The organism is Micromonospora sp. SD19 (assembly GCF_054462275.1).
On the sequence record NZ_JBTLMN010000005.1, the window covers coordinates 399,383 to 457,053 of the forward strand.

The window sequence follows — 57,671 nt, forward strand, 5'->3', positions numbered from 1 at the left end:
TCGCGATCCTCCTGCCACTGGTGGCCACTCCGGTGGCGGTCGGCATGATGTGGCGGCTGATCTTCGATCCCAACATCGGGATGGCGAACCAACTGCTCGGCTGGATCGGGATCGGCCCGCAGCCCTGGCTGGCCGGGCAGCACTCGGCCCTGCCGACCACGATGTTCATCGACATCTGGCAGTGGACCCCGATGGTCGTGCTGATCCTGCTCGCCGGGCTCACCTCGCTCTCCGACGAGCCGCAGGAAGCGGCGCGGATCGACGGCGCCAGCAGCTGGCAGCGGTTCCGGCACGTCACCCTCCCGCTGTTGATGCCCACGGTGATCGTCGCCATCCTGCTGCGCGGCATCGACGCGCTCAAGACGTTCGACATCCTCTACGCCACCAAGGGTCGCGGCGGCGGGTCGTTCCACGAGGTCGAGACCCTCAACGTGTACGCCTACGGCCTCAGCTTCGACTACAACGACTACGGCGTCTCGTCGACAGTCCTCATCATCTTCTTCCTGATCATCATCGGGGTGATGTGGGCCCTCACCTATCGCAAGAAGGGGCTGGGCCGATGAAGCCGAGCAAGCCGTACCGCGTCTTCCGCACCTCGGCGCTGGTGGTCGTGGTCTTCGCGCTGATGGCGCCGCTGCTCTGGATGATCGCCGCGTCGTTCAAGACCAACGTGGACATCTACGACACCGCCAAGGCGTTCGTCTTCTCGCCCAGCCTGAAGAACTACGAGACAGTTCTCCAGCAGGCCAACTATCTCCAGTTCATCGGCAACAGTCTCTGGGTGGCGTTCGCGGCCACCGCGCTCTCCCTCCTGCTCGGCGTGCCCGCCGCGTACTCGATGAGCCGGTTCAGCATGAAGAAGTCCGCGCTCGTCGTGCTGATGGCCCGGGTGATCCCCGGCGTCTCGCTGCTGGTGCCCTGGTACTACGTCTTCTCGAACCTGAAGCTGGTCGGCGGGTTCAGCGTGCTGATCCTGAGCCACATGTTCGTGTCGCTCCCGCTGATCGTCTACATCATGATGGGCTACTTCGACGGCCTGCCGACCGAGTTGGAAGAGGCGGCGCTGGTCGACGGGCTGACCCACATCGGCGCGTTCCGGCGGATCACCCTGCCGCTGTCGGTGCCGGGCGTCGCGACCGCCGGCATCCTCTCGTTCATCTTCTCCTGGAACAACTTCATGTTCGCCCTGGTGCTCTCCGGCTCCGACACGAAGACGCTGCCCGTGGCGATCTTCGACTTCGTCGGCTACGCCAGCATCGACTGGGGCGGCCTGATGGCCGCCGCGACGGTGGTCACCCTGCCGATCATGCTGATCGCCCTGTTCGTGCAGAAGTACGTCGTCTCCGGCCTCACCGCCGGTGCCACGAAGGGCTGACCGGCACATGACGACGATCGCAACTGTGGAGACCTTCCTGGTCGCGCCCCGCTGGCTGTTCGTCCGGATCGAGACGGAGTCCGGCATCGTCGGCTGGGGCGAGGCGACCTGCGAGGGCCGGTCCGAGACCGTGCGCACGGCCGTCGACCAGCTCAGCGAACTGCTCACGGGTCGCGACGCGCTGCGTATCGAGGACCACTGGCAGGTGTTGACCAAGGGGTCCTTCTACCGGGGCGGCCCGATCCTGGCCAGCGCGGTGTCCGGTCTGGACCAGGCGCTCTGGGACATCGCCGGTAAGCACTACGGCGCCCCCGTGCACCAGCTCCTCGGTGGGCCGGTCCGGGACCGGGTCCGGGTCTACGGCTGGATCGGTGGTGACGAGCCCGCCGAGATCCGCGACCAGATCAGCGCCCGGGTCGAGGCGGGCCTGACCGCGGTGAAGATGAACGCGTCCGGGCCGATGGGCGCGCTCGCCTCGGTCGCCGACCTCGACGCGGTGGTGCGGCGGGTGGCCGTCGCCCGCGAGGTCCTCGGCGACGACCGCGACGTCGCCGTCGACTTCCACGGCCGGTTCACTCTCGCCAACGTCCGGCGGGTCGCCCCGCTGCTGGAGCCGTACCGGCCGTTCTTCCTGGAAGAACCGGTGGTTCCGGAGAACTCGCACCTGATCGGTGAGGTCGTCCGCTGCACCACCACCCCCATCTCCACCGGGGAGCGGCTCTACAGCCGGCAGGAGTTCCTGCCCGTGCTGCAGGCCGGCATCGCCGTGGCCCAACCGGACCTCGCGCACGCCGGCGGCATCACCGAGGTTCGCAAGATCGCCACGTTGGCCGAGGTGTACGACGTGCAGCTCGCCCCGCACTGTCCGCTCGGGCCGATCGCCCTCGCCGCCTGCCTGCAGGTCGGCTTCGCCACCCCCAACTTCCTCATCCAGGAACAGAGCATCGGCATCCACTACAACCAGGGCGCCGAGGTGCTCGACTACTGCCTCGACCAGACCCCGCTGACCTTCGTCGACGGGTACGTGCAGCGGTTGACCGCCCCCGGCCTCGGCATCGAGATCGACGAACACGCGGTGCGGACCGCTGACAAGCGCGGGCACGCCTGGCGCAGCCCCACCTGGCGGCACCCCGACGGCTCCTACGCGGAGTGGTGAGACCCCGACCGGCACTAACGGAAAGGCCCCCAGTGAAGATCGTCGCAGCAGACGTCATCGTGTCCAGCCCCGACCGGAACTTCGTCACCCTGAAGATCACCACCGACGAGGGGATCACCGGTCTGGGCGACGCCACGCTCAACGGCCGTGAACTCTCCGTCGCCTCGTACCTGCGCGACCACGTCGCCCCGCTGCTGATGGGGCGCGACGCGCACCGGATCGAGGACACCTGGCAGTTCCTGTACCGGTCGGCGTACTGGCGGCGGGGCCCGGTCACCATGGCGGCCATCGCCGCGGTGGACGTCGCACTCTGGGACGTCAAGGCCAAGGCTGCCGGCATGCCGCTGTACCAACTGCTGGGCGGCGCGTCCCGCACCGGCATCATGGCGTACGGGCACGCCTCGGGTCGCGACCTTCCCGAGCTGTTCGACTCGATCCGCCGCCACCTCGACGAGGGCTTCCGGTCGATCCGGGTGCAGACCTCGGTGCCGGGCATCAACGCGGTCTACGGCGTGGCCGCGCAGCCCAGCGCCACCGGCCAGCGCTACGACTACGAACCCGCCCAGCGCACCCCGCTGCCCGCCGAGGAGGACTGGGACACCCGCGCGTACCTGCGCCACCTGCCGTCGGTCTTCGAGGCGGTACGCAACGAGTTCGGCCCGGAGCTGCCGCTGCTGCACGACGGGCACCACCGCATGACGCCGATCCAGGCCGCCAAGCTCGGCAAGGCCCTCGAACCGTACGACCTGTTCTGGCTGGAGGACTGCACCCCGGCCGAGAACCAGGAGGCGCTGCGGTTGGTCCGCCAGCACACCACCACCCCGCTGGCCATCGGCGAGGTCTTCAACACCGTGTGGGACTACCAGACCCTGATCCGTGAGCAGTTGATCGACTACGTCCGGTCCGCCGTCACCCACACCGGTGGCATCACCGCCATGCGCAAGCTGCTCGACTTCGCCGCCCAGTACCAGATCAAGTCCGGCATCCATGGCCCCACCGACATCTCCCCGGTGGGTATGGCGGCGGCGCTGCACCTGGACCTGGCCATCCACAACTTCGGGATCCAGGAGTACATGAAGCACACCCCGCTGGCCAACGAGGTGTTCCGGCAGTCGTTCACCTTCACCGACGGCTACCTGCACCCGGGCGACCAACCGGGGCTCGGGGTGGAGCTCGACGAGGAGGCGGCGGCCCGGTTCCCGTACGAGCCGGCGTACCTGCCGTTCAACCGGCTCAAGGACGGCACGGTCCATGACTGGTGAGCGGCGCGGCGCCCGGCCCACCCGGCACGTCGTGGTGATGGGCGTCTCCGGGGCCGGCAAGACCACCGTGGCACGCGGGATCAGCGCGGCGACCGGGTTGACGTTCGCTGAGGCGGACGAGTTCCACTCCCCGGAGAACGTGGCGCGGATGCGGTCCGGCGTACCGCTGGACGATGCCACCCGGGCGCCTTGGCTGCGGGACATCGCCGCGTGGATCGCCGACCGTGGCGCGGAGGGCCGTTCGACGGTGCTCGCCTGCTCGGCGTTGAAGCGGTCGTACCGCGACGTGCTCCGTCGGGGCCCGCTCCCTGTGGACTTCGTGCACCTGGACGGGCCGGCGGAGGTCATCCGGGCGCGACTGGCAAAGCGCGAGGGGCACTACATGCCGGCCAGTCTGCTGGAGTCGCAGCTGGCCACGTTGGAACCGGCCGGGCCGGACGAGTCGGTGCTCGTCCTCGATCTCTCGTCGGCCCCGGAGGTCCTGGTCGCGGCGGCCGTCAAGGGTCTCGGCCTGCCCGGTTCGGTGTCGGGTGGGTGAGCACCGGGCCCGCACCTCCGACCCCACCACTGAGATGTTAGGTTAGCCTTCCCTAATCATCAGTGGAGTCCGCCGCCGTGCCCTCATCGATTCGCACATGACAGTCGCCGAGACCACCGGCGGTGCCGTGCTGCGTCGCGCGCTGCGTCGACAGCGCGCCCGGGTGGCAGCGGGCATCGCGCTGCTCTGCACCCACCAGGCCACCGAAGCTCTCGTCCCGGTGGCCGTCGGCGTGGTCATCGACCGCGCGGTGGCCACCGGGGACGTCCGCGCCCTGCTGCTCTCGCTGGCCGGGCTGGCCGCCCTGTTCACGGTGCTCGCCTTCGCCTACCGGGCCGGCGCGCGACTGGCGTTCGCCGCCGTGGAACACGAGGCGCACACCACCCGGGTCGAGATCGTCCGCAGCGCCCTCGACCCGCGGGGACGCCGCTCGGGCCTGCGCGACGGCGAACTGCTGTCCGTGACGGCCTCCGACGCCGAGCTCTCCGCGCTCGTCGTGCGCGTCGCCGGACTCACCGCCGCCGCGCTCACCGCCATCGTGGTCGCCGCCGTCGCCCTGCTCGTCGTCGACATTCCCCTCGGGCTCGGGGTGCTCATCGGCGTACCCCTGCTTGTCGTCGCCCTGCAGCGGATGGCGCCGCTGCTCACCCGGCGCAGCACGTCGCAGCAGGAGGCGCTCGCCGCCACCACCGCCCTCGCCGTCGACCTCGTCACCGGCCTGCGCGTGCTGCGCGGCATCGGCGCACAGGACCACGCCGCCCGCCGGTACGCGGGGGCCAGCCGCCACGCGCTCGACGTCACCCTGCGCGCCGCCACCACCAAGGGCCTGCACCTCGGGCTCACCACCACCGTCAACGGCCTCTTCCTCGCGACGGTCGCCGGATTCGCCGGTTGGCTCGCGTTGCAGGGCCGACTCACCATCGGCGAGCTGGTGGCGGTGGTCGGGCTGGCCCAGTTCATCGCCGAGCCGGTGCAGACGCTCGGGTACTGCGTCCAGCTGTTCGCCATGGCCCGCGCCTCCGCGGGGCGGGTCGCCCGGGTCCTCGGTGCCGCGCCGGTCGTCCAGCCGGGTGACGCCGGGCCGCCCGCCCCGGGCCCGTCACGGCTCGCCCTCGACGGGGTCAGCTACGCGGGCCTCGACGACGTCACCCTGCGCGTCGGGGCCGGTGAGATCCTGGGCGTTCTCGCCTACGACCCGAGCGACGCCGAGGCGCTGGTCGCGTTGCTGGCCGGCCGGGTGCCCCGCGCGGAGCACCGGGGGACGCTCCGCGTCGACGGCGTACCCGCCGACGAGCTGCACATTGACGCCGCGCGCGCCACGATCCTCGTCGAGCAGCACGACGTGGCGCTGTTCGAGGGGACGCTGCGCAACAATCTGTGCGCCGGGACCTCCGTCGACGACGAGGTCCTGTGTGCCGCCGTCCGCGCCGCCGCCGCCGAGGACGTGCTCGCCGCGCACCCGCACGGACTGGACCGCCTGCTCACCGAACGCGGCGCGAACCTCTCCGGCGGGCAGCGGCAGCGGATCGGGCTGGCCCGGGCGCTCGTCGCCGACCCGCCGGTGCTGGTGCTGCACAACCCCACCACGGCGGTCGACTCGGTGACCGAAGGGCTGCTCGCCGCGCGACTGGCCACGGCTCGGGGGACGGGAACCCGGGGCACGGTGCTGATCACCACCAGTCCGGCGCTGTTGCGGATCACCGACCGGGTCGCGGTGATCGACCGGGGACGGGTCGTCGCCGAGGGCCCGCACGAGCTGTTGCTCGCCAGCGACGCCCGCTACCGCGAGGAGACCCTGCGATGACGGCCGAGCCGATCAGCCGGCACCTGCTGCCGACGGCCACCGGCCGGGAGACCTGGGCCGCCCTGCGCACCGAGCTGGCCCTCCTGCCGGGGCTCAGCGCCGTCGCCGGCACGTTGCTGGTCGCCGCGGCCGCGACCGGGCTGGTCGCTCCCTGGGTGCTCGGCCGCCTCGTCGACGACGTCATCGCCGGCACCGACACACCGACGGTGCTGGGCTGGGCCGGTGTGATCGCGGGCGCCGCCGTGCTCGCGGGGCTCCTCACCGCGGCCGGCGCCGCGGTCGCCGCGCGCCTCGGCGAGACCGTGCTGGCCCGACTCCGGGAACGGGTCCTCGACCGCGCCCTGCACCTGCCGTCGGCCACCCTGGAGCGGGCCGGCACCGGGGACCTGGTGGCCCGCGCCGGCGACGACGTGGCAGTGGTGACGAACGTGATCGCCACCAGCGGCCCCGCCTTCCTCGGCGCGCTGCTGTCCGTGGTGCTGACCGCGGCCGGGCTCTTCGCCCTCGACTGGCGGCTCGGCATCGCCGGATTGGTCGCGGCCCCGGCGTACGCGCTGGCGCTGCGCTGGTACCTCCGGCGATCCGTGCCGTACTACGCCCGGGAGCGGGTGGCGACGGGCGAGCGGGCGCAGGCGACCGCCGAGGCGCTGCGGGGCGCGGCGACAGTGCGCGCCTACCGGATGGAGGACGCCCACGTCGCCCGGATCGCGGATCGCTCCGGCGTCGCCCGCGACCTGTCCCTGGAGATCTTCGGCCTCTACACCCGCTTCGGGTTGCGCATCAACCGCTCGGAGTTCGTGGGGCTCGCCGCCGTGCTGCTCGCCGGCTTCCTGCTGGTCCGCGGCGACCTGGCCACCGTCGGTGCCGCCACCACCGCCGCGCTCTACTTCCACCGCCTCTTCAACCCCATCGGCCTGCTGCTGTTCGAGTCGGACTCGGTGTTGCAGGCCGGGGCCAGCCTGGCCCGACTCGTCGGGGTCACCACCCTGCCGGACACCGCGGCCCCCAGCGACGCCGAGCCCACCCGCCGCGATCGGGCCGAACCGGCGGCACTGGAGGTGACCGTCGCGGAGCACCGCTACGACGACGGGCCGGTCGTGCTGCGCGACATCACCCTGCGGCTCAACCCCGGGGAGCGCGTCGCTCTCGTCGGCGCGAGCGGCGCGGGCAAGAGCACCCTGGCCGGCATCATCGCCGGCATCATCGCGCCCACCCACGGTGCGGTCACCCTGCGCGGCGTGCCGCTGGCCCAGCTCGACGAGCACCGCCTCCGTCGCGAGATCGCCCTGATCAGCCAGGAGGTGCACGTCTTCGCCGGGCCGCTCGCCGACGACCTGCGCCTGGCCGCCCCGGACGCCACCGACGCCGAGATCACCACCGCCCTCGACCGGGTCGGCGCCACCGAGTGGGTGCGGGGACTGCCGGACGGCCTCAACACCCCGGTGGGGGAGGGCGGTCGGCAGCTCACCTCGGCCCAGGCCCAGCAGCTCGCGCTGGCCCGCCTCGTCCTCGCCGATCCGGCGGTGGCGGTCCTCGACGAGGCCACCGCCGAGGCGGGCAGCGCGGGCGCCCGGGACCTCGACCGCGCCGCGGTGGCCGCCACCGAGGGCCGTACGACGCTGGTCGTCGCCCACCGTCTCAGCCAGGCGGCCACCGCGGACCGCATCGTCGTCCTGGACCACGGGCGCGTCGCCGAGCACGGGACGCACGCCGAGCTGCTCAGCGCCGGGGGCGGATACAGCCAGCTGTGGCGGTGGTGGCGCATGCCCGACCTCGCGGTGCCGAGAGAACGCGAGAGCGCGGACCAACCCGTCCCGCGCTGAGCGGCCCGCTGGCGCTCGCGTCGGACATCCGCCAGATCAGTCGAAGGTGGGACGCCCGGGAACTTTTCCGGCTCCGGCGGCGACCACCAGAGTGCGCGGCCGATCGGCGGCGTTCCGACGACGGCATCTCGGCATGAAGGAGCGCCCGGTGGCACACAGGACGGTGGTCGGTGCGCAACGGTGTCGTTGACGACGACCAGGTGACCCGGTGGGCGCGGCAGGCGGGTCAGGGTGACGGGCAGGCCGCCACGGCGTTCATCCGGGCACTGCAGGACCAGGTCTGGCGGTTCCTGTCGCACCTGGCCGGGCCGGGGGAGGCCGACGACCTGACCCAGGAGACGTTCCTGCGGGCATTTCGCAACCTGCCCGGCTTCGCCGGCCGCTCGTCGGCCCGCACCTGGGTGTTCACCATCGCCCGGCGCGTCGCCGTGGATCACGTCCGGACGGCGGTGGCCCGACCGAGGACGGCGTCGGTGCCGGACTGGCAGGCGGCGGCCGAGGCCGCCGGTGCGATCACCACCGACGCCGACGAGGAAGTGACGCTGCACCAGCTGATCGCCGGCCTGACCCGGGAGCGGCGTGAGGCGTTCGTCGCCACCCAGGTGCTCGGCCTGTCCTACGCCGAGGCGGCGGACGTCTGCCAGTGCCCGGTCGGCACGATCCGCTCCCGGGTCGCCCGGGCGCGCGAGGATCTCGCTGCCGCCTGGCGCGCCGACACCGACCCGGGCCACGAGCGACGAACCGGCTGAGGGTGGATACTGCCGCAATGACTGTGCGGCGTTCCCTGTTCCTGCACTCGGAGCTGCGCCGTCGGCCGCACGACCTCCTGCGGTCGATGCTGGCCCAGGTCGACCCGGCCACGCCGCCGAACGGACCGGACGGGCCGGTGGCCGCCCTCGAACGGCGGGTGGCCTCCCTGCTCGGCACCGACGAAGCGCTGTTCTTCCCCACCGGGACGATGGCCCAGCAGGTGGCCCTGCGCATCCACGCCGACCGGCGCGGCAGGCGGGCCTTCGCCGCCCACCCGCAGTGTCACCTGGAGGTCTGGGAACAGCAGGGGTACGCCGTCGTGCACGGGCTGCGCTTCCAGCCTGTCGGCGACCGCAACCGACTGATGACACTGGCCGATCTCACCGCCGTCGCCGAACCACTCGCGGCGGTGCTCTGGGAGCTGCCGCAACGCGACATCGGCGGACTGCTGCCGCAGTGGGACGACCTCGTCGCGCAGACCGAGGCGATGCGTGAGCGCGGCGCCGCCATCCACCTCGACGGCGCCCGCCTCTGGGAGGCGCAGACGTACTACCAGCGGCCGTTCGCCGAGATCGCCGCGCTGTTCGACAGCGGTTACGTCTCGTTCTACAAGGGACTGCAGGGCGTCGGCGGTGCCGCGCTCGCCGGGGACACCGCACTGGTGGCCGAGGCCCGGGTGTGGCGTCGTCGGCTCGGCGGCGACGTCTACGACGCGTGGCCGTTGGCCCTCACCGCGCTGCACGGCCTGGACACCCTGCTGCCCCGGCTACCGGCGCACCGGGAGCACGCGGTGGCGATCGCGGCGGCCATCAACGCCGACGGGGTGGCCCGCGCCTACCCGGACCCACCGCAGACGCCCCTGTTCCACGTCCACCTCCCGGTCGGCCCGGACGCCGCGACGCGGGCCGCCGACGCGCTGCTCGCCGCCGACGGGGTGGAGTTGTTCGGCCGCGTACGCTCGGCGCCGGCACCGGACCGATGCTCGTTCGAGGTCAGCGTCGGCGAGAACGCCATGGACCTCAGCCCCGACGAGGTCGTCGGGTTCCTTCACGAACTGCTGCGCCACGCCACCTGAAACGGGGCGGGCCCGGTTCCTGGTCGTCCAGGAACCGAGCCCACCCCGCCCGGTCTCGGTGGGTCACCCCAGGCGGGCCTCGATGGCCTCGATGATGCGTGGACGCAGCTCGGCGGCGCGGATGACGGCGTCCACCGAGCCGACCTCGACGGCGCGGTGGATGTTGTGCACCCGATCGAACTCGGCGGCCACCTCGCTGAGCTTCTCCGCGCGCACCGACGAACGCAGCTCGTCGAGCTCCGCCGTCAGCGCGGCGCGTTCGGTGCCGGCCGCGGCGGCGGCGCGGGCCTCCAGGTCCCGCACCCGCGGGTCGGCCGACGTACGGGCGTTGACGTCGGCGGAGAACACCACAGCGGCGGCGGGTGCGCCACCGAGCACCGAGGCGAACGAACCCTCCAGCGCCAGCACCGTCATGTTCGGGTTCAGCGCCTTCGAGAACACCACGAACGCACCGCCGTGGTAGCGCGAGATCACGCAGAAGACGATGGGACCCCGGAAGTTCACGATCGCCCGGCCGATCTCAGCGCCGTACTCCAGTTGCAGCTTGCGCATCGACTCCGGTGAGCCGTCGAAGCCGGACAGGTTCGCCAGCACCACGAGCGGCCGATTGCCGCTGGCCGCGTTGATCGCCCGCGCGGCCTTCTTCGACGAGCGGGGGAAGAGCGTGCCCGCCGTGTAGGTGTCCGGACCGTCGGTGGGCGGGAAGCCGTGCCGCGGCACCGACCGGGACTCGATGCCGAGCAGGCAGACCGGGATACCACCGAGGTGGACGTCCTGCACGACGGCGGTGTCCGCGTCCGCCATGCCGGCCCAGCGCTCCAGCACCGGGTGGTCCTGGTCGGAGAGGGCCCGCATCACCGTCCGGATGTCGAACGGCTTCTTGCGGTCCGGGTTGGACTCGGCCGAGAAGATCTCCCCGACGGTGGCGAAGGCACTGCCCGCCACGTCGTGCGGGAAGTCGGAGATGTCCCGGTCGGTCGGGTCGGCGGTGACCGCCCGTCGGGGCGCGTCCTCCCCGGGCGCGACGTACGTGTGGTCGTAGTGGGCCATCACCACGTCGCGGGCGGCGGTCAGGTTCGGCGCCCAGTACTGCGCCTGCCCGTTCGGCCCCATCACCCGGTCGTAGCCGCCGATGCCGAAGTTGTCCTCGGCCGACACGCCGCCGGAGAAGTCGAGCGACTGCTTACCGGTGAGCACCATCGCCGAGTCCGGCGTCATCACCAGGATGCCCTTGGTGTGCATGAGCATTGTCGCCTCGGCGTTCCAGTACGGCTGAGCGCCGACGTTGATGCCCGCGACCACGATGTTGATCTCACCGCCGGCCTGGGTGAACTCGACGATCCGCTTGAGCGCCGCGGCCACCCAGTCCATGTTCTCCGTGCCGGAGGTCATCGAGATCCGCGCCCCGGCGGACAGCGCCCACCACTCCAGCGGCACCTGCATCCGCTCGGCCAGGTCCAGTGCGGCGATCACGCGCCGGCACTCCGGCTCCGACAGAGCGCCCAGCGACTTCGTCGGGTCGCCCAGCAGCACCACCCGGGTGACGCCCTGCGGGTGCCGCTCGGTCGGCGTGGTGACCACCCCGGCCACGATGGCAGCGGCGTTGCGGCCCTTCGGCCGGTCCACCGGCGTCAGCACGTGGTCGTCGTCGAGGTCGTGCTCGACGAAGTCACCGAGCCGGCCGGTCAGCTCGTACGGGTACACGGTGTTGCGGCTGCTGGCCCGCAGCACCTTGAGCCTGTACTCGTCGAGTGGCTCGATCGGCTCGACCGGCGGTTCCCCGATGGTCAGGTCGGCGCCGCCCGCGGCGTCGAACGAGATCCGTACGGCGATCCTGGTCAGCTCACCGGTGCGGCGGTCGCGCTGCCGCGCGATGAACAGGATCTCCTCCAGGCCGGCGCCCGCTGTCGTCGGGCGCACCCGCCCGGCGATCATCTTCATCTCCTCGCGGGTCAGCTCGCTCGGCGGCCACACGTAGACCACGATCCGGTTGGTGTTGAAGCGCGTCTTCGACGGCCGCCGCGACTGGGCGCGGCGGATCGAGTCGAGGCAGGCGGCGATGGCGTCCTCGGTGGTCGGCAGCGCGACCAGGCGGCCGTCCTGCTCCCGCAGTTCGGTGAGGTCGCGCACCTGCGCGAACGCGACGAGGCGCTCGTCGGCCCGGTTCTCCCGGGCGACGCACTGGAAGAGGTAGACCTCCTCGTCCGACGACGGCAGCCGGGTCAGGTCGAACTTGTGCAGCCGCTCCAGCTGCATCCGCTGCGCGATGTACGGGTGCAGCCCACGGATCAGCCGGTCCTCGGTCAACTGGTCGCCCGACGGGCGGAAGGTGAAGTGGTGGTGCATCACCGCACCGCCGCGACCCGCGACGGTGGTGGTCACCCGCCGGACCTCAGGTGGCAGCGGGTGCGCGGCGATGACCTCGGCCAGCGCCGCCGCCATCGCGTCGAAGTCCTCCGGCTGGTTCTCCCAGCCGAGGTAGATGTCGGCGTCGACGGCGTCCTCGCCGGCGGCCAGCTCGGCCAGCCCGCGCAGGGCGCTGCCCAGCGCGTCGAAGCGCACCGCGGCGGATACCACGCTCGAGTCGGCGCGTTCGGCGACCACGAACGTGCAGTCCGCGACCGCACGGGTACGCACGCTGGTGAGCGACCGGTTGCCGTAGTACCGCCGGGTCAGCACCTCCAACATGACCGCGTTGTCGAGGTGGTCCCGAACGAGCCGCTGGCCGAGCAGCCGGACCAGCGGCTCGGTGCTGCGTACCATCTCGGCGATGCGCTCGGCGCGGTCCGGCGCGTCCGGCTGCGCGTCCAGGTGCCGCAGGTGGCCACGGACCTCGGCGTAGACGCGGGCGCGGTTGCGGCGCAGCAGCGGCTGGGCGAACCAGGCGAACACCACGCCACGGGCGAGGTCCGCGACCACGGGGAAACGGACCTGCGTCGCGGCGATCAGCCGCTCCAGGGCGAGGCCGGCCGGCTCGCGCAGCGTCTCGTCCGGCGGGGTCTCCCGCAGCCAGGCGCGCAGCAGTGCCGCGATGACCTGCGCGTCCGCGGACGCGCGTTGTTGAGCGAGGAAGATCCGGAAGACGGCGGCCTCAAGGGCGGGGGTGCGGTCCAGGTCGGTGACGCCGTAGCGGCTGAGCGCCTTGCCGAGCCTGGTCTGGAAGGCGTCCGGCAGCCCGGCCCGCTCGACGTCGAGGCTCTGCAGGTAGGTGTGGAAGTACTCCCGGGCGCTGTGGACGTGCGCGGCGCCGCCGTCCTCGCCCGTCGGCCGGTTGCGGCTCAGCTCGGCGAGATCGGCGAACACCTCGATGAGGTCGAGTTCGGCGGCCAACGTGGACTGGCCGGCCTCGATGGCCGCCCGCCGCGCGGTGAGGTAGCCGTCGAGCACCCGGCTGTCGTCGTGCGGGTCGACGTCGAAGCCGAGCAGCAGACCGCGCAGGTCCTCCTGACCGCGCCTGCTGCGCTCGGACGCCGGGACGTCCGTGGCGGCGCTGGGCAGGTCCAGTTCGACGGTGTCGGCGGTCGGGTCGCCGGCGGTCTCCTCGGCGTCGTCCGCGAGCGGCTCCAGGCGCAGCAGCGGCGCGCCCGCCTCCACCTGGCTGCCCACCGAGACGGCGCACTCCTTCAGCCGCGCCTTGAACGGCGCCCGCAGCACCGTCTCCATCTTCATCGCTTCCAGCACCAGCACCGGCGCGCCCGCCTCGACCTCGGCGCCGATCTCCAGTGGCGTGGCGACGACCAGCGCGGGCATCGGAGAGCGCAGGACACCGCCCTCATCCCGGCTGACCCGGTGCGTCACGCCGTCCACCTCGACCAGGTGGGTCGGCCCGTACGTGCCGGTGAGCAGCCGGTATCGGACGCCGTTGACGACGATCTGACCGGTGTGCCGGTCGAAGCGGTCGAGTTCGACGTCGGCGGTGCGCACGACCGGACCGGTCTCGATGCCGACCCGGAAGCGGTGCGCGCCGACCCGGGCCACCCGGGTGCGGTACCCGACGCCGCGCAGCTTGAGGTCCAACGGCCGGCCGCTGGCGTGCTGCACCTGGGGGCGTCCGCCGGCTGCCGTCGACAGCAGCCGCTGCCGCTCGACGCGCTCCTCCTCCTCGTACGCCTCGATGGCGGCGGCCGCCAGGGCGACAGCGGAGTGGCGGTGCGTGACGAGCCGGCCCTCGCCGCGGACGCGGTCGATCCAGCCGGTGTCCGCGCTGGCGTCGATCACCTCGGGCTGGTCGAGCAGGTCGAGCACGAAGCTCTTGTTCGTCGCCCCACCCTCGATGATCACCGTGGTGTTCGCCATGGCCCGGCGCAGCTTGCCGAGCGCCTCGTCACGGTCGCGGCCGTACGCGATGATCTTCGCGATCATCGAGTCGAAGTCGGCCGGGATGGTGTCGCCCTCGCTGACGCCGGTGTCCACCCGGATGCCGGGACCGCTGGGCAGGTCCAACCGGGCGATGCGGCCGGGCGACGGCGCGAAGTCACGGTCGGGGTCCTCGGCGTTGAGCCGCGCCTCGATGGCGTGCCCGCGCTCGGCCGGCGGCGCACCGACGAGGCGTCCACCGGAGGCGACGTGCAGCTGTGCCTTGACCAGGTCGAACCCGGTGGTCAGCTCGGTGATCGGGTGTTCGACCTGCAGGCGGGTGTTGACCTCGAGGAACGCGAACAACCGGTCACCGGGGTGGTAGAGGAACTCGACGGTCGCCGCGCCGCGGTAACCGACCGCCACGGCCAGCCGCTCGGCCGACGTCTTCAGCTCGGCGGCCTGCGCCGGGTCGAGCACCGGCGACGCCGACTCCTCGATGACCTTCTGGTTGCGTCGCTGCACCGAGCAGTCGCGGACACCGAGCGCCCACGCGGTGCCCTGCCCGTCGGCGATCACCTGGACCTCGACGTGCCGGGCCCCGGTGACCAGGCGCTCCAGGAAGACGATGCCGCTGCCGAACGCCCGTGCCGCCTCCTGGCTGGTGCGCTCGTAGGCGTCGACCAGCTCGGCCTCGTTCCTGATCACGCGGATGCCGCGTCCGCCACCCCCGGCGGTCGCCTTCAGCATCAGCGGGTAGCCGATCTCGGCTGCCGCGGACCGGGCGGCGGCGAGGGTCTCGACAGCGCCACGGCTCCAGGGCGCGACCGGCACGCCGACCTTCTCGGCGATCAGCTTCGAGCCGATCTTGTCGCCGAGCTGGCGCATGGCGTCCGCGCTCGGCCCGACGAAGGTGACGCCGATCTTCTCGCACAGCTCGGCGAACGCCGGGTCCTCGGCGACGAAGCCCCAGCCGACCCAGGCGGCGTCGGCCCCGGTCTCGGTCAATGCGCGCTCCAGCACCGCCAGGTTGAGGTAGGGGCGCGCCGACGCCGGGCCGAGATCGTAGGCGATGTCCGCTTCGCGGACGAATGTGGCGTTGCGGTCGACGTCGGTGTAGAGAGCCACCGTTTCGAGCTGGATGCCGGTCTCCGCGGCCAACTCGCGGACCGCGTGGATGAGCCGCATGGCGGCTTCACCACGGTTGACGATGGCGACACGGTTGAACACCCGAAAGACCCCTTAGCTAGACCTCGACCTGCATGCCGCGAGACGACGGCTCCCCGCAGTGATCACCTTTCCGCGTGGCGGCGGCCAGCGCTATGGCGCAACCACCGAACCAACAGTCGCTCAGTTGTAGGAAGTGCACAAAACTTTTTGGCGTCCCCGGGGAGGGCGTCGACCTCCACCGACCCACCCCGGCCGGGACCGCCACGGTACCCGCCACGTGCGCAGCGGCGGCCACGCGCCGGCGGCGCACCCGCAACTGTCACCCCCGGTCGGACAATCAGGTCGACCGAAGGGACCCGATGACAGTTCTCGACACCCGGGCGCTCAACCGCGCGACGCTCGCCCGGCAGATGCTGCTCGACCGCGCCGACCTGCCCGCGCTCGACGCCGTCGCCCACCTCGGTGGCCTCCAGGCCCAGGAGCCGCAGGAGCCGTTCATCGGGCTCTGGTCGCGGCTGCGCGCGTTCGATCCGACGGTGCTGTCGACGTTGCTGATCGAGCGACACGTGGTGCGGACGCACCTCATGCGCCGCACCGTCCACCTGCTCGCCGCCGACGACGCCGTGGCCTGGCGCCCCCGCCACGACGCCATGCTGCGACAGCGGGTGCTCGGGGTCTACCGCGGCGAGCTCGACGGGGTGGATCTCGACGACCTCACCGCTGCTGCCCGGGCGTTGATGGCCGACGGCGAGCCGCGTTCGATGCCGGAGATCGGGCGGGCGCTCGGCGAGCACTGGCCGACGTCGGAGCCACGGGCGTTGGGCGAGATGGCTGTCGCACTGCTCCCGATGGCGCAGTTGCCGCCGCGCGGGGTGTGGCGGGCGAAGGCGGGCGTGCGCTACGTCCTGCTCGCCGCGTGGCTCGACCGGGAGCTCGAACCGTCGAGCGCGCAGAGCGCCGATCCGGTCGGTCAGGTGCTCGTACGCCGCTATCTGGCCGCCTTCGGCCCGGCTGCCTCGGCCGACCTGCGGGCCTGGTGCGGCCTCGCCGGGTTGCCGGCTTCGGTGACTGCGATGCGCGACGAGCTGGTCACCTTCCGCGACGAGCGCGGCCGGAAGCTGATCGACCTCCCCGACGCGCCGCGCCCCGACCCGGACACGCCCGCCCCGGTGCGGTTCCTGCCGGCGTTCGACAACGCGATCCTCGGCTACGACGACCGCAGCCGGATCATCGACGACGCGCACCGTCTCCTCTCGGTGGCCGGCGAGCGCGTGGTGCTCGTCGACGGTCGGGTCGCGGCGACCTGGACCGTCGAGTCGGGCACGGTGACCGTCAGCCCACTGCGAGGGCTCTCCCGGGCCGAACGGGAGGCTGTGGGGGAGCAGGGGCAGGCACTCGCGTCCTTCCTTTCCGACCACGAGAGCGACCGGGTGCGGGTCGACCCGTCTCCCTGACGACGGACGATGGGATCGTGTTGTATCGATTCCTGTCGACTGCCATGCTGTGGTTCGGTAGTGCGCGGGGAGCCAGCGCGCACCAGTTCTCCTCCGGTCCACAGGGCGCACGAGGTGGCCACGTCACCCGTGCCGGGCAGCCTCGTCGGCGACCGGAAACCGAGCGCGGCACCGGCCACCCCCTCGGTCATCGGTGCCCGGCAACCACGGAGGTACCGATGCTTCGCATGTTCCTCGCTGTCACGACCATGGCGCTGGCCGCCTGGGCCGGGACGACCACCGCCGCCGAGGCGACGCCCACGCCGTCTTCCACCCCGACACCGACGCCGACATGCCCGCCGGCGTTGCCGATCAGCGCGAGCGTGGCCGGGGCCACCACCACGAGCCTGACCATCTCGTACTCCATCTTCTTCCGCCCGCCCTGCGGCTACGACCCGCCGATGACCGTCAGCCTCTTCACCAGCCGCGAGGACGCCCAACAGTGGCGGGCCGTCGTCGCCGAGGGTGTCTCCGGGCCGGAGCGCAACGGCTCGGTGACCATCGACCGGCTGACGCCCGGCACCGAGTACTGGTACCGGTTCACCGACGTGGAGGGCCGGCGGGACCCGTACGTGATCGCCTCGGGGCGCACCGCCCCGCTGACCTCGTGCCGTGCGACGGCCACGATCGACACCCACTGGGGCGGCGGCTTCGTCGCGACGGTCACCGTCCGCAACACCGGGACGCTGCCGCTGGACCGGTGGCGCGTCTCCTGGCGGTGGTCCGGTGACGAGCGGGTCCAGGCGGCCTGGGGCGGGGTGGCCGAGACGACCGGCACCGACGTCACGGTGCGCAACGCGTCGTACAACGGGGCGCTGGCGCTGGACACGGCGACGACCTTCGGTCTGCTCGTGGCGACCAGTGCGGTGCCCGACGGCCTGACCCTGACGTGTGAGCGGTGAACGACGTCCGCCCCGCTCCGGCGCGACGGCGGGAGCGGGGCGGACGTCGTGCCGGTCAGGGCTTGCGGGCCACCGCGCCGTAGGCGTCGATCCCCACGGCGTCGGGAGTCTCCGGTCGCCACAGCGGGATCGGCACCAGGCCCGGCTCCACCATCATCAACCCGTCGAAGCAGCTTTCGAGCTCCTCCGGGCTGCGCAGGATGTACGGGACGCCGCCGCTCTGCGCCAGCCGCTCGGCTCCGGAGACCACCGCCGGGCTGGTGTTGGTGCCGTCCCAGAGCACCAGGTGCGACCCGGACGGCACCGCGTCCATCGTCCGCCCGACGATCGAGCGCACCACGTCCAGGTCGGGCTCGTAGCCCATCACGCCCATGTACATCACGGCGATGGGCTGGTCGAAGTCGAGCGTCTGCGCCGCCTCGGCGAGGATCTTCTCCGGGTCGTGGTAGTCGGCCGGGACGTAGGTGGTGACCCCTTCCGAGGTCGTGCTGGCCAGCAGCGCCCGCGCGTGCACCAGCACCATCGGGTCGTTGTCCACGTAGACGATGCGCGAGTCGGGCGCGACGGCCTGGGCGACCGCGTGCGTGTTCTGCATGGTGGGCAGGCCGGTGCCGATGTCCAGGAACTGCCGGATGCCCGCCTCGGCCGCGAGGTGGTGGACCGCCCGCACCAGGAACACGCGGGACTGCTGTGCCATGAGGACGATCTCCGGGTAGACCTCGGCGACGGCGTCGCCGGCTGCCCGGTCGGACTGGAAGTTGTCCTTGCCACCCATCCAGTAGTTCCAGATCCGTGCCGCGTGCGGCACGTCGGGCTGAAGTTTCGCGGCGAGTTCGGGGTCCGGGCCGGCCATGCCTGGCTCCTATCGAGGGGTCGTCAGCTGGAGGTCACCACGGCGGTACGACCGGGATCGTACTCCGCGGGTGTCCACACTCGACCGGGGGAGGACGCGCCGTCGGCCTGCGGATCGGCCGCTGTCACCGGTGGGCAACCCCGTTCTGGTACGCCCACACGACGGTCTGCAGCCGGTCCCGGGCGCCGATCTTCGCCATCGCCCGCCCGAGGTGCGACTTGACCGTGCTGGTCTCGATGAAGAGCTGCTCGGCGATCTCGACGTTCGACAGGCCCTGGGCGAGCAACTCCACGATCTCGGTCTCCCGCGCGGTCAACTGGTGCGCCGCCGCGGCGTCCGATCGGGGAGCGGGCGTACGCCTGGCGAACTCCGAGATCACCCGGCGGGTGACGGCCTGGTCGACGAGCCCGTAGCCGCTGGCCAGGCGACGGATCGCCTCGATCAGGTCCTCGGGCTCACAGTCCTTGAGGATGAACCCGCTGGCACCGGACTCCAACGCGCCGAAGACGTACTCGTCGAGGTCGAAGGTCGTCACGACGAGTACCGCCGGTGGCGTCCCGGTCGCCTCGGCGACGATCCGCCGGGTAGCGGTGAGCCCGTCGCCGTGCGGCATCCGGACGTCCATGCAGATGACGTCCGGTTGCAGCCGGCGGGCCAGTTCCACAGCTGCGGACCCGCTCGACGCCTCCGCCACGACCTCGATCTCACCGTCCTGTTCCAGGATGACGCGGAAGCCGGCGCGGACCACGGCCTGGTCGTCGACGAGCATCACTCTGATCATGCTGGGGCCTCTTCCTTCGGCCGTGAGGTGGCGGGACCGTTCGTCGGAAGTGTCGCGGTGACCGACCAGCCACCGGCAGCCGTCGGCCCGGCGGCGAACGTCGCCCCGATCAGCTGGGCGCGCTCGCGCATGCCCACCAGGCCGACACCACCGGTTCGCGCCGCCGGCACGCGCCGCGGCGCGGCCGGGTCGTTCACCACCTCCAGCGACACCGAGCGGGGCGCGAAGCGGAGCACCACCCGTGCCGCGGCGCCCGGGGCGTGCTGGCGGGCGTTGCTGAGCGACTCCTGCGCGATCCGGTAGAGCGCGACGTCGGCGATCGGCGGCACCTCGCGTTGTTCGCCCTCCCGGACGAACTCCACCGGGCCGGCGAGGCTGCCCGCGGTGCGCACCAGGTCGTCGAGCATGCCCAGCCCCGGGACCGGGGCGGCACCGTCGCCGCCCTCGTGCCCCGGTCTGCCGCGCAGCACACCGACGACCAGCCGCAGGTTGTCCAGGGTCTCCTTGCCCTGACTGCGGATCCAGGCCACGCCGGCCTTCGCGGCCGCCGGGTCCCGGTCGATCAGCCGCTCGACCGCGGCGGCCTGCACGACCATGCCGGAGAGGTGGTGGGCCGCCACGTCGTGCAACTCGCGGGCCATCCGGGATCGCTCCGCACCGATCGCCGCCTGGACCTTCGTGTGCTGCTCCCGGATCGCCTCGTCCGCGCGGACCCGGACCAACTCGACGTAGCGGCGGTGGGTGGCCACGTAACCGCCGACGAAGGTCGCGCTGGCGTAGGTCAGGGCGCTCGCCGAGACGTACGCGAGTGCCGTCAGCACGTCCGGGATCACCACGACGGCCACCCCGATCGACTCGACCGCCACGGCCACCCCGACGGCCAGCAGCGCACGCCGAACCGGCAGCAACGACCCGACGGTGTACGCCGCGATGAACGGGGCGAGGCCCCGGATCGTCGCCTCCTCGGGCAGGGAGACGCCGATGATGGGCAGCTGAAGGCCGACGATGAGCGCGAGGCAGAGCAGTGGCCGGACCCGACGCAGGCACAGCAGCATCGCCTGCGCGCTGCACACGGCGATGAGCAGCCCGGCCCGCGCCGGGTCGAACGTCACCCCCTCCGCCGGTGCCACGAACCGGAACAGCACCGTCAGCAGGACGAACGTCGAGACGGTCAGCGTCGCCGCCAGCAGGCAGTCGCGGGGGAACACTCCGGTCAACCCGAGCCGGGTGAGCCGTCCGTCGAGCCACTTCGTCAGTCGGTGGGTGCCGGGTTCGGTGTCGGTGTGATCCCTCATGCGGTGCGCATCCTTGCTCCGGATCGTCCCGGGTCGGGCGGGTCAGTAGGAGATGCTAGGCGCGAGCAGCTGGAACTCCACGGCGAACCAGCCCGCGGCGGCGAGCGCGAGCACTGTCAGCCCGCTGCCGACGATCCGCCGCCAGCCGACGTGGCGTCGCACGTCGTCGACCAGCCGGACCGTGGCGGGCAGCACCCCGAGCAGGCCGATCAGCTGCAGCACCTGGATGGTGCGCAGGGCGCCACCGGGAACGTCCTGCAGGCTCATGATGCTGATGATGCTCAGCACCCAACCGGCGAACGCGAGCAGCGTGCCGGCGACGGCGAGGCGGCTCAGGATCCGCGCGGTACGCCCCGCCCGGTCCCGGGGCGCGCGACCCAGTCGACGGCGGACGATCGCGCCGACCGGCCAGGACAGCACGGTGAGCAGCAGCACGACTGTCGACACGGCCAGCACCGGGACAGCCAACGCGGAGGCGCGGGCGGGCTCGACGGGCAGCAACGTGAACGCGGAGTCGAAACTGATCGCCTCGACCCGGTCGTCGCTCGCCCGCATGGCGATCGTGCGCTGCCCGCCGACCTCACGCCAGACCCAGGGCGCCACCTCCTCGTAGCGGGCGGGGGAGTCGGAGAGCGGACCCGGCACCATCAGCAACCGGTTACCGTCGGTGACGCTGACCGTGGTCCGACCGACCAGGCCGATCGCCGTCAGGAAGTTGCTCCGGATCGCTCGTGAGGACTCGTACGTGCCGGCCGCCAGCGCGGCGTGCGTGGCGGTGGTCTCCGGGTCCACAGTGGTTCCCGGCTGGTCGTCACCGGCGGGGAAGTAGCGGTCGGCGAAGCCGTTCACGATCGACTCGCGAAGCTCCTGGCTGTCGAGCGCGCCGGAGCCGTTGCTGTTGAGGGAGAGGAAGATGCCGGCCCGGTCGTCGGGGTAGATCTGCAGGTGGGAGTGGAAGTACTTGGTGTCTCCGCCGTGGCCGAGGATCCGGTGGCCGTTACGGTCCTCGGTGAAGAAGCCGAGGGTCATCCGGGGTCCGTCGGCCAGCGTGCCCAGCGCCGTCGAGTCGAGTGCCGGCCGCTGCATCAGGTCGCGGGTGGGTTTGTCCAGCAGGGGCGCGAAGCCCACCGGCTCGCCGAGCTGGGCGATCATGAATCGCGCCATGTCCGTCGCCGGGGCGCTCAACGCACCGGGCGGGGGCGTGCCGACGATCTCGAACGGCGCGGCGGGCCCGGCGGAGGTGTCGTACCCGTTGGACATCCGGTCGCGCAGCGCCGCCGGGAGGGGCTGCTCGAAGGTCGACGACGGCATGCCCGCGCGGTCCAGGATGTTGCGCTGGACGTACTCCTCGAAGCGCGTCCCGCTGACCCGTTCGACGATGTACCCGGCGAGGGCGTTGCTGTAGTTGGAGTAGGCGGGGACGGTGCCAGGCTCGTAGATCTGCTCGGGCGGGTCGGTCGCCAGGGCCTTGCGCAGGTCGACGGTGCCGCCCTCGGTGCCGATGAGGCCGGCGATCCGCTCCTCGAAGCCGGCGGTGTGCGTCAGCAGGTGCCGCAGGGTGACGGCCCGCTCGTAGTGGCGCGGCAGGTCGAAATCGAGGTACGTCTCGACGTCGGCGTCGAGGTCGAGCTTCCCGCTCTGTACGAGTTGCAGCACGGCGGTGGCGGTGACCAGCTTCGACACCGATCCCATCCGGAACAGGTGCCGGTCCGGGTCGACCGGCACGGCCGGGTCACCGTCGGCACCGGTGTCGGCGTACCCGTACCCCCGGGTTGTGACGATCTTGCCGTCGTGCACGACGGCGATCGTGGCGCCGGCGATGCCGGTGCGGTCCAGCGCCGCCGGCAGCAGGCCGTCGAGCCAGGCGTTGACGTCGGTGTCGGTCAGAGCCGAACCCGCCCCGCCGCTGGCCGCGGGTGCCGCCGGAGCGGCGATGGGCGGTGCGGGATTGTGCTGCGGTGCGCCGCAGCCGGCGACGCTCACGGCGATGACGACGGTGGCCGCCACCACCGCGCCGAGCCGGACGAAAGGTCGCCCCGACCGGGGTGAGCCGGGGGCGGGAAGAGGACGTGATCGCATCGTCTGCCAGTGCCTTTCCTGGCTAACGGGTGTCCGGAGCAGGTCCGTACGGCGTCACCCGAGGCCATGGAACAAGCCTGTTCGAGGGATCGACCCCCGCCATCTGGCGCAGGACGGCACTGCGCCTACGACCTGAGGAGGAGGTGCGGCTGCGCCGATGGTGGGGCGGCACCGCCGTCGTTGCCGCTCCGGTCGCCCCGATCTGCGGGTTTGCCCTCGATCGAGGGACATCGTTTGACTTGGGCGCCAAGCACATCTTTGATAGTCAATGTGTCTGTTCGGCGTGGTCGGGCGCCTGGTCGCCTGGGTGGGCCGGTCGATGCCCTGACCCTGGAGGCCTGATGCGAGTCATCGCGTGGAGAACCCCGAGCCGCCCACGACGGCGGCTGTTGCCGGTGGCGATGGCGGCGGTAACGCTGCTGAACCTGGCCGTTGGTGTGCCGGCGGCCGCCGCGGCGCCGTCGACCGTCGTCGGTGTGGCCAGCGGTCGGTGCCTGGACGTGGTCGGCAACGTCAGAACAGCCGGGGCCGGCATCAACATCTACGACTGCAATGGTCAGGCCAACCAGGCGTGGACCTTCACCTCAAGCGGCGAGCTGCGGGTCTACGACGAGACGATGTGCCTGGACGTCGTCGGCCAGGACACCACCGCACCGGCCGCGCTGCAGATCAACAGCTGCACCGGAGGGGCCAACCAACGCTGGCGGATCAACACCTCCGGGACCATCGTCGGCGTCCAGTCCGGCCTGTGCCTGGACGTGACCGGCGCGGGCACCGCCAACAGCACCACCGTCGGCCTCTGGACCTGCAACGGCCAGTCCAACCAGCGGTGGACGACGTCTCTCGGCAGCGCCGACGCCCAGCCGCCGACGGCGCCAGGCAGCCCACGGGTGAGCGGCCTGACCTGCAACTCGGTGACGTTCGCCTGGAACGCCTCGACGGACAACGTCGCGGTGGCCTTCTACGACGTCTACCACGACGGCCAGCTGATGACGTCGGTGAGTGGCACGACGCTCTCCACCAATCTGACGGTGGTCGCCGGGGCGACCTGGGGCCTGTACGTCAACGCCCGCGATGCCGCCGGCAACGTGTCGCAGGCCAGTGCCACGGTGTCGATCACTCCGCCGCCCTGTCAGGCTGACAGCCAGCCGCCGACGGCGCCGCAACAGCTCACCGGCACCGCGTCGGGCACCACGGTGACGCTGCGTTGGACAGCGTCGACCGACAACATCGGGGTTCGGGCGTACGACATCTACCGGGCTGGCGTGAAGGTGGGAACGGTCACCGGCACGCCGCCGGCGACCACGTTCACCGACAGTGGTCTGACGGCGAACACCTCCTACCAGTACTACGTGGTGGCTCGGGACGCACAGGACAACGCCTCGTCGCGTAGCGGCACCGCTACGGTGACCACCGGTGCGGCGTGCGCCAACCCGGTGTGCGGGGTGCGGCAGGTCAGCACCGACACCGACATCCCGTGGGGTCTGGTGACGTTGCCGGACGGCAGCGTCCTCTACAACCGGCGCGACGCGCACGACATCATCCAGCTCAACCCGACCACCGGGGCCAAGACCAACCTGGGCACGGTGCCGAACGTGCAGAGCACCGACGGTGAGGGTGGCCTGCTAGGGCTCGCCATCTCGGCCAGCTACTCCAGCGACCGTTGGCTGTACATCATGCACACCTCGCCGAGCGACAACCGCATCGTCCGGATCAGGTTGGAGAACGGGCGCCTCAACACCGCGAGCGAGCAGGTGCTCCTCACCGGTATTCGGCGTAACAAGTACCACAACGGTGGTCGGCTGCGGTTCGGCCCGGACGGCAAGCTGTACGCCAGCACCGGCGACGCACAGAACGGCAACTACGCCCAGGACCGGTCCAGCCTCGAAGGCAAGATCCTGCGGCTCAACCCGGACGGCACCGTTCCCTCGGACAACCCGTTCGGCAACTATGTGTGGAGCTACGGCCACCGCAACCCCCAGGGGCTGGCGTTCGACTCGCAGGGCCGGCTGTGGGAGCAGGAGTTCGGCAACTCGATCATGGACGAGACCAACCTGATCACCAAGGGCGGGAACTACGGCTGGCCGGCGTGTGAGGGCACCAGTGGCTCCTGCGGTACGGCCGGGTTCATCGCACCGGCGCGCACCTACCCGACTGCCGAAGGGTCCTGCTCCGGCATCACGATCGTGCGCGACGCGCTCTACGTGGCCTGTGCCCGAGGTGCTCGGATGTACCGCGCGGTGATCAGCGGCAGCAACCTGACGAACGTGCAGACGTACTTCAGCGGTACCTACGGTCGGTTGCGGACGGTGGAGCCGGCCCCCGACGGGGGACTGTGGCTGACCACCACCAACGTCGGTGACAAGGACAGCACCCCGAACAACAGCAACGAGAAGATCATGCACGTCACGCTGGGCGGCTAGGTTCGACGGCTCCGCAGACGCGATCGTGGTGCACCGAGCGACATCGGTCAGGTGATGTGGCGGAAGAGCGCCATACCACTGAGGCATGCATATGCCTCAGTGGTATGGCCGCCGTAACCGAAACTGCCCCGGACGCCCCCCGAAAACCGCGCTGGCCGGCTGCCCTCAGCCGCTGCTCAGGAGCACGAGTTGCTGCGTGGCCCGGGTCATCGCGACGTACCGGTCGACTGCCCCTTCGATGCCGGCGCCGAACGTCTCCGGGTCGATGAGAACGACCAGGTCGAACTCCAGCCCCTTGGCCTGCTCCGGGCTCAGTGACCGGACCCGGTCCGTGGGCGGGAAGGTCGGGTCACCGATGACGCAGGCGATCCCCTCGGCGTGCGCGGCGAGCCAGCTGTCGAGGATCGACAGCAGGTCGGCGACGGACCCGTGGACGACGGGCAGCCCGTTGCCCCGGATGGAGGTCGGCACGTTCGCGTCCGGGAGCACGGCCCGGATGACCGGCTCGGCCTGCGCCATGACCTCCGCCGGGGTGCGGTAGTTGACGTTCAGCGAGGTCACCGTGATCCGGTCGAACCCGACCCGCTTGAGGCGTTCCTGCCACGACTCGGTGAACCCGTGCCGGGCCTGGGCGCGGTCGCCCACGATGGTGAAGCTGCGCGACGGGCACCGCGCCAGCAGCATCTGCCACTGGGCGTCGGTCAGCTCCTGTGCCTCGTCGACGACGATGTGCGCGAACGGGCCGGCCAGCAGGTCCGGTTCAGCGTCCGGCAGGCCGGAGTCGTCGACCAGGACCTCGCGCAGGTCGGGTTGGCGCAGCATCGTCAGCAGGCCCTCGCCGTCGTCGTAGGTGTCGGCGGCGAGCAGTTCGTCGACGACCCGGGCCATGTGGTCGCGTTCGACGGCTGCCGCCGGGTCGTGCCGACGGGTGCTCCCCGACCTCTCCGCGTCACCGAGCCGCTGCCGTGCCGCGTCCAGCAGCGGCAGGTCGGACACGGTCCACGCCCGGGGTTCGTCGCGTTGCAGCTTGCGGACCTCCGCCGGGCTGAGCCACGGCGCGCACGTGCGCAGGTACGCGGGAACCGACCACAGATCACTCACGAGATCGGCCGCGTCGAGCAGCGGCCAGGCGCGGTTGACGGTCGCCCGCAGGTCCCGGTTGCGCAGCAGCGAGTCACGCAGCACGTCGTCCGGTTCGTCGCCGTCGTACCTGTCGGTGAGGATGGCGAGCAGTTCCTCCCAGATCTCTTCGCGCGCCTCGTTGTGCGGGGTGCCCAGGCCCGGCGCCCGGAACGCGTCGGCCCAGTCGTCGGCGCTCAGCCGGAGGTCGGAGTCGCCGACAGTGATCGTCATCGGGGTGACCGGCGGGTCCTCGTAGAACCGGACGGCCGCGTCGATCGCCCGGACCAGCTCGGCCGAGGACTTCAGCCGGGCCACCTCCGGGTCGGCCTCGACGGTTGCCGTCGCCCCCTCGGGGACCAGGTCGCGCAGCGTGCAGGTCTGCACGTCCTCCTCACCCAGGCTGGGCAGGACGTCGCCGACGTACGCCAGGTAGGGCTGGTGCGGCCCGACGAAGAGCACCCCACCCCGGCGCTGACCGAGGCGCGGGTCGGAGTAGAGCAGGTACGCGGTCCGGTGCAGGGCCACGACGGTCTTCCCGGTGCCCGGACCGCCGTCGACCACGAGGGCCCCGGCCGACCCGGCCCGGATGATGGCGTCCTGGTCGGCCTGGATCGTGCTGAGCACGTCACGCATCCGGGCCGATCGGGCGCTGCCCAGGCTCGCGATGAACGCGGACTGGTCGTCGAGCGCGGCGGCGTGCCCCACCAACCCGTCCGGGGTGAACACCTCGTCCCAGTAGTCGCTGATCCGGCCGCGGGTCCAGCGGTACCGGCGGCGGCTCGCCAGGCCCATCGGGTTGGCGTGGGTCGCGCCGAAGAACGGCTCGGCGGCGGGTGAGCGCCAGTCGAGCAGCAGCCGTCGACCGGTGCTGTCGGTGAGGCCGCGACGTCCGACATAGACCGGCTCGGGACTGTCCGCCTCGACCAGGTGACCGAGGCACAGGTCCAGCCCGTAGCGGCTCAGTGAGCGCAGACGGGCGGTCAGCCGACGAACCTCCTCGTCCCGGTCGACGGCCTGGCGGCCCTTGCCGCCGGGTGCCCGGCGCGCGGCGTCCAGGCGGTCGGACAGCTCGGCGGTCAGCTGCGCGAGGTTCCGCGCCATGGCCGCGAAGTGCCGCTCGTCCTGGGCGATGAGCGCCGGGTCGGCCTTGGGGGCGAGGTGATCGGGTAGTGCGAACACGGAGGTAGGCAAGGAATTCATGTCATGACGTCCATTTCGGCAGATTCAAGCCTCGGCCGACGATTCTGCGTCATAAACGGGGTCTTGCCGCAAGCCCCCCAGTGCGCTATAAGTTAGAAGTGGCGGGAGACCAGGGGTCTCCCGTTTTTCGTTGCCGACCGACGCGCAGTGCCGTCACGGGGCGTCGACGACCTCGCGGCCGAGCGGCCAGAACGCGGCCGGAACGAGCTTGAAGTTGGCGATGCCGAACGGAATCCCGATGATCGTGACGCAGAGGGCGATGCCGGCGAGGATGTGGGAGAGCGCGAGCCACCACCCGGCCAGCACCACCCAGAGGATGTTCGCCAGGCCGGAGCCGACGCCCGCGCCCGGCTTGGGCACCAGGGTGCGTCCGAAGGGCCACAGCGAGTAGACCGCGAGGCGCAGCGACGCGACGCCGAACGGGATGGTGATGACCAGGACGAAGCAGATCAGCGCGGCGATGCCGTAGCCGGCCGCCAGCACGATGCCACCGCCGAAGACGAGCCACAGCACATTCAGTACGAATCGAATCACCACTCCAGCATGAAGCATGCTCACCACCCGGGCGCCCGGTAAGGTACCCGCAACCCCTGCACGGCGTGCGGTAGCCCGGTTCTGCGAAGCTCAGGAGGATCGTGTGTCGCCCGATGACGGTTGGCTGCTCGACACCCCGATCGCACACCGCGGGCTGACCGGCCACAATCGACCGGCGAACTCCCTCGCGGCGTTCGAGGCGGCTGCCGACGCCGGCTACGCCTGCGAACTGGACGTGCAGCTCACCCGCGCGGGCGAACTCGTCGTCGTCCACGACTACGACCTGGCGGCGCTCACCGGTGCGGAGATCGCCACCGCGGAGTTGACCCCGGCCGACCGGCAGCGACTCCGGTTGCAGGGCACCGACCAGCGCATCCCCACGCTGTCGGAGGTGCTGGAACGGGTCGCCGGACGGGTGCCCCTGCTGATCGAGCTGAAACGGCCGGCGCTCACCCTCAACTTCGATCTCGTCGAGGAGGTGCTGCGGCAGACGGCCGACTATCCCGGACGGTACGCTGTCGAATCCTTCGATCCGCTGCTCGTGGCGGCGCTGCGGGTCGCGGTGCGCAAACTGCCGCCGCGCCAGCGGGTGCCGGTGGGGCGCATCGGCGGGCTACTGCGTACCGCCGGGCCACTGACCCGGATGGTGGGTCGCAGCATGGTCAGCAATCTGGTCACCCGACCCGATTTCCTGGCCTACGAGGTGGACGCATTTCCGTCCGGTCTGACGGCGTGGTGGCGTCGACGTGGTGTTCCGGTGATTGCCTGGCCGGTCGCATCACCGGAACGGGAGATGTTTGCCCGTCAATACTCCGACAACATCGTATTCTCGGGCTATAGACCGTCGCATGGCCAGCGTCTAGCATCGTGACGTGTCTGTTGACCAAGGACAGAGCGGGTTGCTCGCCAAGTCGCAGAACGGGGCCCCCGGCGATCCGTTGCAGGTCTACCGCGCGTTGGCGGAAGACAGCATCAACAAGCTCAGGGACCAATACGACTGGCGGGCCAAATGGCACCGGCGACTGTTCCGATTCACCGGCATCCTGGTCATCGTCATCAGTGCGTCGCTGCCACTGCTCGCCGGCTTCAGCTACCCCGGTAAGAACCTGGTAATTGCGGTGTCGGGTGTGGTCATCGCGGTGGCCACCGCGTTACGCACCTTTTATCAGTGGGATCAGATGTGGGCGCTGCTGCGACGTACCCATTTCGCGCTCATCGAGGCGAGCAACCACTGGCGGCTCGCGTTCGGTCGCGCCGAGGCGACAGCTGATCCGGCCGAGCGGGAGCAGCGCGCCTACGCGGCGACAGAGGAACTGCTGGCGAAGATCGAAAGCATTCGCGGTGCCGAGACGGAGAAGTTTTTCAGCTCGTTGGCCTTCCCGGATGAATCCGCGCTGACGGGCAAGCCGTTCGGCCCCTGACCACGGCTCGGTGAAACACCTGATACGACATCCAGGGCCAACCGGGGGACGTACCCGGAGGTCGCCAGGCGTCGGCGGTCACATGATGGCTGGCATGAAACGCGCAGCGCTCTTCGTGATCGCCGGACCGGTCGGCATCGCCACCTACGGCCTGGTTCGTCTGTGGGGAAGATCCGACGGGGTGTACGGCCCCGGGTTCGACTGGCAGGCCGCCCACCTGGTCGCCCTCGCCGGCATGGTGTGCTTCGTTCCGGGTGTGCTCGCGCTGTCGCACCTGCTGCCCCGCTCCGCGTGGCGCACCGGGGTGGTGGCCGGCACACTGGTCGGCCTCGTCGCGACGATGGTGCAGTTCGGCGCGGACATCGTGGAGGGGTTGCTGGCCGACGACCGGGCGGAGATGTCCCGGCTCGGCGCGAGCTTCAAGGACATCCCCGGCGTGGAGGTGGCCTTCTACGACGTCGTACCCCAGCTCTTCTTCCTCGGCCTGCTCGTTCTCGTGGGCATGCTCGCCGCCCGACGCCGGCTGCCGTGGTGGAGCGTGCCGGTGCTGCTCGTCGGCATCGTCCTACCGGCGGTCAATCTCGACCTGCTTCCCATCGGCGGCCTGTGCATGGCGCTGGCGTTGGCGCCGGCGCTGCCGCTTCTCCGGCAGCGGGGCGAGCGGGCCGAGTCGCCCGTCGCCGTCCGCTGAGGACGCCGGGTGGCGCTGGCCTCGGACCAGCGCCACCCGGCGAACCGTCACTTCAGGGCGAGGGTGCGGGCGTCGGCGGCGATGACGCTGGCGGTCTCGGCCGGCACCTGCTTGCCGGCCTGCCGGTCGACGTAGCTGGCCAGCTGGGCGTACTGGGCGTGGGCCAGCTTGGTGGTCATCGCGGTGACGGCGGCCGGATCGGCGCCCGAGGTGAGGATCAGGTAGCCGAGGCCGGCCTGGCTCACCGTCACGGTGAAGGTGCTGGTCGCGGTGGCGGTGCCGGCGGGCCCGGTGGCCTCGGTGGTGAGGGTGTGCCGGCCGGCGGTCAGCTTGGCCAGGTCGAGGGTGCGCCCGGCGGCCGACGTCTTACCGTCCAGCTTGACCGTGACGGTTTCCGCGTTGGTCGCGGCGACGGCGATCACCGGGGACTGCGCCCGGTCCAGCCGGGCCCCGTTGGCCGGCGAGGTGATCTGCACTGTCGGGTCGGCGGAGGGCCGCTGGAGGAAGGCCGCGTTCCAGCCGACCAACTCGGCCGTGCGGTTGGTGATGACCGCGTCGGTGCCGATGCGCTCCAGCCGCTGCCACAGCGCGGCCGAGTCCATCGTCCAGGCCATCACGGCGACCCCGGCGGTGTGCAGCGCGGCGACGACCTCCGGCTTGGCCAGCAGCGCGTTGCCGTCCGGGTTGTACGCGGTCAGGTGCAGCTCCTTCGCGATCGCCACCGGGTCGGCGTCGAGGGTGCTGCGGAGCAGACCGAGCGGTAGCTCGGGGGCGATCTCGTAGGTGTACCTCAGGGCGTCGACCTCGAAGCTCTGAATGAAGACCCGGCCCATCATCTGCTCGTCGCGGATCACCTGGATGATCGTGGCGACCTCGTCGCGGGTGTGCTTGCCCTTGATCTCCACGAGCAGGTTGCCGCCCCGGGTCCGCAGGTCGGCGAGCTGCTCGGCGAGGGTGGGCACCCGCTCGCCGACGTACTGCGGGCCGAACCAGGAACCGGCGTCGAGTGCCTTGATCTGCGCGGCGGTCAGGTCCCGGATGTTGCCGGTGCCGTCGGTGGTCCGGTCGACGGTGCCGTCGTGCAGGATGAACGGGATGCCGTCCTTGCTCGGCTGGACGTCGTTCTCGATCCAGTCGGCGCCACCCTTGCGGGCGATCTCCTGGGAGACGAGGGTGTTCTCCGGTGCGGCGGCGGACGCGCCCCGGTGGGCGATCACGGTGAGCGGGCTGCCCTCGGGGCGGAGGTAGCCGTTCGGCGCCAGCTCGGTGACCGTGACGTCGTCGTACGACACGGTCGCGCCGTTCACGAAGAGCCCCTGGACGCCGTCGGCGGAGCGCTGGAGGCTGCTCGTGCGCATCGCCTCCCGCCCGTCGAAGATCCAGCGGGCCTGGTTGCCGCGCACCTCGACGGCGACGCGGACGTCCCGGCCGGTGCCGGCGGCGGACGGGGCGGAGGCGGTGTTCGTCACCACCCAGGCGTCGGCAGTGGTCCGCTGGGCGAATTCCAGCCCGTTGGCGGCGGTGGTGCCGCTGCGCATGGTGGCGATCCACCAGGGGGTGGCGCCGTTGGCGGGGACGTCGATGCCGAGCGAGGCCCAGCGGGTGGCGGCCGAGACCGACTCGAAGCGCATGGTCGCCTCGAGGCGGAAGTCGTTCAGGTGCCGACCAAACGTGATCTTGTTGTTCGTGCTGGCGCTGGCCGAGGTTCCGTACAGTCGGCCGTTCTCGACCTTCCAGGTGCCGTCGACCGCGTTCCAACCGGCGGGCAGTGACCCGGTCGAGAAGTTCTCCGAGACGACCACGTGGCCGGGCTCGGCGGTGGCGGGCGACGAGGTCGCGACGGCGACCCCGACGGTCGCGCCGGTGACGGCGAGGGCGGCGACGCCGGCAGCGACCCGGGTACGCAGCGCACCGAGGCGCGACCCGGCGCGGCGAAGCGACGGTGATGCGGGTAGGACAGTCATGGTCGGGACGGTACGAAGCGCGCCCGAACTAATGATCAATCAAGCGTGGCTGCCGCCGGAACGTCGGGTGTACCACGCTCGATCGGGACGTCACTGACACGTTCAGTCGGACAGGCCGGCGCAGGCGACCCCGTCGATGGTGCACGCCTCGGGGGCGGAACCCGTCAACGAACCATTGACCCGGAACGTCACCTGGATCGAGGCGCTCCCGGGCACCGGAGCGGTGTCGCTGTCCGGCACGAACGTCCACACGGCACCGTCGTGGCTGGCCTGTGCGCCCTCGACCCCGCTGATCCTCAGCGACTCGCGGGGCAGGGTGACCACCAGCGTCCACTGCGGCGCCGCGACCGTGCCCGGATTGCTGATCGTCACCGTCGCGCCATAGCTGAGCAGGGCGTTGTCAGTGATGGCGAAGTCGGCGCTCAGGGCCGCCGCGGTGGGTTCGGCGCTCGCGCCGGTCGGGGTGGGCCGGGTCGACGCCTCGGTCGGTGGGGCCGAGGAGGCCGAGGTGGGCGGGGGAGTGGGCACCGTCGGGCTGGTGAGCGCCGGTCGCGCCTGCGCCCGGGGCGTATCGGACGGCGTGGCGCCCACCTGCTGCACGGACGGCGGCGGGTCGAGGGTCACCGGCGTCAACTTCTCCGGCGTACGCAGCACCCCGACCACTGACACTGCCGTCGCGACCAGCACCCCGAGCGCCGCGATGACGGCCAACCAGGTGGCCCGCGAGACGTCCTCCCGACCGGTGAGCACCCGCCGTGCGGCAGTGACGAGGGCCACGACCTTGTCCAGCAGGATGATCGCCACGGTACGGCGTGGTTGGGGTGGTGTTGCCGGCACTGCCTGTCTCTCCTTCAGTTCGTCGCCGGGTACGGGCCCACGATCCGCCCCGGTACCGGGCGGCATCCGCCCGGTCACAGCGCGCGAAGCCCGACGAGGATCGCCTCAAGCAGATCCTCGGTCGGCAGTTCCGACAGCATCGGCGGTTCGTGCGTCTCGATCAGCCCGGCCCCGAGCAGGTCACCGAGCAACACCCGGACGGTCCCCAGCGGAAGGTCCAACTCGGCACCGACCTCGGCCACCGACACTGGATGGTGACACAACTCGACGATCCGCGCCTGTTCGGGGAAGAGCGGGGCGGGGGGTGTGACCCCCGGCCGGGCGACCACCAGCGAGATCAGGTCGAACTGGCCGCGTGCGGGCGCGGTGCGCCCCCCGGTCATCGTGTACGGCCGGGCGACCGGGCCCGCGTCGTCGTCGTACCACGCCTCGTCAGTGCCGCCGCTGGTGTGCACCAGTGTCCCCGATCGTCACCGAGGAGGCCGGCCCCAGAGTGATCGGCAGGTGCCGTTCGGCCTGCCCCACGAAGAGCGCCACCTCGTACGCCATGTCGCCGACCTCGACGTCGTCACCGGCGATCCGCACGGTGAGGATGGTCCCGTTCGGGATGGTGGCGATGAACAGGAACGCCCGCGACATCTGCACCACGACCTGGCGCAGCCGACCCGCGTCGCAGGTGCGGGTGGCGGCCAGCCCCAACGCGATCAGGCCGGCGACCACGCCGGAGATCTGTTCGGCCAGTTTGTCCCCCACCCGCCGCGAGCCGCCGAGCGGCAGCCCGTCCGGCGAGAGCACCACGGCGAACTCCGCGCCGTGCACCCGGTCGACCAGGCTGTTCAGGGCGTCGGTCAGGCCGTCCTCGGTGACCACTGCAGACGTCATTGATGTCTCCTTGCTGTTCTCGCGACTGGCATCTCGACAGTGTCGAGGCTGGTCCTGCCGGGTGCCGGGCCGGTCGGCCCGGGTTGGCGGACCCGCGTCGGCAACGCCCCGTCGCCGCTCGGGCCGGGCAGGTCGGTGTCGGTGCGGGCTGGTGGGTACGGGGTGTCAGGTGGTGCGCCGGCCGGTGCGCGGCCGGTGTCGGTGACCGTGACCAGCCGGGCGGGTAGGAGCACGATCGCGGCCGTTCCGCCGCGCCGGCTGGGGCGCAGCGAGACGTGGGCGCCGCAGCGGCCGGCCAGGACGGCGGCGGCGTACCAACCGGTGAGGCCGGCGGGCGGGCCGTCGGGTGGCGGGTTGCCGAACAGGTGGTTCGCCTCGGCCAGCGTGGCGGCGTCCAGGCCAGGCCCGTCGTCGACGACGACGACCGCGCACCCCTGCGGTCGGTGCTCGCCGCTGACCCGGACGGTGGTGTCCGCACCGGAGAAGACCAACGCGTTCTCGATCAGCTCCGCCAGCAGGTGGATGACGTCCGTGACGGCCGGCCCCGCGAGCGACCACGGCCAGTGCGGCGCGATCAGGACGCGGTGGTAGTCCGGCACCTCGGCGACCGCGCCGCGCGCCACGTCGAGCAGTGGCACCGGGCGTCGCCAGCGGCGGGCGGGTGTCGCGCCGGCCAGCGTGATCAGTTTCTCCACGTTGCGTCGGATCCGGGTGGTGAGGTGGTCGAGCTGAAACAGCTCGCCGGTCTCCTCGGTGGACCGCTCCCGACGTTGCATCCCGTCCAGCAGGCTGAGCTGGTCGCGCAGCAGGACCTGGTTGCGTCGGGTCAGCCCCAGGAACAGCTCCCGCTCGGCGGCACCCCCCGACGGCGCGGCGCCCGGCGGCGCAGGCGGATCCTGGGGGGCCGGGGCGGCGGCCTTCGGCCCGGTCAGCTCCTCAGTCAGGCGCCGGATGGTGCCCGCCCAGCTCAGCAGGAGCACGAGCACGACGATCAGGCCGAGCCCCACCACGGCTCCGGTCCGCGCGATCAGCACCGCGGCACCGGGTGTGGCCCGCTCGACGCTGCTACGGGCGGTGCCCGTCACCAGGGTCTGCAGCGCACCCAGGGTGGTGTCCGCCGCGGCCCGCCAATCCCCGACGGTGACGCCGGCCAGGGCGTTGCCGGTGCCGGACTGGAGCAGCAGCCGGTCCTCCAGGGCGAGCAGAGCGGTGAACGCCGGGCTGGTCGCGAGGCGCTGCTGCTCGGCCCGACCGTCGGACGGCAGACCGGCGGCGGCCTCGGCGTTCGCGTACCGCTGGACGCCGACCAGGGCGGTCAGCCGACGCCGCTCGTCGGCGCCGAGTCGCGCGCCGGTCAGGGCGGCGCTGACCACTGTGTCCTCCCGGGCCAGCAACTCCCGGGCGCGGGCCAGCGCGATCACCGCGCGGGTGTCGGCAGCCAACCCGCTCTCGTACGCGCCCCACTCCGGGCCGTACACCCGGAAGGCGACGTCGACGACCTCGTCGTACCCGTCGATCGCCGCGGCCAGGCCGAGTCGCCCGGTGTCCATCCGGGACCGGGTGGTGCCGAGGCCGTCGAGCCGTCGGACCAGCTCACCGGCCCGGTCGCGGACCGCGCCGGCGGTGAGCAGCCGAAGGTCGCGCCCCTTGGTGAACTCGCGGATCTCGGTGCCGGCCCGGTCGGTGGCGTCGCGGGCCCCGACCAGCTCCGGCGTCGTCCCACCCGCCCCGGCGATCGTCTCGGCGGTGATCCGGCGTTCCGTCTGCAGGCTCAGGATCAGACGGTCGATGGGCTGTCCGAGCGTGTCCGCCAGCGCCCGGACGCGCAGCAGGTCGACGGCGTCCTGGCTGGACACGTAGGCCGCGTACGACCAGAGCGTGATCAGCACGGCGGCCAGCACGGCCAGCCTGGTCCGGATCAGCCGGACATCGCTGTGGGTCATCGGCCCGCCCGCTGCGGCCACGGCTGCCCGGCGGTGTCGCTGGCCCGGTCGGCGACCAGGGTACGCAGCAGGGCCAGCAGTTCGGTGCGGTTGGCGCAGTTCAACCGGTTACGCATCCGCGCCACGTGGTGTTCGACGGTCTTGGCCGAGATGAAGAGCCGGTCACCGATCTCCCGGTAGGTCAACCCGGCCAGCACCAGCTCGGCGACCTCGTACTCGCGGTCGCTGAGCCCGTGCTGGGTGGGCCCGGTGACCCGTGTCGTGCTCGCACCGGCCGGCGGTGTCTGCCCGGCCGGCCCACCGGAGGGCCGCCCCTGCAACGCTCGGGCGCACTCCAGCAGGGTGGTCATCGCCCGCCGGTCGGCGGTACGGATGGCGGCCTGCCCGGCGAGGCGGGCGCCGTCCCAACACAGCCCGGTGTCGTGCAGCCCGCGGGCGGCGGCCTCCACCCGGGTCGGGTCGACGACTCCCCGGAGCACCTCCACCCAGCTCTCCGCGGCGGCGGCGACCACTGCCGCGTACCGGCTGTGGCCGGCGGCGGCGAGCAGCGCCGCGACGTGGTCGTCGGCGACCGTCGGCTCACCGGTCAGGATGGCGGCGTGCAGGCCGCTCCAGTGCAACGGCACACTCCACAGTGGTGGATCGCCGAGGCTGTCGAGCAGTGAACGCCCCTGCTGCAGGTACGGCTCCAGCCGGGCCAGGTCACCCAGCCGCGCGCCCGCGATGGCCAGCTCACCCAGCGGCAGCAGGGTGAACAGGTCGACGGGGTGGCGCACCACGGCCTCCAGCGCCTGCCCCCAACCCCGCTTGAGCGCCCCGAGGTCACTGTTGCGTCGGCCGATGCCCATCCGGATGGCGGCGGCGAAGAGCTGGTCGCGCGACTCCAGGTGCCGCCCGTCGAGGGTCACCGTGGCGAGGCGCTCGCCGGCCGCGTGGATCTCGCCACGGACCATCAGGATCCAGGCCTGCAACAGCCGGTGCCGGCGGGCCATCAGCGGGCCGCCGACACCGGCGGCCAGGGCGCGGTGCAGCACCCGCTCGGCGATCTCCAGCTCGCCGCAGTGCATCGCGGTCAACGCGGCGAGGGCGGCCGGGCTGTCCGGCAGGAGCACCGCCCGGCCGTCCGGCTCCAGCAGCGCGGCGGCCTGCACGAGCGCGGAGAGCGCGGCGGTCGGTGGGCCGGTCACGCTCTCCCGTACGCCGTCGGCCATCAGTCGGGCGGCGCTGGCGTGCAGGGTGGGTGGTTCGCCAGCCGGGTCACCCGCCGGTGACTCGGTGCCGGCGGCCGGGTCGCCGGTGGCGATCCCGCCGACGATGGCGAACGCCCTCGCCGAGGCGGTGCCCGACCACCGGAACAGCTCGACGCTGCGACCGACGTGCCCACGGTGGGCCAGTGCGGTGGCGGCGACCATGGCCGCCTCGGAGCGGTCCGGGGGAGCGGTCGTGGAAAGCAGCCGGTCCGCCAGCCGAAGCGCGTCGTCGAGGTCACCGGCGAGCGCGGCGGCGAGCGCCTGCTGGGCGTTGGGCGGTCGTCCGGCGGCGGTGGCCGCCGCGTACAGCTCGGCGGCGAACGCCGGTTCGTCGGCCAGTGCCTCGCCGGCGGCGGCGGCCAGCGTCGCGGCCGGGCAGTCGCCGAGCGCGCCGACCGCGAGCAGGGAGCGGACCAGTGGCAGCACGGCGCCGCCCCGGGCGAGCTGCAACTCGGTGAGCCGACGCCAGACGGCGGTGCGCTCGGTGGTGGGGCTGAGCGTGGCGACGGCCCGCCGGACGATCGGCGCGAGCCGGCCGTCCGCGCCGAGCAGCCCGGCCGCCCTGGTGGTGGCGATCAGCTCGTCGACCCCGGCCGGGTCCCGGCCGAGCAGCGCGCCGAGCATGCTGACCGGCAGCGTGCCGCCGGCGGCCACGGCGAGCAGCAGTCGTCGTACCTCGGTGGGCTGAACGTCCAGGTCCGGGGCGAATTCGAGGACGACGGACCGGGGTGGGTCGACCATCGCGCCGGTCCGAATCTCCGCGCCGGCCAGACCTCGGGCCAGCCGCTCGACGTCCCGGGGGACTCCGGCGGTCTGCGTGTGGACGAAGTCGACCAGGTCGGCGGGGCGGCCCAGCTCGGGTGTGGCGGCGAGGTGGGCGGCGGTCTGCTCCCGGGTGAACGGCGTGAGCAGCACGGCCTGCCCGTCGCGTCGCAGGGCGTCGGCCAGCTCGCTGAACGCCGCCGACCGCGGCCACGGGCGGTGGGCGACCACCAGTCGGTGTCGACGGCCGGCGACCAGACGCAGCAGAGCCCCGATCCGGGCGTCGTCGAGCAGGTGCGCGTCGTCGACCAGCAGCACCGTGTCGGGGTCGACCGGCGCGCCCGGCTCCGGTGCGGCCGTCTGGACGGCGATGCCGGCGCGCTGGTGAACGCGCTCCAGCTCGGCGAGGAGCGCTGTCTTACCGTGGCCGGCCGGGCCGGCGATGCCGACGGCGAGCGGGCCGACCGGATTCTGGGCGACGGTGTCCAACAGGGCCTGCAACCCCTTGTCCACTGTCAGTCCTGGTACGGCGAGGTCATTCATGATCATCGGGGTCATCCTTCGCGCCCCCGGGCGCGGGCCAGCGCCAGGCGGGACGGCTTCGGCAGTTCCAGTGGGAGGAGTCGGACCGGGGGCCGCGGTGGCGGATCGCCCGGAACGGTGTGCTGGGGGCGGCGTTGTGCCGGGATGGTGGCCCGCCCGGCACCGCTGACCGGGGCCGGGACGCGGGCCGGCGCCGGCTGGCGGGGGCGTGGCGACACCACCTGACAGGCGGCCATCGCGGCGCCGGTGGCGGCGGTCAACTGTGCGTCCGGCTCCACCTCGACCGGCACCGGCAGGGCCGCGCCGATCAGCTCGGTCACCAGCGGGACCCGGGTCGAGCCGCCGGCCAGCAGGACGCCGTCGAGCTGCGCCGCAGTCAGGTCGGCGCTGCGCACGGCCCGCAGCAGCAGGTCGACGGTGGCCTGCACCGTCGGGCGGATCATGGCCTCGAACTGCGCCCGGGTCACCGGCACCCGGACCGGGCCGCTGGGCAGGGTCAGCACCACGTCGGCCGTGAGGTCGACGGTCAGCACCCGCTTGACCCGGTCGCACTCCGCGCGCAGCCCGCGCAGCGCGGCCTGGGCCCCGCGACGTCCGGTCGCTGCCAACTCCCGGGCCAGCACGGTACGAGCGTGCTCGGCCAGCGCCTCGTCGAAGTCGGCGCCACCGATCGAGTCGAGACCCTGCGGGGTGCCGAACGTCTCGTACGTGCCGCGCGGGGTGCGGCGCACCAGGGCCGCCTCGAAGCTGTTGCCGCCCAGGGCGTAGACCACAGCCGTGCTGCCCGCGAACCCGCGAGCGGCGTGGCTCTCGGCCACCGTGACGGTGCGGGGCAGCAGTGTCACGTGCCGCAGGCCGAGGTCCGACAACGCCCGGTGCAGCACCTCCCGCCGGTAGGGGCGCCAGCCGGCCGGGTGGCTGAGCACGATCGCCTCGGCCGCCCCGCCCTCCAGGGCGTGCACCCGCTCCACCACCCACGCCGCCAACTCGGCGGTCAGCGTCTGCGGCGCGCACGGCTCGCCGCCGAGCAGCACCGGCACGTCGTCGCCGATCCGGTGGACGAAGTCCCGGGTGGTGCGGCTGCCGTCGTCGGTCGCCGGCTCACCGACCCGCAGCGAACCGTCCTCCGCCAGGCACAGCACCGAGGGCATGAGAGGTGAGCCGGCACTGAGCGGGACGGCCTCGGGGCGGGTCCAGGTCGCGCCGCGTCGTCGTGCGACGGCCGCGGCGGTGTTGCTGCTTCCGATGTCTATCCCCAGGACGTACGGCATCGTCTCTGTCTCTCCCCGTGAGTCGGCCGGTCGGTGGCGATGGCGCCGGCTGCCCGACGACGCACCCCCGGCGAACCCCGCGGGCTCCTACGTTCGTACCAGAGATCAGTCCCTGGTCGGGACCCTAATCTCGCCGGGACGGTTTCCCCCTGTCCCCCTAACGTACGAGGTGGCGGAGCCCCTAGTTCAACCGGCCCGGATGCGGGCTGAGCCCCGATGCCCGGGGGCCACCCCCGGCAATAGCGTCGTCACTGTCGACGTACGACACCCCGCCCAACGCCAGATCCGAGGAGAACCGGCACATGGACTCGCAGCAGACGCTCCACGACTTCGTGCTCGACCTACTGACGAACCCGGACGCGCGGTCGGCCTTCGACCTCGACCCGGAGGGTGCGTTGCGGGGCGCCGGGCTCACCGACATCACCGCTGCTGACGTGCAGGACGTCGTGCCGCTGGTCGTCGACTACGCGCCGGGGGCGGGCCTCGCGCCGCTGGCCTCGCCGGTGGGGCAGCTCGGGCTGGACCCGCTGCTCACCGACACCACCGACGTGGTGGGTCAGTTGCAGAGCGTGGCACAGCAGATCAGCGTCACCAGCTCGCCCAGTGGCGTGGACGTCAAGGCCGGCGTGCTCGGCGCCATCGCTGTCGACCCGTCGACCGCCGCCGCCGGGGTCACCGTGCTGCCCGGCATCGGTCTGGGCGTCGGTCCGTCCGGCCTGGACACCGACCTGGCGGGTGTCTCCGACGTGGCGCACACGCTCGACGCGGACGTGGTGCAGCCGGTGGACGCCATCGCGGACCCGGTGCTCGGGGACGCCACCAGCACCGTCGGTGACCCGACCGGTCTGCTCGACGTCACCGACTCGAACCTGATCGGCGGCGACCTGACCGGTGGTGTCCTCTCCGGCACCCACGGTCAGCTCGGCGGGGTCGTCAGCTCGCTGGGTGTCGACGACACCCTCAACGGGCTGGGCCTCGGGCACGGCGACGGTGTCGTCGGCGGGGTCCCGCCGCTCGACGTGCCGTCGACGGTGGGCGGCGTGACGCACCAGGTGGACAGCCTCCTCCCCGGTGTCACCGACACGGTCGGTGACGTGACCGGTGGGGTCACCGATGGTGTGCTCGGCGGCGACTCGCACGCCTCGTCCGATCACGGGCTGCTGGGTATCACCGGCGGTCTGCTCTGACCCGGATCTCCGGGCGGAGCGAGGGGCCGGATCGTCTCGGGCGATCCGGCCCCTTCCGGTTCCACATCCGGTCCCTCTTGATAATTGAGCCGAAATCCGCACACTTGGTGCGGTGATGGCCGGGATCTGGTTGGACGTGCTGGACGAGATCGCCCGCACGTGCACTGCACACGGTCGCGGTGACCTGCTCCAGACGGTGCGGCAGAAGCGTGCGCAACTGCTGGATCCGACACTGCGTGTCCTGGTCATCGGCGAGCCGAACCAGGGTAAGAGTCAGCTGATCAACGCGATCATCAACGCTCCGGCCTGCCCGGTCGGCGACGGCCGTACCACCGTCCTGCCGACAGTGGTGCGGCACGCCGAGGCCCCCGCCGCGGCGGTGGCCCAGGCGCCGCCACCGACCCCGGGCCAGGCCACCGGCGCCGCCACGGTCGCCATCGAGCGGACCCCGGTGGCGCTCAACCAGGTCGCGGCGAGCGTGGCCGGCCTGGTCGGGCGTCGGCCCGGCAGCGGCCCGGCGTACGTCGAGATCGGGCTGCCGCGCGCCCTGCTCGGGGCCGGGGTGGTGCTGGTGGACACTCCCGGCACCGACGAGGTCGCCGGTCTCGGCGCCGCCGCCCCGGTCGCCGCGTTCAACCGCGCGGACACCGTGCTGCTGGTGTCCGACTCGACCCGGGAGTTGTCAGTCGCCGAGCTGAACATGCTGCTGCACATCATGCGGTCCCATCCGAACGTGGTGGTGGTGCAGAGCAAGACCGACCTGGTGGCGGACTGGCGTACGGTCGCTGAGCGCAACCGGCAGCACCTGGCCGAGGCGGGGGTGCCGGCAACGCTGATCCCGGTCTCCGCGGCGCTGCGACTGCGCGCCGCCGTGGCCGAGGACCACGCGCTCAACGCCGAGTCCGGTTTCCCGGCGCTGATCGCCCGCCTGCAACGCGACCGGGCCGGCAAGGCCGACCACCTGGCCCGAGCGGCGGTGCAGACGGTGGCCCGCACTGTGGTGGAGCAGTTGGCCGCGCCGCTGCGCGCCGAGTTGGCGACCCAGGAGGAAGAGGAGCAGTCCGGGCCGATCGCCCGGCTGCACGCGGCGCAGCGCGAGGTCGACGAACTGCGCCGGTGCTCCACCCGGTGGCAGAACACACTGACCGACGAGATCACCGACCTGCTCGCCGACCTCGAGTACGACCTGCGCGACCGGACCCGTCAGATCCTGCGCGCGGTGGACGAGGCGTTCGACACCGCGGACCCGTTGGTCGCCTGGGACACGTTCCAGGAGTGGCTGGAGCGGAGTCTGGTGGAGGCGGCGGAGGCGAACCACGAGTGGCTGATCCAGCGCTGCGACTGGATCGCCCGGCGGGTGGCCGCGAACTTCGACAGGTACGGCTACGACGTGCTGCCGCCCTGGTCGATGACGATGCCGGAGGACATGGGCGAGCGACTGCCCGAGCTGCAACGGCCGGTGATCGACCGGTTCACCACCGGCCAGAAGCTGTTCACCGGCATGAAGGGCTCGTACGGCGGCATGCTGATGTTCGGGCTGGCGACCACCCTGGCCGGGATGCCGATGATCAACCCGGTCTCGGTCGGCATCGGGGCGCTCTTCGGTGGCAAGAGCATCCGCGACGAGAGCAAGCAGTTGCTGCGTCGGCGGCAGGCCACCGTCAAGACGGCCATCCAGCGGCATGTCGACGACTTCTTCGTCCGGATCGTCCGGGACTGCCGTGACGCCGCGCGGCAGGTGCAGCGGATGTTGCGGGATCACTTCACGGGGCTGACCGAGGAACTCCAGGAGGCCATCGTGCAGTCGTTCCGCAGCGCGAAGCAGGAGGCCGACACCGATGCCTCAGTGCGCGAGCAGCGGCAACGCGAGATCCGGCTGAAGATGACCCGGTTGGCCGCGCTCTACGAGCAGGCCCAGCAGTTGACCGGCGCCCGCTCGGCCCCGCTGCTGTTGGAGCCGCAGGCATGACGGTGGGGGTGCGCCTGGACGAGGCGGCGTGGGGGTTGCTGCACCAGGCCATCGAGCTGTACCAGGACAATCCCCGGGCCGTGGCGGAGCTTCGGCATCAGGTGGCCCGGTTGGAGCAACCGCTGCGGATCGCCGTCGTCGGCCCGTGGCGATCGGGCAAGTCGACGGTGCTGAACGCGTTGATGGGCGAGGAGGTCGCGCCGGTCGAGCGGGCGGACGGCGCCTTCACCTGGTACGAGGACGGCGAAGCGCCGCGGGCGATCGCGTACCCGGTCGGGCAGCCACCGCAGGAGTTGGCGGTGGTGAAGTCGGCGACCGGGCTGCGGGTGGATCTGGGCTGGGGTACGGGCGAGGTCCGGGACATCGTGGTGCGGTGGCCGACGCGGGCGCTGCGACAGATCACGCTGATCGACACCCCGGCGGTCAGCAGCGGCGCCGAGCAGGACCGGTCGCCGGTGTTGGAGCGGGTGCTGCGGGATTCGGACGCGGTGTTGTACCTGACCCGCGACTGTCGCGACAGCGATCTGCGGGTGCTGGAGTCCGCACGCGACAGTGCTGTCGGTCAGTCCGCCCCGGTCAATGTGATCATGGTGTTGTCCCGGGCCGACGAGACCGGCGGGGGCCGCATCGACGGCCTGCTCACGGCCCGGCAGCTGGCCCGGCGGCACCACCGTGACCCGAGGGTCAACGCGCTCAGCGTCAACGTCGTGGCGTGCAGCGCGATGATCGGCCTGGCGGGCCGGATGCTCGGTGAGTCGGACTTCGCCGCACTCGCGACAGTGGCCCAGGTGCCCCGGGCGGAGTTGGACGTCCACCTCATCTCCGCCGACCGCTTCCTCCACGGCGAGCTGCCGGTACGGCTGGACACCGAGGTGCGCGCCGCGCTGCTGGGTCGGTTCGGGGTCTTCGGGGTCCGGCTGGCGGCCACGTTGGTGCGCAGCGGGTTCGACAGCCGGGTCAAGCTGTCCGCCGAACTGATTCGGCGTAGTGGTCTGACCGAGCTGCGCGAGTCGGTGACCCGGTGTTTCATCGATCGCCGCGACGCGCTGAAGGCCCGGTCCGCGCTGGCCGCGGTGGAGGCGCTGCTGCGGTCCGAGCCCACCCGGGGATCCGCCGAGCTGGTCGGCGCGGTGGAGCAGATCCTCGCCGGTGCGCACGAGTTCCGGGAGCTGCGCCTGCTGGTGGCGTTGCGCAACGCCCGGCTGGGGTTCGACGCGGAGCTGGCCGCCGAGGCGCAGCGGCTGGTCGGCGGGGACGGGGTGGGCCTCGCGGCCCGGCTCGGTGTCGAGCATGAGGCCGATGTGCGCCGGCTCTGGGAGGTCGCTTCGGAGGCACAGTGGCGGTGGCGGGACCGCGCGGAGGATCCGCTGCTCCCGCTGGCGCAGCGGCGCGGGGCTCAGGTCGTCGTCCGCAGTTGCGAGGGGATGATCGCCGAACTGGTGGCGGGCGGCCGCTGAGCCTCGCCGGCCGCCCCCGCCCGCGGTGGTGGTCGTCTCAGCGCGGTTGGTACGTCTGACAGTCCGCGATGTCCTGGCCCGGGCCCACCCGGATGGACGGTGCGTGGCACTCCAGCTCGGCGTTGTGCTGGCAGTCGGCCCGCTTGCAGGCGCCGACCTGGGCGATGACGCGGTCCAGCCCGCCCTTGGCCGAGGTGTCGATGAAGGTGGCACAACTGGCGTTCTGCTGCCCGATGGTGATGGCGAACGCGTGGCAGCCGTCGTGGTTGTAACCGCAGTCGGTGACCGTGCACTCGTGTACCCGCGGCATCTCCAGCATGTCGGTCATGGCGGTGTCCCTTTCGTCGGTGGTCACCCCCATACCCGGCCTCGACGTGACAACTCCCTGTCAGCTGTCCCTTTTCGGGATGTTCTGGATAGGCCAGCCTTGCCTAAACCGCGTGACCACAGCGCTGTTGCGGCCTCCATCGCGACCGTCGCCGACGAGCCGGGGCGCGGTTCGCGGCCGGATAACCGTTATTCGATCTCACTCCGTACGGTCGCGGCTGACCTGCGGAGATAACGCTCTCACGGATGCTGCTGAAGTGCTTGACGCGCCAGTGATCCGAACGCAACGATGCATTCGCATGTCTCGTCCCACCACCGCCAGGCGTGATCGGCGCACGCCGTCCCCGCACCGCGAAAGGACCCCACTGTGCGCAGATCTCTGAGATCGTGGCTCGGCCTCGCGCTGAGCGCGATCCTCGTGGCGGGCGGCATCGTCGCCGCGCCACCCACGGCCAGCGCCGCGCCCTTCACCGTGCTGGTCTTCAGCAAGACCGCCGGCTTCCGGCACGGATCCATCACCCCGGGCATCGCCGCCATCCAGCAGCTCGGCGCCGCCAACGGCTTCACCGTCGAGGCGACCGAGGACGCCGCCCAGTTCACCGACGCCAACCTGGACCGGTTCGCCGCCGTGATCTGGCTGTCCACCACCGGCGACGTGCTCAACGCCGCCCAGCAGGCCGCGTTCGAGCGTTACATCACCGGCGGCGGCGGGTACGTGGGCGTGCACTCCGCCGCCGACACCGAGTACGACTGGCAGTGGTACGGGGGGCTGGTCGGGGCGTACTTCGCCTCGCACCCGGCCGAGCAGACCGTCACCGTGCAGGTCGCCGACCAGGTGCACCCGTCGACCGCCACGCTGCCGCAGCGGTGGAGCCGGTTCGACGAGCTGTACAACTACCGCACCAACCCCCGGGGCAACGCGCACGTGCTGGCCACCCTGGACGAGAGCACCTACTCGGGCGGGAGCATGGGTGCCGACCACCCGATCTCCTGGTGCCAGAACTACTCCGGTGGTCGAGCCTGGTACACGGGCCTGGGGCACACCGACGCGTCGTACACCGAGGCGGCCTTCCGCCAGCACCTGCTCGGCGGCATCCGGACGGCCGCCGGCGCTGTCGACGCCGACTGCGGCCCCACCGTCACCAGCAGCTTCCAGCAGGTGGAGCTGGCCAAGGGGGCGGCCGAGACCGGTGAGCCGATGAGTCTCACCGTCCTACCGGACCGGGGCGTGCTGCACACCAGCCGCAACGGCGTGATCCGGCACACCGACGCCGCCGGCAACACCAAGATCGCCGCCACCCTGCCGGTCTACACCGGGGACGAGGAGGGCCTGCAGGGCATCAAGGCCGACCCCAACTTCGCCACCAACCGCTGGGTGTACGCCTACTTCGCGCCACCACTGAGCACCCCCGGCGGCGGCGCGCCCGCCGAGGGCACCCCGGCCCAGTTCGCCGTCTGGGACGGCGTCAACCGGTTGGCCCGGTTCACCGTGAACGCCGACAACACCATCAACCTGGCCAGCGAGACGCTGATCCTCAACGTGCCGACCAGCCGGGGAATGTGCTGCCACGTCGGCGGTGACATGGACTTCGACGCGGCCGGCAACCTCTACCTGTCCACCGGAGACGACACCAACCCGTTCGACTCGGCCGGCTTCACCCCGATCGACGAGCGGGCCGGGCGCAACCCGGCCTTCGACGCGCAGCGCACCTCGGCCAACAGCAACGACCTGCGCGGCAAGGTCCTCCGGATCAAGCCGAGCGCGGCCGGCGGGTACACCATCCCGGCCGGCAACATGTTCGCCCCGGGCACCGCGCGGACCCGCCCGGAGATCTACGCGATGGGCTTCCGCAACCCGTTCCGGATGAGCGTGGACAAGGCCACCGGGATCGTCTACCTCGGTGACTACGGCCCCGACGCGGGCACCGCCGACCCCAACCGGGGACCGGCCGGCAACGTCGAGTTCGCCCGCATCGACCGACCCGGCTTCTACGGCTGGCCGTACTGCACCGCCCGCAACGACGCCTACAACGACTACACCTTCCCGTCCGGGCCGTCCGGGCCGAAGTTCGACTGCGCCGGCGGGCCGGTGAACAACTCACCCAACAACACCGGCATCGCCCAGCTGCCGCCGGCCATCCCGGCCTGGCTGCCGTACGGCGGCTCCGGGTCGCCGCCGGAGTTCACCGGCGGTGGCCTGTCGCCGATGGGCGGGCCGGTCTACCGGTACGACCCGAACAACACCTCGCCCGTGGCGTTCCCGCAGTACTACGACGGGACCTACTTCGCCGGTGAGTTCGGCCGGCGCTGGATCAAGAACATCAAGCTCGACGCGTCCGGCCAACCGCTGAAGATCAACCCGTTCCCGTGGACCGGCACGCAGGTCATGGACATGGAGTTCGGGCCGGACGGCGCGCTCTACGTGCTCGACTACGGCACCGGCTGGTTCAACGGCGACGCCAACTCGGCGCTCTACCGCATCGAGTACGCCCGCGAGGGTCGGGCACCCGTCGCGAAGGTGTCCGCGACCCCGACCAGCGGCACCGCGCCGCTGACCGTGGCCTTCTCCTCGGCCGGCACCCTCGACCCGGACGGCGACCCGTTCACCTACGCCTGGGACTTCGACAACAACGGCACCACCGACTCGACGGCGGCGAACCCGAGCTTCACGTACACCACCAACGGGACCCGCAGCCCGACGCTGACGGTCCGGGACACCACCGGCAAGACGGCCACCGCGAGCGTGGTCGTCACGGTCGGCAACAGCGCCCCGGTGGTCACCGTGAACACCCCGTTGAACGGGCAGACCTTCACCTTCGGCGACGCGGTGCCGTTCTCGGTCACCGTCACCGACGCCCAGGACGGCGCGGTCAACTGCGCCCGGGTGAAGGTGAACTACGTGCTCGGCCACGACTCGCACGGCCACCAACTGGGCAGTGTGCAGGGCTGCACCGGGGTCATCCAGACCTCGGCCGACGGCGAGCACGACACGGCGGCGAACATCTTCGGCATCATCGACGCCGAATACACCGACCTGGGCGGGGGCGGCCAGCCGGCGCTGACCACGCACACCCAGGCGGTGCTGCAACCCCGGGTCCGCCAGGCCGAACACTTCGGTGACTCGTCCGGCGTCCAGATCGTCGCCGGGGCGGCCGGGCACGGCGGGGCGGCGGTCGGCTACGTCGACAACAACGACTGGATCTCGTTCCGCCCGTACAACCTGACCGGCGTCCAGTCGTTCAGCGCCCGGGTCGGCGCTCCCGCCGGCGGAGGCGGCACCCTCGAACTGCGGGTCGACTCGCCCACCGGCCCGCTGGTCGGTTCGGCCACCGTCACACCCACCGGCGGGTACGCCAATTTCGCCACTGTCACCGGTGGGGTCACCGCCCCGACCGGCACCCGGACGCTGTTCCTGGTCTTCAAGGGCACCGGCCCGTACTTCGACATCGACGAGTTCACCCTCTCCACCAGCCCCGGCGGTCCCGGGCCGGACCCGGACCCCGACCCGGATCCCGACCCCGAACCGGGCACCAACCTGGCCCGGGGCAAGCCGGCGCGGGCGTCCAGTTTCGAGGGCGCGTTCGTCGCGGGCAACGCGTTCGACGGCATGGCCGGCACCCGGTGGGGCAGCGCCTTCGGCGACCCGCAGTGGATCGACGTGGACCTCGGTGCCACGTACGCCATCAACCGGGTCAAGCTGAGCTGGGAGGCGGCGTTCGGCAGCGGTTACCAGATCCAGACCTCGCCGGACGGTGTCACCTTCACCACGATCCGTACGGTGACCGGTGGCGACGGCGGGGTGGACGACCTGACGGGGCTCAGCGGGTCCGGCCGGTACATCCGGCTTCTCGGCACCACGAGAGGCACCGCCTGGGGCTACTCGCTGTTCGAGTTCGAGGTGTACGGCGGCACCGGCAGCCCGATCGGCGGCAACCTGCTGCGCAACAAGCCGACGACGACGTCGAGCAACGAGGGGGCCGACGTCTCCGGCGCCCAGGCCGTCGACGGCAGCCTCAGCACCCGCTGGTCGAGCACGTTCTCCGACCCGCAGTGGATTCGGGTGGACCTCGGCAGCGCCACCGCGATCGGCCGGGTCAAGCTGAGCTGGGAGGCCGCGTACAGCAGCGCGTACCAGATCCAGACCTCGAACGACGGCACCACCTGGACCACTGTGAAGACGGTGACCGGGGCCGACGGCGGGGTGGACGAGCACGCGGGTCTCGGTGCCAACGGCCGCTACCTGCGGATCTACGGCACCGCCCGGGGCACCGGATACGGCCACTCGCTCTGGGAGGTGGAGGCGTACGCCAGCTGAACCACCATCGGTGACGTGGCCGGCACGGTGATCCGTGCCGGCCACGTCCTGTCTCCCTCTTGTATATACCGGCAATCTGTATATGCTCCTGGCATGGCTGAGGCTCCACTGCGGGAACCGACGTTCCTGGTGCTCACCGCGCTCGCCGAGGCGCCCCTGCACGGGTACGCCGTCATCGAGGACGTGCTGCGCATCTCCGACGGCCGGGTGCGGCTGCGCGCCGGCACCCTCTACGCCGTCCTCGACCGGCTCCGCGCCGACGGTCTCATCGAGGTCGAACGCGAAGAGGTGGTCCAGTCACGACTGCGCCGCTACTACCGCCTCACCGCGCTGGGCGCGCGGCGGCTCACCGAAGAGGCGGCCCGGCTGCGACACAACGCGGACGCCGCCCGGGTGCGGCTGCGCCGTGGTGGCCTGCTCGCCGACGGGGGTGCGGCGTGAGCGGCGACGATCTGGAGCGCCGCTACCGGCGGCTGCTGGCCGTCTACCCATGGGAACACCGCCGGCTGTACGAGGACGAGATGCTGGCCGTGCTCCTCGCCGGCGCGCGGCCGGGCCAGCGGCGACCCGCCGCCGCCGAGGCGCGGAATCTGGTCGGGGCGGGGTTGCGGGCGCGGCTGCGGGTGGGCGCACGGGGATTCACCGAGCCGAGCTGGGCGGACGCGGCGACGGTGACCGGCCTGCTGGTCGGGGTCGTGCTGCTGGCCCTCGCCGCAAAGGCGCTGCTCGACCAGCTCGTCCTCACCCGGAGCCTGCCGCCCGGGTTCGGGTCGGCACGCCCGGATCTCGTCGACTGGCTGCGCGTCGCCGGCTGGGCGGGCGTCTGCGCGGCAGTGCTGATCGGGTGGCGCTGGGTCGCCGCCGGTCTGGCCTGGGCCGGCGTGGTCGGCTGGGGCGCGCTCGTCGCCCCGCAGACGGCTGACAACCCGACGTACGTGGTGGACACGCTGCCGCAGTTCGCCCTCGCCGTGGTGGCTGCCGCAGCGCTCACCGTCCCGGTGCCGCGTCGCCGGGCGATCGCGGTGCTGGGCGTACGCCGACTGCTGGCGCTGCTGCTCGCGCCAGTCGCGGTGGTCGCCCTGTTGGTGACGAACCGGGTGACCAGTCCCGCGTTCAGCGTCGTCGGCGGGGTGTCCTACCAGGTCTTCTACGACCTCGAGTCGAGCAGTGAGCTGGTGCTCTGGCTCTACGTCGCGGGCCTGGCGCTCGCCGCGTTGGCCATGGTGGTCGCGGTGGCCACGCTCAGCCCGGGGGTGCGCCGGCGGATCGTCGTCATGCTCCTGCCGGTGGCGGCCCTCGCCCTGGTGATCGACAGCACCCTCGCCGGTTGGGTCACCTCGACCATGCACATGGGACATGCCATCCCCCTGGTGCCGGCGCAGTGGGCGATGCTGGTGCTGGTCGGGCCGGTGACCTTCCTGGCCGGGGTGCTGCTCGTGCGTCGTCGAGAGGAGACCCTGCGCATGGTCGCCCTCGGCCGAGACGCCGACCGCGAGCAGCCAACGGGTCAGTGAGGCGGCGGACAGCTCATCCGAGCGTGGTGCTCCCGGCACCGTCGCGGAACACCGCACGACTCAGGTAGTGCCGGGATCGCCGATCGAAGCGCCCGAGCAGGTCGCGGGCGGCTGGCGGGACGACGGACGTTGACGGATCGCCCCCGGTGAAGGCTGACACCGCGGCGAAGTCGGTAAATGTCATGGCGGTGAGGAACTCGCTGCCCGTGGCGGGGTCCAGCTCCTGCGGCGAGCGACGCAGAACCCGAAGCTCCCGAAGCCCGTCCACGCCCCGGGCGAGGATCGCGGGCGCGATGTCCTGTGTCAGCAACCGCTCGTAGGCGTCGGCGTGAGCGGGCTCGGTCCATCCGCTCCACAGTCGAAGAATCATGACAGCATGCTGTCATTTGGGTAGTAGGCTGTCAATGTTTGGTACCATGCCGTCCGTGACGGATCGGGAACGGGTCGATGCGTACCGGCTGCTGATGGCGGACGTGTACGAACTGGCGGGCGAGTCTCGGCGCTCAAGCGAGCAGCTTGCCCGAGCAGAGGGGCAAACTGCCGCGCGATGGCACGTGATGAGCGTGCTCTCCGACGGCTCCCGCACCGTCGCCAGCGCGGCGCGCAGACTTGGCCTGGCCCGACAGAGCGTGCAGCGGGTGGTCGACGACCTGGCCCGTGCCGCAATGGTGGAGTTGCACGACAACCCGGATCACCGCCGAGCGCCACTCGTGACACTCACGGAAGCGGGCCGGGCCACGCTCACCGGCCTACTGGAACGCTCGGACGCTGACCGCCGGGACGCCGTGGACCGGGCCGGCCTCAGCCTCAGTGATCTCGAGGACGCCCGCGCGACCCTCCGACGGTTGGTGGACGCCCTGCAACGCCGCTGAGCCCGCCGTGCCCCGCACCATGACTGCTCGCCGGTCGTCAGTCGTCGGCGACAGCCACCGGCTCCGAGCCGATGCAGCGCACCTTCAACTCGTACTCCCGGGCCGCCCCCTGGAACGTGACCTCGACGTCGTCGTCCGGGCCCCGGTCCACGTCGCGGACCCGGTAACCCTGCGCGGGCGCCCAGGAGACGAGACGTACGCCGCCGGGGCCGCACTCGGCCACGGCCGTACCCCCGTCGGTGGCGAACCCCCGGCGGGCCCCGGAGCTGGCGCTCGGCGCGGGGCCTGTCGTGCCTGGCGCGGCCGAGGCGCTGCCCGTCGCGCCGGTGGGCGCCGGCTCTGGTGAGGCGAGCGCCCGTTCGATCTCCGCCGCGCTGCGCACCCCACCCGGGGTGCCGGTGATGCTCTCACCCACCAACCGGATCGCGCCCAACCCGATCACTGTGGCCACGGCGGCGGTGGCCACCCACCCGGTGGCGATGAGGATCGAACGACGGCCCATTGCCTGACTATCCCCGATCCGGCCTTGTGGTTGGCACATCCGAACGCTAAGGCACGGTTAACGTGCGCCTCGCTGCCACTGACAGCGGTTAGCCTGCCAGCTGTGGCCCGCCTGTTGCTCATCGAGGACGACCTGACGATCCGTACCCCGCTGATCCGGGCCCTGCGCGAACGCGGCCACGCGGTGGCCGCGGCCTCGACCGCGATGGCCGGGCTCCGCGACGCGCTGGAGGACCGACCCGACCTCGTCGTCCTCGACCTGGGCCTGCCCGACCTGGACGGCCGCGAGTTGCTGCGGATGCTGCGCGCGGTCAGCTCGGTGCCGGTCATCGTGGCCACCGCCCGCGACGACGAGGCCGAGATCGTCCGGGTGCTCGACGCCGGCGCCGACGACTACGTGGTCAAGCCGTTCACCGCTGCGCAGCTCGACGCCCGCGCCCGCGCGGTGCTGCGCCGGGGCCCCTCCGGCCCCGACGGGCAGGACCCGACGCTGGTCGTCGGCGGGCTCCGCGTCGACCCCCGCGCCCGGCAGGTCACACTGGACGGGACCGCTGTCGAGCTGACGCCCCGCGAGTTCGACCTGTTGCACCACCTCGCCGGCCGACCCGGCCAGGTGGTCACCAAACGCGAACTGCTCACCGAGGTCTGGCAGATCCCGTACGGCGGCGCCGACAAGACCGTCGACGTGCACCTGTCCTGGTTGCGTCGCAAGTTGGGGGAGAACGCCCAGCAGCCTCGCTACCTGCACACCGTGCGGGGTGTCGGGGTGCGTCTGGAAGCCCCGGCGGCGCAGCCGTGAGGGCCCGCCTCGCGCTGCTGGTCGCCGCGGTCAGCGTCCTCACCCTCATCGCGTTCCTGGTGCCGTTGGCGCTGCTGGTCCGCACCGTCGCCGAGGATCGGGCCACCGTTCGGGCCACCGCCGACGCGCAGAGCCTGGTGCCGGTGGTCGGCACCGCCGACGCGGCGACCATCCGGCTCACCGTCGAGCAGCTCGCCGCCGAGTCCGGGCGACCGGTGAGCGTCTTCCTACCCGACGGCACGGTGCTCGGCGCCCAGACACCGCGTACCCCGGCGGTGGCCCTCGCCGCGCGCGGACAGAGCCTCACCGGGGAGTCGGCGGCCGGCCGGGAGGTGGTCATCGCCGTGCAGGGGCGGGCCGACGGCACCGGAGTGATCCGGATCGCGGTACCGCAGCACGAGCTGACCGCCGGAGTGACCCGGGCCTGGTTGGTGCTGGCGCTGCTCGGCGTGATCCTCGTGCTGATCGGGTTGGCGGTCGCCGACCGGCTGGCGCGCACCCTGGTCCGGCCGATCAGCGACCTCTCGGCCGTCTCCCACCGGCTCGCCAACGCCGAGTTGGACGCCCGGGTCACGCCGGCCGGTCCCCCCGAACTGCGTGAGGTGGCCGGCGCGCTCAACCATCTCGCCAGCCGGATCCAGGTGCTCCTGGTGCAGGAACGCGAACAGGTCGCCGACCTGTCGCACCAGCTGCGGACGCCGCTGACGGCGTTGCGCCTGGAGGCGGAGTCGTTGCGTGACCCGGACGACGCCGCCCGGATCACCGCCGCCGCCGACGGGCTCGAACGCGCGGTGACCGGGCTGATCCGGCAGGCCCGGTGGCGGCACAACCCGGCGGCGCAGCCGGCCGCCTCGGACGCGGCGGCGATCGTCGCCGACCGGGTCGCGTTCTGGTCGGTGCTGGCCGAGGACACCGGCCGGGCCGTCACCCTCGACCTGACGCCCGGCCCGCTTCCCGTCGGTGTGGCCGCCGACAACCTGACGGCGGCCGTGGACGCCCTGCTCGGCAACGTCTTTGCGCACACCCCCGACGGCACGCCGTTCGCCGTCCGGCTCGCGCGCGAGGCGGGCGAGGTGGTGCTCACCGTCGCCGACGAGGGCCCGGGCATGCCCGCCGGGGCGATCCGGCGGGGCGCGAGCGCCGCCGGGTCCACCGGCCTCGGCCTGGACATCGCCCGGCGTGCCGCGCAGGCCGCCGGCGGTCGGCTGGAGGTGCGCACCGGACCGACGGGCGGCGCCCAGGTGCTGCTCCGACTCGGGCCTCCGGCGTCGCCGCGGGACGCATAGCCGGTGCGGCGCCGGGTAGCTGCCAGTTATGGCGCGGTACACGAAACCCGAGCTCCGGGAGCAGATCAAAGAAGAGGTCAAGGCCTCCGACAAGGGCGGCCGGCCGGGGCAGTGGTCGGCGCGCAAGTCACAGCTGGTCACTCAGGAGTACAAGAAGCGCGGCGGCGGATTCCTGGGCGAAAAGGACGAGCGGCAGAAGTCGCTCCAGCGCTGGGGCAACGAGAAATGGCAGACGAAGGAGGGCGGCACCCGGGCGCGCAAGGACGGCACGACGAGTCGCTACCTGCCCAAGAAGGCCTGGGGGGAGATGTCGGAGAGCCAGCGGCGCGCGACCGACACGAAGAAGCGCGAGGCGTCCCGATCCGGCAGGCAGTACGTCGCCAACACCGGGCCGGCCAAACGCGCCCGTCGGGACGCCACGACGGCCGGCCGGATGTCGGAGATGTCGGTCGCGGAAGCGGCCAAGCTGGTCCGGGGCCTCGACACGCGACAGCTGAAGACCGCGCTGCGCAACGAGCGCGCCAGCAAGGACCGCAAGACGCTCGTCCAGCGACTGGAGGCGGAGCTCAACCGGCGAGGGTAGCCGGGTACGGGCGGATCCGCCCCTGCCGTGCCGTCGACGCTGCTCTTGTGCCGTCGAGGTCAGGGCACCTGCCCTACGGCCCCGAAGCTCGTCGAGGTGATCCGGTCGTCATCCCGGCGGCGCAGGATCCGCATCTCCGTGGTGGCCCCGGTGCCGGTCAACGGCAGTACCGCCACCGGCGGGGGCACCACTGCGGAGATGCTCGCCGGCGCGATCGTGACCCCGAGGCCGGCTGCGACCAGGTGCGCCAGAGTGTTCCAACTGCTGGCGACCTGGACGACGCGCGGTGTGTAGCCGGCGTCCAGGCACGGTCGAAGGTTGCGCTGGTAGGCCCGCTCGCCGGCCACCCGGGGGAAGAAGACGAACAGATCGTCGCGCAGCAGCGCGGCGTCGATGCTGGGGTCTTTCGCGCGCGGGTGGTCGGCCGGCAGGACGGCGACGAAGGTCTCGGTGGCGAATGTGGTGCCGACCAGGTCGTCGTGGTCGTCCGCGTCCCGGACCACGCCGACATCGATCTCGCCGGTCAACAGCCGGTCGACGATCTGCGCCGTGAACGCCTCGTGCAGACGCAGGTGAACGGCCGGATGGTGTTCCCGGAACCGACGGATCGGCCCGGCCAGTCCGAGCTGGATCGCCGAACTGACGAAGCCGATGTCGAAGCGTCCCTGCTCGCCACGGCCGATCCGGCCCGCCTCGTGCACATCGTCGGCGACGGCGGCCAGCACCCGCCGGCACCGGATCAGGTACGCCTCACCCGCCGGCGTCAGCGTCACCGACCGGGAGGTACGAGCGAACAGCGGCGTACCGATCATCGCCTCCAGCTGGCGGATCTGCTGCGACAGCGGCGGTTGGGCCATCCGCAGCCGTGCCGCGGCCCGACCGAAGTGCAGCTCCTCGGCGACCGCGACGAAGTACCGCAGATGGCGCAGTTCAGGATCCATATGCCAAGGATATAGATTGTTCGGAACAAGATATTGGACGTTCGGATAGCGGGCTCAGAGAATCGAACCATGAATCCGAGCACGCTGACCGTCACGTCCATGACGACCGCCGAGGAGGCCGCGGCCTTCCGGACGTTGAACGAAGAATGGATCTCCCACTTCTTCGCCGCCCTTGAGGAGTCTGACCGCAAGACGCTCGACGACCCGTTCTCGGCCATCGTCGACCCGGGTGGTGACGTGCTGATCGTCCGGGACGGCCGGGAGATCGTCGGCTGTGTCGCACTGATCCGCAGCTCGGCGGAGGTCTTCGAACTGTCGAAGATGGCGGTGGCCCCGGCGGCCCGCGGCCGGGGCATCGGCCGTCAGCTCATCGAGCTGGCGATCGCGCGCGCCCGCCAGCTCGGCGCGGCCACCCTGTTCCTGGGCAGCAACACCAAGCTTGCGAACGCCGTGCACCTCTACGAAAGTGTCGGCTTCCAGCACGTCGATCCGGAACAGATCCCGCTGCCGCCGTACGCCCGCGCCGACGTTTTCATGCGGATGGCGCTCTGACCGCTCGAAGCCGACGCGCAGTCCCGAGAGGGCGGTACGGGATCCTCGGCTTAACCCGGCCTTAGCGTCCGGACAGCGCGGTGCTATCCCAACCTGACCGATCCTCGGAGTCGACAACCGAGGAAAGGTGGACACCACGATGAAGCGCACCAATCTGCTTCTGGCGTCGGTCGGCGGGTCGGCGGTGCTGGCGGTGGCCGGGGTCGCGCTCGGCGTCACCGCCGCGAACGACTCGCGGACCGGCGGCACGGCGCTCGCCGCGGCAACCGTCGCGCCGCCGGCCACCGACACGCCGTCGGCCCCATCGGGTACGCCGTCGAGCGGCACGCCGTCGTCCGGTACCCCATCCGGTACGCCGTCGGCCGGTACGCCGTCGGCCGGTACGCCGTCGGCCGGTACGCCGTCGACCGGTAGCGCGCCGGCGGGCAGCGCGGTCGACGAGACGCGTGCCGGTGAGATCGCGCTCGCCAAGGCCGGCGGCGGCCAGATCGTCGAGGTCGAAGCCGAGCAGGAGAACGGCCGGCCGGTGTGGAGCGTCGAGATCGTCGCGGGCGACATCGAGCACGAGGTGGACGTCGACCGGGACAACGGGTCGGTGGTCAAGGCCGAGCAGGAGCCGGTCGACGACGACGACAACGACGACGACGACAACGACGACGACAACGACGCCGACGAGGCTGACGACGACAACGACGACGACAACGACAACGACTGAGACGACTATTGATCGGCAGCGCCGCCCGACCCGGAGTGCCTTCCGGGTCGGGCGGCGCTGCCGATTCACCCGGCGCCTCGCGACCCAGGCGTTCCGGCCTGTCCTTGACGGATGGCCGGCTGTCGCGGCTGTTTCAGGCCGTCCTTGAAAGGCGGACCGCCGCGGCTGTTTCAGACCGTCCTTGAGGGGCGGGCTGCCGCGGCTGTTTCAGGTGGGCGAGGGCCGTCAGAGCCCGACGCGCTGCTCCTGGACCGTCGGTTGGTTCGGGGCCGTCGGTTGCTGCAGGGCCGGCGTTTCCTGGGCCGGGGGGTGCTCCGAGGCCGGCGGGTCCTCCGGGGCCGTCGTTTGGTCCGCGAACTGGGTGCGGTACAACTCGTGGTAGCGGCCACCAGCCGCGAGCAGATCGTTGTGTCGCCCGCGTTCGACGATGCGCCCGGCTTCCACGACGAGGATCTGATCGGCTGCCCGGATGGTGGAGAGCCGGTGCGCGATGACCACGCTGGTCCGGCCGGTCAGGGCCTCGGCGAGGGCTTCCTGAACCGCCGCCTCCGAGGTGGAGTCGAGGTGCGCGGTGGCTTCGTCGAGGATGACCACGCGCGGACGGGCCAGCAGCAGTCGCGCGATGGTGAGCCGTTGCCGTTCCCCGCCGGACAGCCGGTATCCGCGCTCGCCGACAACGGTGTCCAGCCCGTCGGGAAGGGAGCGGATCAGGTCGTCGAGTCGGGCGCGCCGGAGCACCTCCCACATCTCGTCCTCGGTCGCGTCCGGCCGGGCGAACGCCAGGTTGGCGCGGATGCTCTCGTGGAAGAGGTGCCCGTCCTGGGTCACCACGCCCAGTGCCGTCCGGATCGACTCGGCCGACAGTTCGCGTACGTCGACGTCGGCGAGCTTCACCGCACCGTCCTCGACGTCGTACAGGCGGGGCACGAGTTGCGCGATCGTCGACTTGCCCGCCCCGGAGGAGCCGACGAGCGCCACCATCTGCCCCGCTTCGGCGCGGAACGACACCCCGTGCAGCACCTCCTCACCGCCGCGCGTGTCCAGCTTCGCCACGTCCTCCAGGGACGCGAGCGACACCTTGTCCGCTGCGGGGTAGCCGAACCGGACGTCGTCGAACTCGACAGCGACCGGCCCTTCCGGGAGGGGTTGGGCATGGGG

At 71.9% G+C, this 57,671-nt stretch carries 46 protein-coding genes (2 of these 46 running past the window's edge); 27 read left to right on the forward strand and 19 right to left on the reverse strand.

All coding sequences use genetic code 11. The features are described from left to right. The 9 genes from ACX27O_RS19710 to ACX27O_RS19750 form a co-directional block, all read left to right on the forward strand. A protein-coding gene (locus ACX27O_RS19710) for a carbohydrate ABC transporter permease (RefSeq protein WP_209444522.1) crosses the window boundary here: on the forward strand, positions 1–563 show its 3' portion. The gene continues 388 nt to the left of window position 1, outside the view; 563 of the gene's 951 nt are visible here — the last part of the coding sequence; the start codon falls outside the window, past its left edge; it ends in the stop codon at positions 561–563. After that, positions 560–1,375, forward strand: coding sequence for a carbohydrate ABC transporter permease (locus tag ACX27O_RS19715; protein ID WP_030330500.1), 816 nt, complete (start codon positions 560–562; stop codon positions 1,373–1,375). The genes ACX27O_RS19710 and ACX27O_RS19715 overlap by 4 nt, the downstream gene beginning before the upstream one ends. A 7-nt stretch (positions 1,376–1,382) precedes the next feature. After that, complete coding sequence (gene dgoD / locus ACX27O_RS19720; protein WP_458939879.1) at positions 1,383–2,531, forward strand: galactonate dehydratase; 1,149 nt, start codon at positions 1,383–1,385, stop codon at positions 2,529–2,531. Positions 2,532–2,563: 32 nt separating this feature from the next. Then, complete coding sequence (gene manD / locus ACX27O_RS19725; RefSeq protein WP_030330497.1) at positions 2,564–3,793, forward strand: D-mannonate dehydratase ManD; 1,230 nt, start codon at positions 2,564–2,566, stop codon at positions 3,791–3,793. Beyond that, entirely contained in the window at positions 3,783–4,331 is a 549-nt protein-coding gene (locus tag ACX27O_RS19730; protein WP_357638982.1) for a gluconokinase, read from the forward strand. The genes manD and ACX27O_RS19730 overlap by 11 nt, the downstream gene beginning before the upstream one ends. Positions 4,332–4,428: 97 nt before the next feature. Beyond that, positions 4,429–6,135, forward strand: coding sequence for an ABC transporter transmembrane domain-containing protein (locus tag ACX27O_RS19735; RefSeq protein WP_458939880.1), 1,707 nt, complete (start codon positions 4,429–4,431; stop codon positions 6,133–6,135). Continuing rightward, the gene (locus tag ACX27O_RS19740; protein WP_357638978.1) at positions 6,132–7,958 is read left to right on the forward strand and encodes an ABC transporter ATP-binding protein; all 1,827 of its coding nucleotides are present in this window, start codon (positions 6,132–6,134) and stop codon (positions 7,956–7,958) included. The genes ACX27O_RS19735 and ACX27O_RS19740 overlap by 4 nt, the downstream gene beginning before the upstream one ends. Before the next feature lie 170 nt (positions 7,959–8,128). After that, entirely contained in the window at positions 8,129–8,707 is a 579-nt protein-coding gene (locus ACX27O_RS19745; RefSeq protein ID WP_210864449.1) for a sigma-70 family RNA polymerase sigma factor, read from the forward strand. A gap of 17 nt (positions 8,708–8,724) precedes the next feature. Further along, positions 8,725–9,783: a threonine aldolase family protein gene (locus ACX27O_RS19750; RefSeq protein ID WP_358127567.1), complete on the forward strand. Its 1,059-nt coding sequence runs from the start codon at positions 8,725–8,727 to the stop codon at positions 9,781–9,783. Positions 9,784–9,846: 63 nt separating this feature from the next. Here the strand turns inward: ACX27O_RS19750 and ACX27O_RS19755 are convergent, their stop codons facing one another. Beyond that, a complete protein-coding gene (locus tag ACX27O_RS19755) occupies positions 9,847–15,309 on the reverse strand; it encodes an ATP-binding protein (protein WP_030330491.1) in 5,463 nt (1,820 codons plus the stop codon). A 299-nt stretch (positions 15,310–15,608) separates the two neighbouring features. Here ACX27O_RS19755 and ACX27O_RS19760 point away from each other — a divergent pair, with 299 nt between their 5' ends. Then, positions 15,609–16,703, forward strand: a complete 1,095-nt coding sequence (locus ACX27O_RS19760; protein WP_458939881.1) for a winged helix DNA-binding domain-containing protein — start codon at positions 15,609–15,611, stop codon at positions 16,701–16,703. 218 nt (positions 16,704–16,921) lie between these two features. Further along, a complete protein-coding gene (locus ACX27O_RS19765; RefSeq protein ID WP_458939882.1) occupies positions 16,922–17,644 on the forward strand; it encodes a cellulose binding domain-containing protein in 723 nt (240 codons plus the stop codon). Positions 17,645–17,699: 55 nt separating this feature from the next. Here the strand turns inward: ACX27O_RS19765 and ACX27O_RS19770 are convergent, their stop codons facing one another. The 4 genes from ACX27O_RS19770 to ACX27O_RS19785 all read right to left on the reverse strand — a co-directional run bounded on the left by ACX27O_RS19770 (position 17,700) and on the right by ACX27O_RS19785 (position 22,652). After that, positions 17,700–18,497, reverse strand: a complete 798-nt coding sequence (locus tag ACX27O_RS19770) for an SAM-dependent methyltransferase (protein WP_210864446.1) — start codon at positions 18,495–18,497, stop codon at positions 17,700–17,702. Positions 18,498–18,621: 124 nt separating this feature from the next. Beyond that, entirely contained in the window at positions 18,622–19,278 is a 657-nt protein-coding gene (locus ACX27O_RS19775; protein ID WP_030330483.1) for a response regulator, read from the reverse strand. After that, complete coding sequence (locus tag ACX27O_RS19780; RefSeq protein WP_210864445.1) at positions 19,275–20,573, reverse strand: sensor histidine kinase; 1,299 nt, start codon at positions 20,571–20,573, stop codon at positions 19,275–19,277. The genes ACX27O_RS19775 and ACX27O_RS19780 overlap by 4 nt, the downstream gene beginning before the upstream one ends. A 42-nt stretch (positions 20,574–20,615) precedes the next feature. Next, positions 20,616–22,652 (reverse strand): serine hydrolase domain-containing protein, encoded by a 2,037-nt coding sequence (locus ACX27O_RS19785; RefSeq protein WP_247680071.1) that lies wholly within the window; start codon positions 22,650–22,652, stop codon positions 20,616–20,618. A 341-nt stretch (positions 22,653–22,993) separates the two neighbouring features. Here ACX27O_RS19785 and ACX27O_RS19790 point away from each other — a divergent pair, with 341 nt between their 5' ends. After that, positions 22,994–25,075 carry a PQQ-dependent sugar dehydrogenase gene (locus tag ACX27O_RS19790; protein ID WP_210860409.1) on the forward strand — a complete coding sequence of 694 codons (2,082 nt, stop codon included), beginning with the start codon at positions 22,994–22,996 and terminating at the stop codon, positions 25,073–25,075. 165 nt (positions 25,076–25,240) lie between these two features. Here the strand turns inward: ACX27O_RS19790 and helR are convergent, their stop codons facing one another. Together helR and ACX27O_RS19800 are read right to left on the reverse strand one after the other, a co-directional pair. Further along, positions 25,241–27,397 (reverse strand): RNA polymerase recycling motor ATPase HelR, encoded by a 2,157-nt coding sequence (helR, locus tag ACX27O_RS19795; protein ID WP_210864443.1) that lies wholly within the window; start codon positions 27,395–27,397, stop codon positions 25,241–25,243. A gap of 153 nt (positions 27,398–27,550) precedes the next feature. After that, positions 27,551–27,931 carry a YccF domain-containing protein gene (locus tag ACX27O_RS19800; protein ID WP_208648924.1) on the reverse strand — a complete coding sequence of 127 codons (381 nt, stop codon included), beginning with the start codon at positions 27,929–27,931 and terminating at the stop codon, positions 27,551–27,553. A gap of 16 nt (positions 27,932–27,947) precedes the next feature. Between ACX27O_RS19800 and ACX27O_RS19805 the strand changes: the two genes are divergently transcribed. The 3 genes from ACX27O_RS19805 to ACX27O_RS19815 all read left to right on the forward strand — a co-directional run bounded on the left by ACX27O_RS19805 (position 27,948) and on the right by ACX27O_RS19815 (position 30,043). Further along, positions 27,948–28,802 carry a glycerophosphodiester phosphodiesterase family protein gene (locus ACX27O_RS19805; protein ID WP_247680070.1) on the forward strand — a complete coding sequence of 285 codons (855 nt, stop codon included), beginning with the start codon at positions 27,948–27,950 and terminating at the stop codon, positions 28,800–28,802. Between the two features lies 1 nt (position 28,803). Further along, entirely contained in the window at positions 28,804–29,352 is a 549-nt protein-coding gene (locus tag ACX27O_RS19810) for a DUF4231 domain-containing protein (protein WP_357638963.1), read from the forward strand. A 94-nt stretch (positions 29,353–29,446) separates the two neighbouring features. Then, positions 29,447–30,043, forward strand: a complete 597-nt coding sequence (locus ACX27O_RS19815) for a hypothetical protein (protein WP_051708284.1) — start codon at positions 29,447–29,449, stop codon at positions 30,041–30,043. A 47-nt stretch (positions 30,044–30,090) separates the two neighbouring features. On the opposite strand, the gene ACX27O_RS19820 is transcribed toward ACX27O_RS19815, so the two are convergent. The 7 genes from ACX27O_RS19820 to ACX27O_RS19850 all read right to left on the reverse strand — a co-directional run bounded on the left by ACX27O_RS19820 (position 30,091) and on the right by ACX27O_RS19850 (position 39,495). Continuing rightward, a complete protein-coding gene (locus tag ACX27O_RS19820) occupies positions 30,091–32,007 on the reverse strand; it encodes a glycerophosphodiester phosphodiesterase family protein (RefSeq protein ID WP_458939883.1) in 1,917 nt (638 codons plus the stop codon). Positions 32,008–32,109: 102 nt separating this feature from the next. Continuing rightward, complete coding sequence (locus ACX27O_RS19825; RefSeq protein WP_156057416.1) at positions 32,110–32,844, reverse strand: cellulose binding domain-containing protein; 735 nt, start codon at positions 32,842–32,844, stop codon at positions 32,110–32,112. Positions 32,845–32,918: 74 nt separating this feature from the next. After that, a complete protein-coding gene (locus tag ACX27O_RS19830; RefSeq protein WP_030330459.1) occupies positions 32,919–33,299 on the reverse strand; it encodes a DUF742 domain-containing protein in 381 nt (126 codons plus the stop codon). Next, a complete protein-coding gene (locus tag ACX27O_RS19835; protein ID WP_030330457.1) occupies positions 33,277–33,726 on the reverse strand; it encodes a roadblock/LC7 domain-containing protein in 450 nt (149 codons plus the stop codon). The genes ACX27O_RS19830 and ACX27O_RS19835 overlap by 23 nt, the downstream gene beginning before the upstream one ends. Next, positions 33,723–35,669: a sensor histidine kinase gene (locus ACX27O_RS19840; RefSeq protein WP_458939884.1), complete on the reverse strand. Its 1,947-nt coding sequence runs from the start codon at positions 35,667–35,669 to the stop codon at positions 33,723–33,725. Before ACX27O_RS19840 ends, ACX27O_RS19835 begins: the two co-directional genes overlap by 4 nt. Next, complete coding sequence (locus ACX27O_RS19845; RefSeq protein ID WP_458939885.1) at positions 35,666–38,230, reverse strand: LuxR C-terminal-related transcriptional regulator; 2,565 nt, start codon at positions 38,228–38,230, stop codon at positions 35,666–35,668. Before ACX27O_RS19845 ends, ACX27O_RS19840 begins: the two co-directional genes overlap by 4 nt. A gap of 5 nt (positions 38,231–38,235) precedes the next feature. Continuing rightward, positions 38,236–39,495: an Hsp70 family protein gene (locus ACX27O_RS19850; RefSeq protein ID WP_458939886.1), complete on the reverse strand. Its 1,260-nt coding sequence runs from the start codon at positions 39,493–39,495 to the stop codon at positions 38,236–38,238. A gap of 302 nt (positions 39,496–39,797) precedes the next feature. On the opposite strand from ACX27O_RS19850, the gene ACX27O_RS19855 reads away from it, so the two are divergent. From ACX27O_RS19855 to ACX27O_RS19865, 3 genes are all read left to right on the forward strand, one after another. Then, entirely contained in the window at positions 39,798–40,682 is an 885-nt protein-coding gene (locus tag ACX27O_RS19855; RefSeq protein ID WP_458939887.1) for an IniB N-terminal domain-containing protein, read from the forward strand. A gap of 115 nt (positions 40,683–40,797) precedes the next feature. Continuing rightward, a complete protein-coding gene (locus ACX27O_RS19860; protein ID WP_458939908.1) occupies positions 40,798–42,651 on the forward strand; it encodes a dynamin family protein in 1,854 nt (617 codons plus the stop codon). Beyond that, positions 42,648–44,108: a hypothetical protein gene (locus tag ACX27O_RS19865; protein ID WP_458939888.1), complete on the forward strand. Its 1,461-nt coding sequence runs from the start codon at positions 42,648–42,650 to the stop codon at positions 44,106–44,108. Before ACX27O_RS19860 ends, ACX27O_RS19865 begins: the two co-directional genes overlap by 4 nt. A gap of 37 nt (positions 44,109–44,145) precedes the next feature. Here ACX27O_RS19865 and ACX27O_RS19870 read toward each other — a convergent pair whose 3' ends face one another. After that, positions 44,146–44,436 (reverse strand): DUF1540 domain-containing protein, encoded by a 291-nt coding sequence (locus ACX27O_RS19870; protein WP_030330445.1) that lies wholly within the window; start codon positions 44,434–44,436, stop codon positions 44,146–44,148. 366 nt (positions 44,437–44,802) lie between these two features. Here ACX27O_RS19870 and ACX27O_RS19875 point away from each other — a divergent pair, with 366 nt between their 5' ends. The 3 genes from ACX27O_RS19875 to ACX27O_RS19885 all read left to right on the forward strand — a co-directional run bounded on the left by ACX27O_RS19875 (position 44,803) and on the right by ACX27O_RS19885 (position 50,264). Then, positions 44,803–48,750 (forward strand): ThuA domain-containing protein, encoded by a 3,948-nt coding sequence (locus ACX27O_RS19875; RefSeq protein WP_458939889.1) that lies wholly within the window; start codon positions 44,803–44,805, stop codon positions 48,748–48,750. Positions 48,751–48,843: 93 nt separating this feature from the next. Beyond that, positions 48,844–49,191 (forward strand): PadR family transcriptional regulator, encoded by a 348-nt coding sequence (locus ACX27O_RS19880; protein WP_210864435.1) that lies wholly within the window; start codon positions 48,844–48,846, stop codon positions 49,189–49,191. Then, positions 49,188–50,264 carry a hypothetical protein gene (locus ACX27O_RS19885; RefSeq protein WP_030330442.1) on the forward strand — a complete coding sequence of 359 codons (1,077 nt, stop codon included), beginning with the start codon at positions 49,188–49,190 and terminating at the stop codon, positions 50,262–50,264. Before ACX27O_RS19880 ends, ACX27O_RS19885 begins: the two co-directional genes overlap by 4 nt. 13 nt (positions 50,265–50,277) lie before the next feature. Here ACX27O_RS19885 and ACX27O_RS19890 read toward each other — a convergent pair whose 3' ends face one another. Beyond that, positions 50,278–50,634 (reverse strand): hypothetical protein, encoded by a 357-nt coding sequence (locus tag ACX27O_RS19890; RefSeq protein ID WP_210859304.1) that lies wholly within the window; start codon positions 50,632–50,634, stop codon positions 50,278–50,280. A 55-nt stretch (positions 50,635–50,689) separates the two neighbouring features. Between ACX27O_RS19890 and ACX27O_RS19895 the strand changes: the two genes are divergently transcribed. After that, positions 50,690–51,136, forward strand: a complete 447-nt coding sequence (locus ACX27O_RS19895) for a MarR family winged helix-turn-helix transcriptional regulator (RefSeq protein WP_209444520.1) — start codon at positions 50,690–50,692, stop codon at positions 51,134–51,136. Between the two features lie 37 nt (positions 51,137–51,173). Here the strand turns inward: ACX27O_RS19895 and ACX27O_RS19900 are convergent, their stop codons facing one another. Beyond that, positions 51,174–51,638 carry a septum formation initiator gene (locus tag ACX27O_RS19900; protein ID WP_358127583.1) on the reverse strand — a complete coding sequence of 155 codons (465 nt, stop codon included), beginning with the start codon at positions 51,636–51,638 and terminating at the stop codon, positions 51,174–51,176. A 102-nt stretch (positions 51,639–51,740) separates the two neighbouring features. Between ACX27O_RS19900 and ACX27O_RS19905 the strand changes: the two genes are divergently transcribed. Genes ACX27O_RS19905 through ACX27O_RS19915 form a run of 3 tightly spaced genes read left to right on the forward strand, consistent with a single transcriptional unit; the run spans position 51,741 to position 54,305 of the window. Beyond that, complete coding sequence (locus tag ACX27O_RS19905; RefSeq protein ID WP_210859308.1) at positions 51,741–52,436, forward strand: response regulator transcription factor; 696 nt, start codon at positions 51,741–51,743, stop codon at positions 52,434–52,436. Then, a complete protein-coding gene (locus tag ACX27O_RS19910) occupies positions 52,433–53,722 on the forward strand; it encodes a sensor histidine kinase (RefSeq protein WP_210864432.1) in 1,290 nt (429 codons plus the stop codon). The genes ACX27O_RS19905 and ACX27O_RS19910 overlap by 4 nt, the downstream gene beginning before the upstream one ends. 28 nt (positions 53,723–53,750) lie before the next feature. Continuing rightward, positions 53,751–54,305, forward strand: coding sequence for a DUF5872 domain-containing protein (locus ACX27O_RS19915; protein ID WP_358136754.1), 555 nt, complete (start codon positions 53,751–53,753; stop codon positions 54,303–54,305). A gap of 59 nt (positions 54,306–54,364) precedes the next feature. Here ACX27O_RS19915 and ACX27O_RS19920 read toward each other — a convergent pair whose 3' ends face one another. Further along, on the reverse strand, positions 54,365–55,246 hold the full coding sequence (locus tag ACX27O_RS19920; RefSeq protein ID WP_030330435.1) for a LysR substrate-binding domain-containing protein: 882 nt from the start codon (positions 55,244–55,246) through the stop codon (positions 54,365–54,367). Positions 55,247–55,315: 69 nt separating this feature from the next. On the opposite strand from ACX27O_RS19920, the gene ACX27O_RS19925 reads away from it, so the two are divergent. Together ACX27O_RS19925 and ACX27O_RS19930 are read left to right on the forward strand one after the other, a co-directional pair. After that, positions 55,316–55,798, forward strand: a complete 483-nt coding sequence (locus ACX27O_RS19925) for a GNAT family N-acetyltransferase (protein WP_210859312.1) — start codon at positions 55,316–55,318, stop codon at positions 55,796–55,798. Between the two features lie 139 nt (positions 55,799–55,937). Then, on the forward strand, positions 55,938–56,513 hold the full coding sequence (locus ACX27O_RS19930) for a PepSY domain-containing protein (RefSeq protein WP_458939890.1): 576 nt from the start codon (positions 55,938–55,940) through the stop codon (positions 56,511–56,513). 225 nt (positions 56,514–56,738) lie between these two features. On the opposite strand, the gene ACX27O_RS19935 is transcribed toward ACX27O_RS19930, so the two are convergent. Beyond that, positions 56,739–57,671, reverse strand: partial view of an ABC transporter ATP-binding protein gene (locus ACX27O_RS19935; RefSeq protein WP_458939891.1) — the end only. 1,044 nt of this gene lie beyond the right edge of the window; the window shows 933 of its 1,977 coding nt (coding positions 1,045–1,977); the start codon falls outside the window, past its right edge; the stop codon is at positions 56,739–56,741.

What these genes read in the sequence shown, in the direction of transcription:
- ACX27O_RS19715 (WP_030330500.1), top strand. Translation starts at nt 560, where the DNA reads ATGAAGCCGAGCAAGCCGTACCGCGTCTTCCGCACCTCGGCGCTGGTG.
- dgoD (WP_458939879.1), top strand. Translation starts at nt 1,383, where the DNA reads ATGACGACGATCGCAACTGTGGAGACCTTCCTGGTCGCGCCCCGCTGG.
- ACX27O_RS19730 (WP_357638982.1), top strand. Translation starts at nt 3,783, where the DNA reads ATGACTGGTGAGCGGCGCGGCGCCCGGCCCACCCGGCACGTCGTGGTG.
- ACX27O_RS19735 (WP_458939880.1), top strand. Translation starts at nt 4,429, where the DNA reads ATGACAGTCGCCGAGACCACCGGCGGTGCCGTGCTGCGTCGCGCGCTG.
- ACX27O_RS19740 (WP_357638978.1), top strand. Translation starts at nt 6,132, where the DNA reads ATGACGGCCGAGCCGATCAGCCGGCACCTGCTGCCGACGGCCACCGGC.
- ACX27O_RS19750 (WP_358127567.1), top strand. Translation starts at nt 8,725, where the DNA reads ATGACTGTGCGGCGTTCCCTGTTCCTGCACTCGGAGCTGCGCCGTCGG.
- ACX27O_RS19760 (WP_458939881.1), top strand. Translation starts at nt 15,609, where the DNA reads ATGACAGTTCTCGACACCCGGGCGCTCAACCGCGCGACGCTCGCCCGG.
- ACX27O_RS19765 (WP_458939882.1), top strand. Translation starts at nt 16,922, where the DNA reads ATGCTTCGCATGTTCCTCGCTGTCACGACCATGGCGCTGGCCGCCTGG.
- ACX27O_RS19770 (WP_210864446.1), bottom strand. Translation starts at nt 18,497, where the DNA reads ATGGCCGGCCCGGACCCCGAACTCGCCGCGAAACTTCAGCCCGACGTG.
- ACX27O_RS19775 (WP_030330483.1), bottom strand. Translation starts at nt 19,278, where the DNA reads ATGATCAGAGTGATGCTCGTCGACGACCAGGCCGTGGTCCGCGCCGGC.
- ACX27O_RS19780 (WP_210864445.1), bottom strand. Translation starts at nt 20,573, where the DNA reads ATGAGGGATCACACCGACACCGAACCCGGCACCCACCGACTGACGAAG.
- ACX27O_RS19785 (WP_247680071.1), bottom strand. Translation starts at nt 22,652, where the DNA reads ATGCGATCACGTCCTCTTCCCGCCCCCGGCTCACCCCGGTCGGGGCGA.
- ACX27O_RS19790 (WP_210860409.1), top strand. Translation starts at nt 22,994, where the DNA reads ATGCGAGTCATCGCGTGGAGAACCCCGAGCCGCCCACGACGGCGGCTG.
- helR (WP_210864443.1), bottom strand. Translation starts at nt 27,397, where the DNA reads ATGAATTCCTTGCCTACCTCCGTGTTCGCACTACCCGATCACCTCGCC.
- ACX27O_RS19805 (WP_247680070.1), top strand. Translation starts at nt 27,948, where the DNA reads ATGCTCACCACCCGGGCGCCCGGTAAGGTACCCGCAACCCCTGCACGG.
- ACX27O_RS19815 (WP_051708284.1), top strand. Translation starts at nt 29,447, where the DNA reads ATGAAACGCGCAGCGCTCTTCGTGATCGCCGGACCGGTCGGCATCGCC.
- ACX27O_RS19820 (WP_458939883.1), bottom strand. Translation starts at nt 32,007, where the DNA reads ATGACTGTCCTACCCGCATCACCGTCGCTTCGCCGCGCCGGGTCGCGC.
- ACX27O_RS19835 (WP_030330457.1), bottom strand. Translation starts at nt 33,726, where the DNA reads ATGACGTCTGCAGTGGTCACCGAGGACGGCCTGACCGACGCCCTGAAC.
- ACX27O_RS19840 (WP_458939884.1), bottom strand. Translation starts at nt 35,669, where the DNA reads ATGACCCACAGCGATGTCCGGCTGATCCGGACCAGGCTGGCCGTGCTG.
- ACX27O_RS19845 (WP_458939885.1), bottom strand. Translation starts at nt 38,230, where the DNA reads ATGATCATGAATGACCTCGCCGTACCAGGACTGACAGTGGACAAGGGG.
- ACX27O_RS19850 (WP_458939886.1), bottom strand. Translation starts at nt 39,495, where the DNA reads ATGCCGTACGTCCTGGGGATAGACATCGGAAGCAGCAACACCGCCGCG.
- ACX27O_RS19855 (WP_458939887.1), top strand. Translation starts at nt 39,798, where the DNA reads ATGGACTCGCAGCAGACGCTCCACGACTTCGTGCTCGACCTACTGACG.
- ACX27O_RS19860 (WP_458939908.1), top strand. Translation starts at nt 40,798, where the DNA reads ATGGCCGGGATCTGGTTGGACGTGCTGGACGAGATCGCCCGCACGTGC.
- ACX27O_RS19865 (WP_458939888.1), top strand. Translation starts at nt 42,648, where the DNA reads ATGACGGTGGGGGTGCGCCTGGACGAGGCGGCGTGGGGGTTGCTGCAC.
- ACX27O_RS19870 (WP_030330445.1), bottom strand. Translation starts at nt 44,436, where the DNA reads ATGACCGACATGCTGGAGATGCCGCGGGTACACGAGTGCACGGTCACC.
- ACX27O_RS19880 (WP_210864435.1), top strand. Translation starts at nt 48,844, where the DNA reads ATGGCTGAGGCTCCACTGCGGGAACCGACGTTCCTGGTGCTCACCGCG.
- ACX27O_RS19890 (WP_210859304.1), bottom strand. Translation starts at nt 50,634, where the DNA reads ATGATTCTTCGACTGTGGAGCGGATGGACCGAGCCCGCTCACGCCGAC.
- ACX27O_RS19900 (WP_358127583.1), bottom strand. Translation starts at nt 51,638, where the DNA reads ATGGGCCGTCGTTCGATCCTCATCGCCACCGGGTGGGTGGCCACCGCC.
- ACX27O_RS19915 (WP_358136754.1), top strand. Translation starts at nt 53,751, where the DNA reads ATGGCGCGGTACACGAAACCCGAGCTCCGGGAGCAGATCAAAGAAGAG.
- ACX27O_RS19920 (WP_030330435.1), bottom strand. Translation starts at nt 55,246, where the DNA reads ATGGATCCTGAACTGCGCCATCTGCGGTACTTCGTCGCGGTCGCCGAG.
- ACX27O_RS19925 (WP_210859312.1), top strand. Translation starts at nt 55,316, where the DNA reads ATGAATCCGAGCACGCTGACCGTCACGTCCATGACGACCGCCGAGGAG.
- ACX27O_RS19930 (WP_458939890.1), top strand. Translation starts at nt 55,938, where the DNA reads ATGAAGCGCACCAATCTGCTTCTGGCGTCGGTCGGCGGGTCGGCGGTG.